Raw genomic sequence first — 53,112 nt, 5'->3', positions numbered from 1 at the left:
AGCAGAGGGCAGACCTAGAAGCAAACTTCTTCGTCGCCAGCGGCGCACCGCCCTCGTTCGTGGGCCGTATATAGTCGCCGCCCGACCGAACTGTCAACAGCCTAGATCGCTCTTTTTTTCGATTTCTCGCGAGGATATCCAAGAAGGCAAAATTTGTGAGCTGGCTTGGTTGAATTTTGGCCGGCGCTTCCGTTGGGGCGATACCCGTCACAACCGCTTCGCCGGGTGAATGCGGTCGCCCTAAAGCAGCCACCAGCACTTAGCCGAATGTCGATCGTCGCAGCCTTTTGACCTGCGGTTCGGAGCCTTTCTTCCAGCGACTCGGGCGTGATATTCCGGCTCGCGTAGAAGATGCCCAGATCAGCACGAACTCGCCGTCGACAGCGAAAACGATACTGACCGCGCGACGATCCGCACCCCCGGCATGATCTCCACCCGCTCGGCCGCGCTGTGGAAATGTCGACAGGCCAAGGCAGAGATCGCGGATGCCCACAACAAAATCCCAGGCAATCGCCGGCGACGCACGCTCAGCCATATCGTCATAGAGTTGCTCGAGTTCGGCTTCCGCTTTCGGATGGAAGACAATCCGGCACTCCATTTCCTACTTGGCTTTCGCCTGCCGTGCGCGACGACGGAGATCCAGCCGGGAAAACACCGTTTCGGCGGGAATAGCTTTTGCCGGATCCTGCCGGAACTCGGCCACGCGCGACGGGATTTCTTCACGCAGCCACTTCTCACGCTCCGCCTCAAAATCCTCGAGCATGCGCAGCCCGGCGCGGACAACCTCGCTGGCATTGTTGTACCGGCCCGATTCGAGCTGCTTTCTGATGAAGCGCTCATAGTGCTCGTTCAAAGCGTAGTTGGGCATGGAGGCGTCCTCCGGAAATGTGGGGGCGGGTGGCGGGGATATCAATAGATAGCAACAATTGGCGTGGGTTGATGCGATTCCAATTCACCCGTCGCGATTCGGTGAAGGCCCAACAGTAATCGGCAAAGATCAAAATTTCGGGTCGATACGCCGGCGCCGATCGAGGATCGCTTGGCGGCCGATTCCACGACCTCGGCGCCATTTCGAGGCAGCTGAGACGCGGAAGCCGGCTGAGTTTAAAACTCAACCGGCTAATATTATTTCGTGCCTGGTTGCACGCCGATCCCTGAGTGCGCTGCCACGCTCACTTTGACGTCCTCGTCGCCCGCGGTTCATGATTCCAGCTAGCGAGCAGCGCCAGGACGAGCGCGCCGATGCAGGTCGATGTTGGTTGAATGATTCGGTCCTTCGTGTCCGTCCTGCGAACACAAAGCAAAACGGCCCGCGTAGAGCGGGCCGTTTTTTGTTTGGTTGCGGGGACCCGCAACCTCTTTTGTCATAACATTGTCGGAGGATTGATTTTCTTCGGGTTTGGCGAGTTCGAGGATGCCGAACAGCTCGCCGCGTAACTCGGCATGGACCACGCCGCGCTTGTCGCCTGGCGTGAGCACGATCTTTCCGATTAGCGAGCGCACCGCATCGGCGGCTGGTCGTCCGTCCTCGTGATCGGCGAGTGCTTGTGTGAGTTGCTCGACCCGCTTGCGGTAGAGAGTGGCGATATTGGGATGCAGGTCGGGCACGTCAGTGGGCGCCGACGCCAGACGCGCGGTGATCTCCGCCTTCTGTCTCTCCAGGTCTTCCATTCTCGCCTTCATCGAAGGTTGGTAAAGGCCATCCTCGATCGCGGCCATGATGCCCGCGATGGCGCGCTCGGTTCTGTCGAGCGCCTTACGGTCCTGTTCGCCTTGCGCGCGACGCTCTTGGTTGAGACGGTTAGTCTCCTGCGCATAGGCTCTGATCGCTTCGGCCACAGCATCTGCCGAGACAAGCCTTTCCTTCAGGCCTGCGAGAACGCGCTGCTCGATCTTCTCGCGGGTGATGGTGCGGCCATTGTTGCAGATGCCGCGGCGCTGGTGGTTGAGACAGGCATAGCGATCGCGTGTGAACAGGCCGTAGCGCCCTCCGCAACAGCCGCAGGTGAGCAAGCCGGAAAGGAGGGAGACCGGCCGCTTCATGGTGTGCAGCTTTCTCGCCCGGGCTTTGCGCGTGGCGATCGCCACCGCCTCGAACTGGCTGGCGATGGATTTCTGTCTCTCCTTCACGGCCTGCCACAATTCGTCCTCGACGATCCTGAGATGCGGCACCTCGGTGCGAATCCACTTAATCGGCGGATTGGCCCGTGAGACTCGCTTGCCGGTGGCAGGATCCTTGACGAAGTGCAGGCGGTTCCAGACCAGCACGCCGGTATAGAGTTCGTTGTTGATGACACCGGTGCCCCGGATCACATGCCCGCGCACGCTGGTATCGCCCCAGTGCCGCCCGAGCGGACCAGGAACGCCTTCCTTGTTGAGGTCCGTGGCGATCGCCTTCGGGCTCTTGCCGGAAGCAAATTCGCGGAAGATGCGGCGCACGATGGTCGCTTCCTCCGGCACGATCTCGCGATCGCCACGGACGGGTTCGCCTGCGGCATCGAGTTTCTTCACCACGCGGTAGCCGTAGCACAGCCCGCCCCCGGCCTTACCTTTCTCCACCCTCCCGCGCAGGCCGCGATGGGTCTTGAGCGCAAGGTCCTTCAAGAACAGGGCATTCATCGTGCCCTTGAGGCCGACATGCAATTCGCTGATCTCGCCCTCGGCCAAGGTGACGATGGCGACGCCGGCGAATTTGAGATGCTTGAAGAGGGTGGCGACATCTGCCTGGTCGCGGCTGATGCGATCGAGCGCCTCGGCCAGGACCACCTCGAAGCGGCCGCGCTGGGCATCTCGGATCATTTGCTGGATGCCCGGCCGCAGCACTGTGCTGGCGCCGGAGATCGCCGCATCGTCATAGATTCCCGCTACGCTCCAGCCCTCGCGCGCCGCCTGCTCGCGGCACAGCCTCAACTGGTCTTCGATGGAGGCATCCCGCTGGCTGTCAGAAGAATAGCGGGCATAAAGTGCAACACGGGTCATGGCGGCTGATCCTCTCTCCTGTTCCCAAGGGGTTTGCCATCCGGCCCCCTGCCCTCTCCCTTTCGACCGTCCGGCCGATTGTCGTTGGCCGCCAGCCCCGCCTCGAATGTTTCCCGCGCCAGCTGCCGGCCGATCAGCCGGGCGATATCCAGCACCACCCGATCCATCTTGGCCGCCGCCACGCTTTCAGCGCGACCCTCGGGGCTGGCGAGGTCGCCGTTGTCGTTCGCCGGAAGCAAAGCCTGTGGCCCGGTGCTGGTTTTCTCCGACATGCCCGGTCGCTCTCCCAATGGTGGATCGACCCGCCATCAGACTCCTCCGGACGGCGAAGGAAAGCGCGAAGTTAATGTCGTAGGGCCACAGCGTGCAATGACTTGCGTCGTGCGGTTTCGTCTCAATCGTAAAGGTCCGGCTCCAGGCGACAAGTGGTAAGGGGGCGTGTCAGAAGACAGTTACATCGCCACGGTATTCGGCCTCGCCTTCCTCTTTCAGCGCTGCGACCAGCTCGACGGCGGACTCCCAATGCCTGGCAACGTCGCTCCGCGTCCGTCCGCGGCTCCGGCGACCAGCCGGCAAGTCTCCCGCGATCGCCTTTAAGTCACGCAGCACGGAAGCTATGTGCGGCCACGGGAAGTCGGTAGGGTCACCAATATCCCGATCGGCACCCACGATCATTTCCAACTTGGCGATGACGCCGACGAGCGATGTAGCCGCGACTTCGGGGATTGAATCCTGAAGCTTCAGAGCTTCGGTCATCGCAAAGACCTCGGCCTCCCGCGCAACTGCATAGTCCCGTGGACCGCCGAGAGTGCGCGCCGCTTTTCGTTGAACTCCCGTCAGTGAATCTGCGGCGAATACCTGAATTCCGGGATTGACCATGATTTGGCTCTCCAACCGCTGCTGCACGCGGCATAACAGCATGGAGGTGTACCGAGCCATTTGCCAATCGCTCGCCAGCAGAAGTGCGGGATCGCGCAGGGCTGCCGGTTGCAATTCTGGCTCGTTGCAGGTTGCGGCGAGAACAGCGGGCTGCTTCGCTGCCGAGACGCCAGCACCGACTGATAGGTCGGACTCAGTCCGGATTTCCCTTTCTGCTGGCGATTCATCGATCGCATTCGCCGACTGAACCGTCCCCGTCTTGCGCGTGACGAAGGACAAAGTCGTGGTATTGTCGGAATCAGCCATGATCCGAGCTCCCAACAGCTTGGCTGTGGTTGGGCTGGGTGCGTGCAAGAGCATGTCGCCCGGCCATAGTCGCGCACGGCCGATAGCTGCGAGGACTTACGTCTTTGCAAGCGGCCGAAGCGGCAAGTTTATCCATACCTTTAACCTATCCGAGATCACTTTGCAATCACATGATCTAAAAGATATCACCGGCGCACAAATGCGGGCCGCGCGCGCGTTGGTCCGTTGGAGCGCGAAAGATCTCGCCGAAGCGGCGAGCGTGGGCGTGGCGACTGTAAGACGTGCCGAGTCCGACGACGGCATTCCGCCGACGACCTTAGCTAATCGAAGGGCAATCCGCAGCGCGCTGGAGGCAGCGGGCATCGAGTTTATTGCTGAAAACGGCGGTGGCCCTGGCGTAAGGCTCGCTCGCCGTTTTTGATTTGGGTGCTCCTAACGATATACGACCAAGAGGCACTGTGGGCGACTCCGTGTGCGTCTTGCCTAGCCCACCCTTCCCCGCAGCCTGAAGCATCACCGAAACGCGGCTTGGGCACCCACTTCATGAGGGCCGCCTTCCGAAGGCAGAGCTCACAAGTTCGAATGTTGTCGGGTTCGCCAGCAAAGTCGACGGGTTAGCAGATCAGTTCGTTCCGTTCCCGTCTTCCCGCATAACCATCCCACATAACGAGTGGAATCGCGGACCTACTTGGCTAACAGGGCCAGCATCCAAGTGGCTACCGCAGGCAGGCTGGCAAGACTGGCATCGAGCGCCTTCGTAGCTAGGGACCCGAGCGCGTCGCTAGGAAGCTCTTTAGCTTTGCTACGACCTTCGCCTTCACAGTTTCGTCTTCCCCGGATGACTGCACCCTGGAAATCAGGAGATCGCGCAAGGCGTCCCCATGTAGCCGGACGGTTACGTCACCCAATATCGCGCCTAAGCCGCCATCGTCGGCGATGAAGTCAAGGCCCTTTGCCGTGAGGTAGTGTCTCAGTCTGAAATTTTGGCCGGCGCTTGTCGCGCCCGGTGCCGGTTCCATATATGCTTAGCGCAATTCATGTGGAGCGCGACCCTCTCAAAATTCCGGATGCCGATTTTACGGCTGCAAAAGCGTGGGTTCGCGCATCCCAAGCCGAGATAGACGGCCTGCGCTATCTAATTAGAGAGACGGAGCGCACTATCGAGAGTTCTAAGGAACTGCTCGCGAGATTGAAGCAGAGGGAAACTGATGCCGACCGGACCTCAAGGCCAGAAGCGTCCTGCCGATGTGCAACGCCGTCCACGTCATGCGCATTGCGACGGGCGAGGAAATTGACCACGTGCCGGACGGCAAGAGCGCCGCCGCCAAGGAAGCTTGGTTCAAAGGGCGGGAAGAAGGGCGCCGCCAACATGACGCCGGAGCGGCGCGCGGAGATCGCTAAGAGGCGGCGGAAAGCCGCTGGAGCAAACGGTAGGCTCCAATGACGAGGACATTCGTTTTCTGAGTTAGCCCTGCAGAGGATCCCCCACGATCGGCAATGGCCTGTTCGCAGTGCTTCCGCTGCCCGTAATTGAATGTGCCAGTGAAGCAATAGAAACGGCCGGGGAACGTCAAAGTTGGTGCCGGATCGCAGAGTGGCAGGGTCATCGGCTTAAGCACCTCACCGAGTTCGAAATCACGATTTGAGAAACTATTCAGCGTGTCCAGAAGCTCAGTGTGTTCATCAGAATCGAGCACACCATCTGCAAGGATCTCATTGATGCGGCGGTAAAAGGTTCGGATGAGCGGCTGGTTGCTGATCTCGACGTTGGCCGCCAGCCATTTTTGGAGAAACTCTACTCCCGCCTTGTTGATGCTTCCATCTGCCGCCACGCCTCGCGCGAGACCGATCAGTTCGTCAACCTGGCGCGAGGAAATGCGTTCCCCGCCCACGCGATTGTAAAACTTGTCGTCCATTTTGCCCCTACCTCTTCTAGCACAGCGTTTCGCACGCCACGCCGTCCCCGTCCCGATCCAGCTTGCCACCCCACGAGCAGTTCTGCAGATACCATTGAGCTTCTTCGCACGAGCCGATCTGCTTGCACGTCCGCCGCGGTTCGCACGAGTAGCCGCTCTGCGCGACCAGCTTGCGGCTGATGATGCCGAGCGGCTGGCTGGCCGGCGCGGCGCCGTCCGCGTGCGACGCGCGCCAGTTCCACGGAGCTTTGAACTTGCCTCCCCATAGACCGACCTTCGCCGTTTCCGCTTTCGCCTGTTGCTGCGCGTAGACCCCGTGGCTGTAGCGGGGCCAGTCCAGCGCCTGGCCGTGCTCGACCATCCAAGCCGCCACGCTGGCGCCGTCGGCGCGCCGGCAGTCGCCGACGAAGCGGTGATAGCGATCCCAATTGACGAATGTGCATTGGACGGGCCTCGAGGCGGCCAGGAACGCGTCCAGCGCTTCGGCCGAGCGGCGGCCACACGGGTATTCGAAGCCATTGGCGTCGTCGCAGTATTGCCGGCTCTCGGGCGCATCGATGCCGTTGAAGCGGATCCGCTGCCCGTGAACTTCGATCGTGTCGCCATCGATGAGGGACGCAACGCCGGTGATCGACGCCGGCTTGGCGCCAACAAGGTTCTGCAGATTGACCTCTTGCAAGCTGTCGCTATGCCGCATCGCGGTGAGCACGGCCAAGGCGCCGGCTGCGGCCACGGTGACGAAGATGAGGCGCCGCGGGACGCTCGCCCAACGCAAGGTTCGGGAGCGCTTTGCGCCGGTGCGCTTGCGCCACTGCTCTGAGCGATTGTCGTAGCGCGACCTGTCCATTGCTTTAAGCCGACCATCCGGGCCAGGTGCTGTCGACCATCGGCATGCCGGCGCAATTGTAGTCGTAGACGAATTGACCGGTCGCCATGTCCCGGCACCTCCATATCAGGCTATAGTTCGGGCCGTAAAACTGATCCCATGCCACGCCGTAGGCTTGCGGTCGTGGGACGTAATAGCCTCCGCCGCCGTTCTTTGCTGCAGCACCGGCGGCCACGGCCAGTCCTCCGACTGCAATGCCAGTCGCCACGGCATTGTCCGTTTGTATGAGCCGGAGGCACTTCTCGGTCGTTGCACCACGCCGAACCAGAAGCGCCGTAACTCGACTTCGATATTGCTCGTCTCTGCTGCTTGCGAGCGCATGACAAAGCGCGTTGGTGTCCAAAGCAGCTAACTGGCCGTCAGAAATATTCGTGCTCGTCGAGCAGCCGGCCAGGAACAAAGCCGCGCTCGAAATAATTGCTGTCGCCTTCATTGATTATCCCCCCGTCCGATACTGAGGGAATTTCGTATCCCGTGTCTATAATTTTTGTTTCGGAGATCGCATCTTGAACTCATTTAGAGCGCGGGGCGGCAGCCGGCCGGTGCCTTGTTGCCAGAGATGAATTTGCCGTTGTCGATATGGGAGTGATAACTGCTCATGGCCGCTCTTCCCGTTGGAAAAGCCCCACCTGGCTCGGCTGTGCTTTGTTTCTTGAGAAGCTTCTGCTCTCTTGACATCTAGCAAGAGCACGATCAGCTTCATCGGGTTTTGAGGGATCATCGACCCAACGGGGAATTCCCATGAAGAAGACCTACGAGAAGCCTACGCTGATTCGCAAGGGCAAGCTTTCCGCAGTCGTTGCGGGGCCGTCTGTTGTCGTTGTCGTGCCGCCGACCTGACCCACGCCGCGGATAGTCTGAATCGCCCGTCGGCTCCGGTCGGCGGGCTTTTTTGTTGGAACAAGCAACGTTGGATGCTGGTTCGTTTGCCGCGATGCATGCGCCCCGACTCGGCGCCCGCTCCCGCTGCGGTTTAAGATCGCCGCGCAAAAAAGCCCCGGACAATCCTGCCGGGGCTTTCTGCTAGGTCCGCCGAAAAATTAGAACCTGTAGTTCAGACCGACGCGAACGGTGTGGAAGGGCACTTTGACTTCGGCACCGATGTCGTCGAACGTCGTTTTACCCAGGTCGGTGTAAAGATACTCGGACTTGAGGGACCATTTGTCGGTGAAAGCGTATTCAGCGCCCGCACCAACGGTCCAGCCGACCTTGGTCTTGGAAAAGTCGGCCCCAGGGACAGAGACCTTTTCGTGACCGTAGGCCAAGCCGCCAGTGCCGTAGACCAGGAAGCGGTCGACGGGCGTATAGCCAATGCGAGCACGCACCGTGCCGAACCAATCAACCTTTGTTTCCAGAGAGGGGCCGCCGAACGATAGCTCGCCCTTAACGTCGGAAGCCTGGATGTCGGCTTCCACGCCGTAGACGAATTGGCCAACCTGCCAGTTGTAACCGGCCTGAATGCCGCCCAGGAAGCCACTCGAGCTGAGATCGAAACCACCAGGGCCGCCGCCGGCAGGATCAAGACTGAACGTGCCGAAACCGCCGCCGGCGTTCACGCCAATATATGCGCCGGTCCAGTCATAGGAAGCAGCAACCGGCGCCTCCTGCAATACGTCAGCCGCATAGGCGGTGCTGGTAGCTAGGACGAGAGCGGTAGCGAGAAGAACCTGTTTCACGGGAATACCCCTTTGTTGCCTGGTCGGATGAATGGCCCAAGGTCACCACCCGAGTGAGATAGCGATGTCGCCGAAGCGCATCGATTGTCAACGCCGCCAAGTTCGAAGGCGTGGATATTGTTCGGGAGATGCGTGGAAGCCACACTTTCCGCACGATTTCGAAAGCGCAGCACAAAATCGCAAAGGCCTTCACCCTGCGCCGGAACGTAAGACGCGACTTCCGTGCAAGGAATGCACATAAGTCGCCACCCATCGGGGGCGCCGCAAACCGGCTGATCGAGCGGCGGAGGGGAATGGGCAGGGACAACGAGTAGCCAAGTCTCGCAACCCTGCCGCGCTCCGAATCCTTGCACCCGCTCAGACCGGGGGACCATCTTCGCAGCACCGCTTGGGCATCGCTCTTGCGAGAAGCGCGCGTCTTGAACCGAAGGCCTTGACCGCCTCGTGCAACCATTCAAGCAAACGCAAGTTCGGAAAGCGTGGCGCACTCCCGAGCGTCCGTCGCGTCGCATCAGACCTGGCAGCCTGCGGCGCAAGAAAGCCCGCAGTCCGTCCCTCGGCTGCGGGCTCTCTTTTGGGGCTGTTGACCGCTCCACGGCTTCCAAGGGAACGAACAAACATTCAGTTTAGCTAAAATGTTCCATTGCAGCCTGGAACCGTTTCGAACCCGGCAAGTTTCTACGGGTGAGCGGCCAATTTGTCCCTCCGATTCGCTCGCCGTTATAGTCCCCTAGCTACAGCCCGCCGCTTTGGTCAATTAGCGGCGGGCTTTTTGTTCCGATGTCTTGCGCTTCGGTGCCAAGTGGCTCGTGACGAGCCTTACGGCGCTACGCTTCACGGTGATCCCCAGATCCTTGCCGCCAACCGTCACAGTGTCCTCATCGACGCGTAGGACTTCGCCGGTAAGCTCGATCTTCTGCCCGCTGCTGATGTTCGGCGATGTGTTTACGATCGAATGCGGCTGGTGATAGGAAGGGATCAGCACGCTAATCCCGAGCCGACGCGCTGCGAGAGGCCTTCAAACAGTCTATTCGCGAGCAGGGGACGACACCTGTCGACTGGAGGAATGCGCCAAGCGCTTCCTTCGGCGAACAATCAGAGCAGAGGCGAACCGCCGCTCTCGTATCAACTAGGTCGAGACGGCCGATCCCTCCTCAGGGGTGTAGCCGTCTTGGAAGCCGCAGGAGACCCGTTGCTTGCCTCATTAGCTGGGACGGGCTCTTCCTTAGCAACAGCTAAATTTGTTAATGCGTCGTCAAAGCAGAAGGAGCATGATGCTTTTCTGCCCCGCGCCGCACACGGGGTAAGGGCCCGGCCTGTTTGCCAAGTCCCCTGACGTCCCGCAGGCCGGGCATCGTATAACTCGGCGTTAATTCATCCTACGCGCCTTATCAGCAATAGCGGCGCCAGATGGGCGGTTACCATCGTGCTGAAACAAAAGCTGCGTTCCGATCGTTTGCGATTTGCAAACCAGCGGGTGCGCCATGCCATCCACCTCGATCAGGAAAACCGAATACGATCCGGCAAGCAGGATCTTGTCCGTCTGGTTTGTGGCCAGCGGCCAGCGTTACGATTTTGAGGGGGTTCCTCCGGAGACTTACACCGCGTTCCGGTCGGCGTTTGTCAAAGGCCGCTTTTTCAACGACCACATTCGCAATCACTTCCGCTATCGACGCATTCCGGACTAGCTGTCTAGTTCAAGGGGCTCGTGGGCTGGCCTCTGGTGCCAAATCACCTGCCGCAAATCACGCAAGTCAATGGCTTGGCCGCAGGTGGGGCATACGAGGAAGTGATCGGACTCCCGGGCCGGCTCGCCGTCATGGCGCCGTCCGACAATAGGGCGGCCAAGCTCTGAAATCTTCATCCTCGAAGCTTCTCCGCCTCGCGTTCCAGCGTCCTCCGATCGTTGCCATGTTGCTTGATCAGATCTCGAACCTGTTGAACCGTCAGGCCCACCTTGTTGGCGAAGTGGCGAACCTCATAATCCTCATCCGCCGACACCCGGTCGCGGTCACGCGCACCGCGCTTGCTCTTGTCGTCCGCCATGGCTGTTCCTCCTCGTCGTGAGGGAGAACAGCAGCGGGCAACGAATGTTCCAAGCAGCGAACGTTCCCATTAGCTTCTGCTAACGGAACTGAAATGACCGTGCGATATTTGAATCAAATTCGAGTGGTTTGGTTCTCGGTCCGGCTGTCTTTCATTCGTCCGATGGAACCGGAGTTAGTCGATCAGCCGCCCAAAGGGCGGCGACTGGATGCCTCGCTTCGGATTTTCGCGAAGAGAATTGATCGCCGATCGCATCAGCGGACAATCGCAGAAGCTCCATTCTACCTGTAGCTGGTCAAATCCGGCGCGAGATGCTGCTAGAATTCTGTATGGCAGTCCGAATAGCGGTTGTCCTGGCGCTTCTCTTCGCCTTCGCCTACGGATTCGCAAAACTCGTGGAACGTTACGGCGGCGTGGGCGATAGGCCTTCCCCGTGTGAATCGTCAAACCCTGCTTGCTCAAACCCGAACGCGCCGCCGCCTGCAAAGGAGCTTGGTGGCAAGGTGCCAATCGATGAAATCACGCCGCAGCCGAAAAAGCACTGAGGGGGAAATGGCCGGGGGCTAGCCGATCGCGCCTATGTAGATCGGAACTGCCATTTCCATCAAAGTTGCCTGCCGGCCCGGATCATCGCCCGAGCAATGGCAAGCTCTGCCTCGACCTTGGCGTTTTCCTTCTGGGTCAAATTGTCGGCCGCAATCAGCCGACGCAGCGAGCGCAGCACTTCGCCGCGCGCCCATCCTGCTTCAAGCATGCAGTCCACGATCGCCTGAAAACCGGGCTCCATAGCTTCTTGACAGCCGACCTCTCGGTCGGGGTAGTCGCCTTCGCGTCTCGGTCTGCTGATCATCCGTTGCCGTCCACCGTGCTCTCTTCGTCCAACTGTCGCGGCACCGGCAGATAAGCGTTGGCGACGAGCCATTCGCCGACGATCGTTTCTACCAGATCCGGCTTGGCAGTGCCCATCTCGGCCGCCAGGCTGGTCAGCGCGTCGTCGGTGCGGGGATCAAGGCAGACCCCACCGGCGTTTCTGATCAGCAGCGCGGCCCGACGCAACAGCACCTGTAGGTCCGCCCGAGAAGCGTCCGAAATGTGGTCGGCGGTGCTTTCCAGTTCATGCACGAATTGATGGCGGGACATCGGTCATGCTCCTACAGGAAGTGCTCGCCTTCGGCCCTGTGTTCATAGCGGAACCAGTGCGGCGCATACTTCGGCTTGACAAAGCCCCAACCGGCGTCCTTGCTGCAGCCGTCGTGCTCGCAAACGTGGTGCTGGACGCCAGCCGGCGTGGCGTATTCGGGCTTCGGGATTCTGATTTCGTCGCTCATAGCGGGTTGATGGGTCCCACAAGGCCGGAATGGTCGTTGGGCTGCTTGTTGATCGCCGCGGCGTTGACCTCCCGTCCGACGCGGTTGAATTGAAGCTGCCCGTCAATGTCGTGGGAGAGCAGCGCCTTAAGGTCGCTCGCCGGCGTGTCCGCATTCAGCCAGACGTCGTAGCAGGCTGGATCGAGGATTAGCGGCTGTCTGTCATGAAGCTGGCGCATCGGCTCGCCGGCGGGCTCGGTGATGATCGTGCAGCTCGTCATGTCCAGCGTCTTGTTGTAGGCCCACAGGCCTGCGAAGGAGAAAGGCGCGTGACCGGGCAGGAAGATGTGCCAGGGGTCCTTGCCGCGATCGGCCGGGCTGATAGTCCATTCGTAGAAGCCATCGGCAGGGATCAGGCAGCGTTTAGACTTGAACGCATCTCGAAAAGCGGGGGTGGTATCGACGCTCTCGATGCGCGCATTGAACATTGGTGCCTTTGGCATTTCCTTCGCCCAAAAAGGCACAAGCCACCAACGGCCCAAGCGAACCTTATGGTTGCCGTCATCTGCGGCCGTGATGAAAGGCACCTCGTCGGTCGGCGCGATGTTGTAGCGCGGCGCATCGTTGCGCCCGACATCGGCCGGCGCCGTCAACCGATAGAGGCGATGGATTTCCGACCAAGGCAGATAACGGGTGTAGCGCCCGCACATGTCTATCACTCCATATCGGGCACATCACCGCTCACAAACAAAGTGTTTGGCGGGCCGTAGTCCCCAAGCGCCGAATCGGCATCCCTGCTCCATGCGATGACGCCCGCATGCTTGCCGGCGAGTGCTTTTGCAGTTCGGATCGCCCGGTCTTCGCTTTGCTGGTCGGCCGGGCCGTACATAGGAAACAACTCGCCGTCGTCGCCGCGATCGAATGCGACCACAACAATCAGCTTTGGCTTTTTCTGCTCCGGAAGGACGTGCGTGGACATTCAATGGCCTTTCTCAATTGAGCGGCGCTGATCCCGCCTCGAGAGCGTCGATCGCGTCGAGCACTGCCTGGCGCTTTGGCTCGATAGGCTCATTTGGGTGGAACCCTGCGAGTGACAGCGATGTATAGGCAACCGTTACGGCGCTGACGAGTTGCTGCGCTTCCGAACTATTCGGAACCTCAGCAGTGGCGGCCAGAGCAAGCAAGAAGACCCTATCGTCATGATATTCGTGCTTGCCGTCTTCGGCCTGGATGATGGCGCGCATCCGGCGGAGTGCATTGCTGCGGTCGGCGAGCTGCACATCCGGACTATGCAGCAACTGCAGGCCGCTGACCTGCATGCGCTTCTCGTCCGGCCACCCTTCGCAACACGCCTTGATTGCGGCATTGCTGGCCGCCCACCAAATCTCAGCGGCGGCATACTCGTCTTCCATGGTTCTTGGTCAGGCGGGAAACCCATTTCATCCCAGCCTTCGACTGCGAATGACCCTTCCGCCGCTTCCTCGGCCGTCAAACCAGATTGCTCGATCACGGCCCGAGCTGCGGCGAGACCGCGCTGTTTTTCTTCAGGGGTGGCTCCCCTGGCGTCCATCATAATGTCCATGACCGGCCTCCTGTGGCTGTCAGGGCATCAGTGAACAAAATGAGAACACTGGAGTCAAGAGCCTCTTGACCGGGCAGGAATATGTTCCTCATTTCAGAGTATGCCGGAACAACCGCAAAAATGGCCGAGAGGCGCCGCCTGGACATTGACCCATGCTCACGACGCGGGGCAGGTGCCGGGCATCCGCTGCGCCCGCTGCAACATCACGCGCTACTATAAGCCGCTCGAGCTACGGGAGGTGATCGGCAACGTCACGATCGATGAGGTGAGGGACAAGGCGCGCTGTCAGAAGTGCGGCAGCCGGGAGTGGATGAGCGCGCAGCTATTCCACGCGACCGGCGAGCAGGCCCATACGATCCGCTTTCGGCGCCTGGTAGAAATCCGACGGGAGAGGCGGGTGATTTGGCGGGATGAGTAGCGGACGGCCCCACGAAACCATCTTCAAAAATACCGACCATACGCAAGCTTCTCGAACAACGTCGCACGTCGCGCCGGAGGGATCGCACCGCGTTGTGTGTATCCGAGATCGGCCAGTGTAGGCTCCATTATGGCGGCCAAAGAGTCGAGATCAGTCGGCGATAATCGACGCCATTTTCCAATCGACTTCGCTGAGAGCCGCGGCTTCTTGGGCGGAGCCTCTGGCAAGTTCAAGCGGGAAAAGAGCCTGTCGAGAGTGACATCGCAATTAAGAACAAGGTCTTCGTATTTTACCTCGATATAATGGTCGCCAAGCCATCGAGAAAACCCTCTGGCGAGGTCGACGTGATACCTCCACCTGTGCGCATTGAAGAGCATGCCATGGGCTCGGTATGCTCGTTGCGTCATCGGAAATCCGTGCCACGACGAAAGTTCGGAACTGCCGAAATAGACTTTTCGCCACAATGGCGCCTTAGGCGCCACGAAAGGGCTCAACGCCACATCACGACCATCCCTGATCAGGTGAACGAATTTCGCTTGCGGAAAATAGGCCTTTATCAAAGGAACAATGAGAAGCGTCTCGCACAGCTTCCATCCCCACCGCTCCGCTTGGCCAATGTTCTGCAGGTGTTTGCCGATATGACATTTCGCCAGGCGCCGGCTTTCCGGGTCGCGAAGTTCGTTCCCTGTAGGCACGCCGCTTCTCGAAGATAGAATGGCGTGCTCAACCAATGGCACCATCTCCAGGCAGTCTAGTGAGCCACTGACGTTACTGCCCATGTAGACGCCAGCGTCCACCAAAATGCTAGTGAGAAGTCGACTGCCCGAGTGAGCAGTGTTGACGATCACGATAGGAGGCGTCGCTTCCGAAAATAGACTTGATGAGTGCATTGCAATTTACAGTGAGCGGACCTTGGCTTTTAGGCTTTTTGCATTCGCCTTCTGGTCTGTTTAGCAACGCGCGTTGCTCCCGTTTTTCGACCGAGTCCGCTCGCCTTGGCCAATTCTGACCGTTGGGCGGCATAATTTGGCGCCGTCATTGGATAGTCGCGCGCCAAGCCCCACTTGGCCCGGTACTCGTCAGGCGTCAGGCCGTAGTGCACGCTGAGATGACGCTTCAGAGATTTGAACTTATTCCCGTCCTCGAGGCAGATGATGTAGTCAGGGAAAACCGATCGCTTCGGATTGACCGCGGGCGCCTGGGCCGGCGTTTCTGGTTCGGCCGATCCTCCGATCTTCGAAAGCGAGAAGTTCACGTTCGCGATCAGATCCGAGAGAGACGCAACCGACACCGCATTGTTGCTGACGTACGCGGACACTATATCGGCAGTGAGTTCGATCAACTGGCTTCGGCTGTTCTCAATCTCTTCCGGCATGCATATCTCCGATCCTCGCAACAAATGCCTAACTCTCTTAGCCGGTTTCTGGCCAAGCGCAACAGCCCGAGGATTACCTAACGAAGCCATTGCTACGACCTTGGTCGTGGCCGGCATTAACATGCAGTAGGCGGTAGGACGCGGTCACGTCGCGACGGAGGCTCGCGCCGCGATAGCGCACCCCTGTAGCTGCATCCCGAGGTAGTGGTCCGGGAGCGAGCGCGGAGTCGCGAGTAGCGTCTGGAGCACCTGGTCGGTGAACTTTTGGGCGCGAACCTGAAGCTCGAGCGTTGAAGTCATAACGATAATCCAGCTGCCTGAGAGTGGTCAGTCGTGCTAACTCTGGGGCGAAGAAAGGGAACGTCCGGCGCCCGAGCGGATCGAGTGGGCCCGCTCGCCAATCGCGTGAAATCCGGCGGGTCAGCCAACATTTTGGCTAATTGAGCGGCGAGCCATCGGACCCGGAGATCTCCGCGCGCGCGTACCAGATTTGGGGACGCGCCTTTACATCGATTGTTTCTGATCACAAACACCTTGGGTCCCATGGCTCAAATGATGATATTCAGGATCGGCATCATTTCGGACACGCACGGCTTGTTGAGGCCTGAGGCAGAGCGTCGCCTGGCCGGTGTCGATCACATCATTCACGGCGGAGATATAGGCGGGCCGGAGATCATCGCCGCGCTTCGCAGGATTGCGCCGGTTACCGCCATCAGAGGAAACGTGGACACCGGAAGCTGGGCCGCGCAATACGCTGACACTGAGCACGTGCGGCTTGCGGGGCGAACCATCTATGTGCTTCACGACCTAAAGACGCTGCAGATCTCGCCCGCGGCGCTTGGCATCGACATGGTAATCTCGGGCCACTCTCACGTGCCGATGATCGAGACCGTTGATGGGGTGCTCTACTTAAATCCTGGCAGCGCCGGCCGGCGGCGCTTCAAGCTGCCGATCACGTTGGCGACAGTCGATGTCACGCCCAGCCACATGCAACCGGTCATTCACGAGTTGGGCGACGGTTGATACGTCGCACGCAGATAGAGGCGCCCGTGATCATGGCCGAGTGGGCGGCCATCAGAACTTTCTAAGCGGCCGGCAAACAGCGAAAGAACCCGTCGCAAGGGTTCTACGGCGGGCAGGCAACCGGCTGCAATCCTAATGGGGGAAATGGGACCGGGTCGTGTGCGTCAAGGCCTAAGAAGGGGCGGCCAAGGCGCGGCGATCGATCATGGCTTGGAAATGCTCCGGCGCCGCAAACAAGGCCAACGGCATCTCCTATTACCCCCTTGGGTGTTCCTAATCACGGACGGAGCGCCGACTGAAAGCGTGGCGGCGGCCGAACAGGCGATCAAGGCGGGTGAGGCGGCAAAGGCCTTTCCGTTCTTCGCGGTCGGCGTTGAAGGCGCCAACATGGATATCCTCGCCAAGCTATCGACCCGGCAGCCTTGAGCTAGATGGGCTAACTTCCGTGAGTTGTTTTCCTCTCGGCCCTCCTATCAAGCGTTTCCCAGTCGCAAGTCGGCCAGACGGTCGCGCACCAGTCTCCGGCGGGCTGGGCGGAGGTGCCGTCCATAGCCTTTTCGACGGCCCCGAAGGTCAGGTTCTGACGGCTGTCGTATGCGATGGCGCTGGCAGCGCGCCTATTCTGAAGTCGGGTCCTGGCTTGCCAGCCAGACACTGCTTGAACTCGTGGGAACACCCGTCATCCTGGCCATGCGACACCACCATCGCGCCGTACCCGATCTGACGTGTGACGGCTGACAGTCGGCACTTCGCCGCAACGCAGACTGATGACTTCGCTGCGCCGGCAGCCCGCCACGGCTATCACCCGGATCAGTGCCGCGGTGGTCTCGTCCTGCCGGTCCTCGGCCACACTGCATTAAGACGCGGGAATCACCGCGAAATCGCGCTTCTCGCAATGTGCGGTAAACCCCCGCACATTGCAAAAACCGCATCGTAACTCATTGCAAATACAACCAACCGAATGCGGCACAATGTGCGTCCTTTTATCTTGCCGTCTTATTCGGTTGTGCTTTCCGTGACTTTCTTTACATCGCCGTTCCTTCTCTAATATACGATGATACACTATGCTATGCTCTATGCCATGATTCCATATTCTGGCGTCGAGTACCGATGCGCCGTGCAGTCTTCCGCGCTCTGCGACGGCGTAGCAGTGCTGCTTATTTGCAGCCCGGGACCGTCGGGGCGCACTTTTCCATCGGAGTGACGGAGCATCGTCACAGGCAATCCGGCGCGGTCCGGCCGTCTCGCGACCGGCGCGGCCGCAGGCAATGTATGGCCCGCCCCGTCTGCAAGCGGAATGTTTTGAGAGGCACACTCGGTCTGCACCAATGTATCCGGCCTCGACGCTTTAGACGTCCTGCCAAGATGGAGATTCGCGCACCCAGCTCCTAACAAGATACACGACCTCGAAAGGGCCGCTTCCTGCCGACAGGTTTGCCGAACGCCGATCAACCGTTGGACTATCTCTATGTACTTCCTCCCGCAGACTTCATGCGGCCGAGCAGTTGCCGGGACGCGCCCCAATCGACCAAGTCGTTACCCTTTCGAGGCCGTTACGGCTTCATAGGGGCGTTGCTTTGACATCACGGCCCAAGCGATCCGGGCTAGCTTGTTGGCAAGCGCAACCACCACCGCATTGCGCTTGGCACGCTGCAGCAGCGCTTGCAGCCAGGCAGCGAGCTGGATGTCCATTCGCGCCTGATATGGCAGTGCCGCTCGCGCGCCATGGATCAAAAGCACGCGCATATAGGTGCTCCCGCGCTTGCTTATCCCGTCAGCCGCAGCTTGCCGCCGGTCGTAATCTGACGTGGAACAAGCCCCAGCCAGGCGGCGAAGTCACGTCCCTTGGCAAACGCCGACACGTCGCCGACCGCTGCCGCCAGCGCCGGTGCGTTGAGCGCGCCAATGCCTGGCACGCTACGCAACAAACGAGCCCGTTGATCGCTCTTCGCGAGCGCTTGGAACTCTCGGTCGAGCTGCTTAATCCGATGATCGAGTGCGTGCAGTTCGTCGACCATGTCGTGAACGAGTTGCTGCATCCTGGCGGTCAGGGTTCTGTTGTTCGGCGGGTTCTCGCGCAGCCACAGGTTTAGCTTTGGGCGCCCCTTGGGAATGACAATCCCGCGATCGAACAGCACACCGCGCAGTTGATTGATCAGGGCCGTCCGCGTGCCGACCAGTCGCTCGCGCGCAAGGTGCAAAGTCTGCACATCGAGTTGCTCTTCCGACTTGGCCGGTACGAAGCGCATGGTGGGTCGTGTCGCCGCCTCGGCGATTGCCTCGGCATCGCGATCGTCGTTCTTGTGCGACTTCACATACGGTTTCACATACTCCGGCGGCATCAGCCGGACATCGTATCCGAGCGAGGCAAACTGACGAGCGAGGTGAGCGAGCGAAGCGGTTGGAGAAGCGCGGTCGGCGGCGCTTGGCTGTGAGCGCGGATGTGCGCAGTCGTAGCTCCCAGGCGTTCTGGGCAATCCACGTTGAAGCCATGAACTAGAGCAGCGTGGACGTTCGCGAATACGCTGCAGCGCTGCATCTCTCGCAGTTTTCGCCGTGCACATAGCGAACCCGCATGTCTTCAGAACCGCCAATTTCGCATCAAACTATTCATCGTTGCCATTGATTATTTGTTACACCAACTTGGCAGTCTGGGGGTTTCTGGCCTGCTGTGTTCGGCAAGCATACGGTATCAGTTCGGCGCGGATTGCGTTTCGCTTGCGTGTACATTGAGCCGTTTGCCAAGCCAAAGAGCAGCCACTGCTGGGGCGTGCCGTTTCACCTGACAATCGGGTCGAGGACAGATCCTGTGGCAGCGCCGGTAAGTCGAGAGTGTAGTGCGATCGCCTCAGATTCAGACAGACTCGCTATGCAATCGGCGACGAATCTTGCTGGGCTCGTCCCAGCTATAGGCCGGAGATATCGCAAGCGCACGGGCAGAAAGGGCGGATATCCGTCTGGATTGTGCGGGTGGGACGTCAGGGCGTCGTACAGGTCAGTGATGATCTTTTTCTGACCATGCTGCTGTGCAGCGAGAGTCGGGCTACCAATAATATAATCCCGCGTGATTTGCTTAAGTATTTGGACCTCATTTACGAGGTCTTCATCAAATTTAACAGCCTTCTCCTGAGACGGGTTATCATTAATCGATATGGCACCGATGTACTTCCCTATGAGCGTTGACGTCAGCCTTCGCAACTGTTCGCGCTGCTCGCGCGCGCCTTCATATGGTTCGGACAAGAGGATGCTATACGTGCCGTCGAGGAATTCTTTGAGGCGGTTATAGGCTTCCGTCAGCGCAACTCGGCGAACTGGGTCTTTGCTTCCTCCCATGGCATGGTCGATGATCTTGTCCTTCTCGGCAAACACCTTCTGCCAAGGCAACGCGTTGCACCGATGAAAGTCTTCAAGGTCGTGGACCGAATACGCGACGTCGTCGGCCCAATCCATCAGCTCGGCCTCCAGCGTCTTCTCGGCGTGCTGATGAAAGGCCCGGGCAAATTGGAAGTCATCTGCCTCGGACTGGTAAGCCGACCATTTGCGAGCCTGCTTGCCAGTTTTCTGACGGTACCAGGGGTATTTGAGCGACGCAGCCAAAGTTGCTCGGGTCAGGTCCATTCCATCCGCATCAGGGAAGCGGATCGCCAGCTTAGTGAGTATGCGAAAAGACTGAGCGTTGCCCTCGAAACCATCGTCGTCGTGCCGTATCACTAACTCGTCGAGGGTGTGCTCCCCAATATGACCAAAAGGCGGGTGACCAAGGTCGTGAGCCAAACAAGCCGCCTCCACCACCTCCGGGTCAAGGCCCCTGAAGGCAGCCGCCTTTGCTTGCTCTCTCACCAGCTTCTGGGCGAGGCGCCGTCCGACTTGCGCGACTTTTATTGTGTGCTGTTGGCGGGTATGGAAAACATTCGCCTCCCCGGCACGCACGATTTGCGTTATGCCGGCGAGCCGGTGGAAGGCTGACGAATACAAAATTCGGTCGCGATCACGCTCGAAATCGCTTCGCTGATCGCCTGTGCCCTTGCGATGCTGACGGGCGCTGCGATCGGTGTCGCTCCACACTAAGGATGTCAGGCGGCAACCTTCGCGGGCAAAATCAGGGTCCAGTCTGTACCAATTTTGATCCGACCTCGTTCGGCAGTGCGCTGAATGGCGAGCTGACTATCCGGACGCGGGTATCCCTTTGCCACCAACGCGTTGCAAAGCGCAAGCGCAGTCGCGCTGCCACCCAGTTCTACAAGGGTTCCGACTACTTGCTCATCGGATGGAATTTCGGCGTATGCCATCGCTGCACCTCGCAGTCAGAATGAGAGCAAAACGGTTGGGAATTGGTTAATGTTCCTCGACCCGTACGGCAAACAGGTTCTCCCCACGCCGCGAGCGTAATCTCTTGGCCTATTCAGATACCACACCGGGTCCGCCTCAGGCACCTGCATCCGCGTCCACGCTGAAGCATGGGGTTCCTTGCATGCGAGTCGCCCGACATAGATGACCTTCGCAGCTGGCGATGTCAATTGCCCTTAGGGGCTATAGCGGACCAACCCGCGTTCAGCCTTAACGCAGGTAGCATTCTTTCAGCACGGGGTCGAAGCATGCCGAACGGCCCAATTTTTTCTATGCTTGTAGCTCCTAGCGAACACGGCGCGAGATGCACTTTGCGCGATGTAGAACGCGCCCGCTAAAGAGGTGCCACTCTGCCGGATAAATTGGTCACTTGCAAAGCCGGCATTTTTGCATATATTCGTATATGAATGTAAATCTGGAAATGAATATGGTGGACGGCCTTACCCCAAATCAGCGCGCGAATGTTCGGCGTCTTTCTGAAGCTCTCAGACCGTTAAGAGACCAACTCTACCTGGCACACATGACGAGCCTTTTGGCGATCGCCGCGGAGCCCGGTTTGTCCGTGAATGAACTCGCCGATCGCGTCGGCATCCCTCAACCGTCGGCGAGCCGCTTCGTGTCAATTCTTCTCGGCCGGTATCAAAGTCCCGATACCGCACCGCCCATTCCCCTGATCGTTCAGGCCGTGAGTTCTGACGACCCTCGTCGGCGTGCTCTCTTTTTATCCCAACATGGGGAAGAGATAGTTCGCGGCATTTTGGCATCAATGGAAAAGGCGGGAGAGAGGGATTGACTGCGTCTTCGCAATTGCAAGGACTTGTGCTGGACGATGGCTGGAAAGTGGTAACCGCGATACCTCGGCCTGCTGGCAGCACCGGCGGGATGTTTTCGCACAGCTACCTAACACAGAAGGGGGAGCGAACCGCTTTCTTGAAGGCATTTGATTTTTCAGAAGCGTTCCAGCCGGGTGTGGACACGCTTGCAGAAGTTCAGGTGATGATTGCGTCATACGAACACGAGCGCAATGTGTTGGAACACTGCAGGGGCCGCCGGATGTCGCATGTCACGCTGGCCTTGGCCCACGGCTCAATTGCTGTGCCTGGGTACAGCACCATGGAAGGACGAGTCTACTATCTCCTGTTTGAGAAAGCCGAGGGAGATATCCGTGTGCAGATGGATGAAGCCGATTCATCCGACGTTGTGTGGTGCATGCGAGCTTTGCGGGATGCATGCCTGGGTCTCGCACAGATTCACCGAGAACGCATCGCGCACCAAGATCTAAAGCCCTCCAACGTGCTTTGCTACGCAGACCGGGGCTTCAAAGTCGCTGACTTCGGCAAGTCTTCGATGGGGGGAAGATCGATCTGGCATGATGATCTCGCGTTCCCGGGCGATCGAACGTATGCGCCCCCGGAACTCCTTTATGGGCACGTCAGCCCCGATTTTGTCGTCCGGCGGATGGGTAGCGATTTCTACATGCTGGGCAATTTGGCTGCCTTCCTGTTCACCGGCACAAACATGACGGGCTCACTGCTTGCCCGTCTTGATCCGCAGCACCATTGGACCCGGTGGATGTCCGACTACGCATCGGTATTGCCCTACCTGCAGGAAGGGTTTGCAAGGACCCTGGAGGAGTTAGGTGCACGCCTGTCGGCCGAGGTGCGCACCGACGTACTTGCTTTGGTGAGAGAGCTTTGCAATCCTGATCTCTCCCTCCGAGGTGACCCCAAAGCAGTAGGTAAGCACGATCACTATTCGATAGAGCGCTACGTCGCTCGGCTAACGCACACGGTCAAGGTGCTTGAAGTTAAAGCCAGAGTTGCGCGGCGAGTGGCATGATACCCACGATCTGGACGGCTCAACGCCGACTGGTGCCCCGGTGGCGAAGTCTGGCGGTTACGATCGATGCCAAGGAACTAGCATCTCCTGCAAAGATCGATGAAAAGAAAGCCAGCTACGCGCTTGCGGATCACCTGTTAGAAAAGCTCAGCATGTGGCGCAACGCGCCCAGTATTATTGCCGCAGGTGAACTGGTGGAAGCGGCTTTGGTGGAGGCGCGCGAAACCGAAGCGATCTCCGCTGCCCGGTTTCTGCTTGACGAAAGATCGACCGCCACCTTGCCTCTTAAGCGTCTGGCGGGTCTCGCCCTCAAACGCGCCGGACGCCACGCTGAGTTGCCCGCCGCTCTCACCATTCTTCCAAGAGTTGACAAAAACATCTGGCGAAAGCGGACCCGTCTCTATCCGCAAAATCCGCTCGGCTGGGTGGAACTCGCCTTGTTTGACGTTGCCTCAGGATGCCGAGAGGCCGCATTGCGATCCATGCTAGTCGCACTCCAATTGGCGCCGAACGATCGACACGTATTGCGGTCTGCGGCCAGGCTGTTTCTGCATCTGCACGATCCTACGAAGGCATACGACATATTGGCCAAGAGCGGCCGAACACCTACCGATCCGTGGCTGATAGCCGCGGAGTTGTCGATAGCCGAGCTAGCTCATCGAAAGCCACGCTATTTTGAACAGGGACGGCGGATGGTTGACCAGGGACAATTTTATCCCCGGCAAATATCGGAACTGTCTGGAGCTATGGCCACCCTTGAACTTCAGGCAGGTAGGAAAAAGCGGGCACGCGATCTATTTCGCCAAAGCACGCTCGATCCGACGGGAAATGCCCTAGCCCAAGCGGAATGGGCTTCACCAGCATTTGGAATCGAGCTGGTATCGTCGCATCGCCTGGTGACCGCACCTGAAGCCGACGAGGCGACGGTGTTCCACTTGCTTCGATCCCGTCAATATCGGGATGTGCCCAATGCTTGCAAGAGATGGTCAGATGCCGAGCCTTATTCTATTCGACCCTTTGAGATTGGGTCCTCGACCTCTGGGATGATCGGCGATCTCGAGCAAGCACTTGAATTTGCCGATAAGGGATTGCTCGTCCGGCCGGATGCACCGATTCTCCTGAACAATCGCGCCTTTGTCTTGGCACACGTCGGCAGGTTGAAAGAGGCCGAACAATGCCTGCGGCCTATCGGGCAGGATGATGAAAAGAACTGGCTGATTAAGCAGGCAAATTTGGGCTTGATCGAGATGCGGAGGGGAAACTACGATGCCGGCTCTAAGCACTATTCGGATGCAACTGAAGGCTTCAAGAAGGCCGGCAACGCGTTGATGTCTGAGGTGGCGAAGCTCTTCTTTGCCCGGGAGGCGGCCGTAGCAGGCCTGCCTGCGGCAACTGAGTTGGTCGCCGCATGTCGCGATAACTTCAAGAAAACCGACATGGCCGCCTTTGAACATGTTCTGATCGAAGGGGAGAATGCGTTGGCGTCATCAAATCGCGAGGAGAATTCGCGCATTGCGCCGACGAAGTAGCGATTAGTTGCAAATCGGAAGCCTTTGCAGGGCTTCGACCATAGCGCACGGTCGGAGGTTACGGAGTGTCATCAGGCCCGGCGCAGGGGCAGCCGGTCGGGGGAGGAGAGGCAGCCTTCAGATATTGCTGATTGCACTGGCGGCGCAATTTTGCCGTGAGGGATCGAGGCGAATCATGTGTTTTGACGGTAAATCACACGTGCGCTTGTACCACGATTTCATGCAAAACGCACAGCTTGTCGGGACACCGGGTCACATCACCCACCTTGGCTATGACACGAGATACGTGCAATGATATCGATAGGTTACGTGTCCAAGGAAGTCTTTGTTCGAGTCCTCCGACATCGTCTGGACCGTTAGTGTCTTACCCTTGTACTGGCCGTTTGTGAGCGCCGCCAAGCCAACATTGCACATCTCTTCTTGACTGTGGCCGCCGCTAACCCAAGGTGAATCCCAGGAGGCGATTACAGGTTTGGCCGTGTCGGTCGGCGGTGTCGTCTGCGCTGATTTGCTCGCGCCGCAAACCGCTTGGTCCGTGATGAGAAACATATCGCAAAACGCTCTGACCTTTTCTCTAGCCGGTGCAACGTCAAGCTTGGTGATCTCTAGCAGGCGCGCCAATTCAGCCTTCCTCACCTCCATATAGCGCTCTTGTGCTTCTTTGTGGTTCTCGACATCAACCAAAGTGTTATTGTTGATGAATGCGACATATGCGTTGGCAAGCCCGGCGATAATGGCGCCGATCAAAGCGGCCAAAAAGACCGAATCTTTGAAAAGTGTACTGTTTTGAATCGGCGGGGTTAGTGCCGGTGCTGACAGCGGCGCCTGTCCCGAACCTAAATCGGCCATCGAAATATTCCGATGTTGAAGTAAACAATGGAATTTAATATATCGCTTTCGGCACCTCATTACTAGGGCCTCGAAGTTGACCACCGCGTGGGCCTTGGGTTCATGGACCGTCCGGCCCCTCGGTTTCGCGATGCACGGCGATATTTGAATTCAATTCAAAACAGGTGCCAGCTTCGATGTAGACGATATAATTCCGATAAGATTTCCTTCCGTTTGGGAGCGGCGCATTTGGGTTGGGCACTGTTGGGAACAGGGCCAAACATAGAACGGATGCGCGTGATCGCCGACTGAAAATCAGGGAGGAAGTCATGTCGATTCAGAGAAAGAGGCAGCGCGCATGGTCTCCCTTCCCGGATTTTGCCGGGAGGCCGTTTCGTTTGCACTACGCTGCTATGGCTGATTCATCCAGCATGGTGTAGGGGGCTTTTCCGATGCGTCAGGTATTGCTCTAAAACTCATAGCATGGGCGAAAATCCCAAATCAGGGCGCAACTTTCCCGCCGCCGGCGCCGGCGGGTCCAGTGTGGGTGGCGCTGCTGCCATCTATGGCTTCGTGCATCAGATCTTGGCGTCGATCGGTCAGCTCGTTCGCGCACAATTTGGCTCCATCGGCGCGAAAACCGACCCCAATACTATCATCGCCATCCTCGAACCATCGGCCGGCGGCGACCTCAGCCTCGAAGCCGCAACGCGCAAGGTCATTCAGTTCAAGCACCGCGCCAAGTCGGTTTCGATCAGCGACGTCGGTGGCAAGGTTCTGCCCGACCTGTACCGCGCGCATCTGGACCGGGAAGCCGCGGAATACACGCTGAACACGACTAACGGCGTCAGCAAGCCGACGCTCGCGCTGATCCAATCGCTGAAGGCTTACGCGAGCGGCGATGCTACCGCGCGCAAGAAGATCGTGATCAACGAGCATGTGAAGGATGCACTAGTGCGGTTGCGCGAGATCCACGCGGCATCAAGCGCCGAACTCGCTGCATTCGATATTGGCTTCTCGACCTTCATCAGTCGCTTTACGGTCGCCCCGCGGATGGACGCCGAGCAGGCGCGCGCTGAGGCGATCCGCTTCCTCAACAAGCGCGTGCCTTACGCCGAAAATGGCGAGCAGGCGCTGGATACGCTAGTCGGCCATCTAGCGGACAAGGCTCGCCGGAACGACGCCCGTATCTCGGTAGACAATCTCTTGTCCCGTCTCGGGTTGCCGGGCGCGCATGCGGGTCATAGCGACGCCGCTAGCGCGCGGCTCGCAACCGCGCTCGCGGGTGCACTGACTGCGCGCAAGTTCGATCCGGTATTCGACATCCGTGCGCCGATCCTCATGGCGCCGAACGATCCGCTGACGCTCGTCTCGGGCAATTCCGGGTGCGGCAAGTCATGGGTGTTGTACCGGCTCGCCGCCGCGCTTGCCGAGTCGGGGAAGCCAGCCGTCCTCATCCGTGCAGCCGACCGCGAAGAGCTGGAACGGCAGCTCCGCCTGACGATCGGCGCCGGTGCCCTAGCGCTGGAGCAGCCGCTCGAAGCGTCGGTGCTCGGCCAGACCTGGCGGAGGATACAGGATGCGCCCGACGCGACGATCCCGATTTTGTGGGAAGGCTGCCGGGACGCTGCGGTCCTCGAATCCATTCATCTCGCTGGGGGTCTCGGCCCCGGCCTGCCCCTCGTCGCCGAGTTTCCGGTGGCGCAAGAAGCTCGCCTTGAGGAGTTCGCTCAGGTGCCGATCCATCGGGTGGGCGAGTTCAGCCCAACCCAGTTGTTCGAGGCGCTCGACAAGCGCGGCGTGTCGGCCGGACATGTGCCTCGCGAGATCCGCCGCATGCTGCGTCTGCCTGTGCTGTGCGGCATCTACGCCACGCTGGCGCTCGAGCTCGAACATTGGGATCCGCAAACCGAGTATCGCGTGCTCGAGGATTTTTGGGACCGCGCTAGGCATCGGGCCGGTAAGCTCGCCGGCACGCGGCTAAAGGCTATGGCGAAGAGCCTCATCGCAAAACGCCGCAGTGCGCTCAGCGACGACGAAATCGTGGCTCTTGGCTTTTCTGAGACAGAGCTCGACCTACTGATCGCGGCGGGATGGCTCAGCAATGTTGGCGATCGTTGGTCGTTCGCGCATGATCGCTTGCTAACTTGGGCGATCGCCATGGCACTTGCCGGCGATTTCGAGAATGGCGTCATCGATGCCGCGACCCTCGCCGGCGAGGTCAGCGCGCTCGACAAGCGCGACGATGCCGACAAGACTAAGCTCTCCGGCCTGGGCTTTCTGCTCATGGACGTGGTGTGGCTGATCTCGGGGCTGAGCGGCCGCACAAAGGACGCCGTCGATTTTGTCGAACAGTTCGAAAGTGAGCACCGAACAGGCGCCCATACACTCTATGCCGAACTGCTGCCGACCGCCGGCAACCGGATCGTTGGCGTGCTCGAGGAGCGCGCCACCCGAGTGACCACTGGCGACGTTCCCATCAAAACCTATCTGACCGAAGCGTTTCTTGCACTGCCCCTGGCCTCCGAAGCACGAGAGCCGCTGCTTACGCGATTGTGGAGCGGTGACAAAGCCGGCCGATCGATCGCGATTTCGCTGGGAGCCCGCTGGCCTCTCACGGCCCAACGCGACGACCTCTGGCAAAACTATTGTAATCTCAACCGCGACCGCGAGGCCAAGCGCTTCGACTATGATCTCTTCGAGCGGATGGAAGCCGCGCTCAAGCTGCTCGTCCGCGCCGACCCCGCCTGGCTCGGCCGTCTGATCGAAGCGGAAGACGGTCAGGAGGAACTGCGGCTGGCCGCCCTTCTGCTGAAGTCGCTCGAAACCGCGGTGGGCTCGCCGATATGGCACCAAATGCGCGAGAAGATGCTGCAGATCATCCCCGATGATCGCCAGGCTGTGGTGATGGAATGTCTCGCCCGCTTCGGCGATGCCAGCGATCGGGAAATGCTCGAGCGGAAGATAAAGGCGGGCGATCGAAGCGCATCCTACGCAATGGAGGCATTGGCCGAGCTCGATGTGGACGCCGCGCTGCGCGCGATCGAGCAGAAGCCGCCACAGGCATCGCTGCCCTATAGCCGCTATTGGCTCGATCGGCTGCTCGATCACGATCCTGGCCGCACCGCCGCGGCGCTTCGTGATTGGCTCATCGCCGCCGACCCAAGCGGCGGAAAGCTCGCATCGCTCTGGCATGGCATCGAGGGCCGCATCGACCCGGACACGATCGTCTTGCTGCTTGACAGGCTCGAAGCGCTGATCGAGGAACCGACGCCCAAGCAAGGGCGCGATCCGCGCCGCGACCTGCTGACGGTACTCGGCAGCCTGACGCTCGACCCCGTCCACGATACCCTGTTCGAAGCGCGCCGCAACACAGCGCTTTCCGCCGCGATCGCCAATCGGGCGATGGCGCATTTCGACGGTACGCATGACGATGACGATGTCGCGGTTCGCCGACTATTGCGGCGAATCGGCGGCGCCGAGCATGAGCGGCTAGTGATCCATGCCCTGTCGCCCGAAGACCTCGGCAGGGCGCATAGCGGGATCACTAGCAGCATCTTTTGTCCCACCGATACTGTGGTCGCGCGGCTCGAGAAGCTTGTGGAAGTCGGGGGTACTCCCGATGGGAGCGACGACGCCCTGCTCGATCTCTGGCGCATGCTACTAGCGATCAATCCGGCGACTTGGCGCCCCCGCCTGTTGGCGTTGCTCCTGAGCGACGTCCAGAGGTCTGTCATGCTCGGCCTCCGTTTGATTCCGGAGTTTGCCGCGAAGGGCGACGAAGCCGCGGTTCTCGCCTGCTTCGAGACCAGTGCACCCGGCAGCGCGGTTGCGGCGCGGGCAATGCAGGTCGCGATCGAAATCGGCGACCCGGCCGAGGCGATGGTGGCGCGCGCGGTGGAAGAGATACAGGCCGCCGAGAGCGGCGACGCGAGCACGACCTGTCTCAACGTGCTGCTCAATGACCGCTCTAAGGCCGCCCGGACCGCCTTAGACGCCTATCTCGCGCCGCTCGAGACTGCAAAATCGTGGAAGTCGCACGACAGCCAAGCGCTGGCAATTCGCCTCGGTCAGGGTGGCGCATCGCCAGAACTGTGGCGCGCCGGCTTCCGCATGATGCACAGCACCTGGTTTTCTGGAGATCGCTTCCTCGATGTGGTCCTCGACCATGACCGGCCACGCGCGATGGACGTTCTGCTCGACCAAGCGTTCGCCGCGCCGGCGACGTTCGTCAACGCGCAGCCCGACGCCATCAAGCTGCTTGCGAAGGTGGACAGGCCGCTCGCAACACAGGCGTTCGTCCAGTCGTGGAACGATCATCCCCGGCGCCGCCAGCATCTGGTCGAAAGCGTCCGCAGACTGGACGACAGTGCGTTCGATGCGATGATCGCGACTCTCGGCGAAGATTTTCCTTCCGGCCAACCTACCCAGACCTATCGCGCTATCTGCGTCGAATTGCGCCGGGCGCGCGATCGCGCCTGGCCGTTGCTGCTGAAGAAGTTCGACGGTGCGAGGGCGGCAGAGCGCGTGGCGCTCTGTTCGGCACTGGGTTGGACCGCAGGCCAGTCCCACGGGCTGTTACCGCTGATCGAAGCCGAAACAGACAATGAAGTCCGCCGCGAGCTCTACCACAGCTGGAGGCACTGGCGGCAGGTGGAAGCCGCGGTGGCGCAGTTCCGAGAAGCCCGCTCGCTCAAGACCATGGAATATGCCATCGAATTCGGCGATCCGGCGCCGCTATGCGGCTGGGAGGATCCGCTTCGGATCATGGACGCGATCGGCGGCGACGATCGATTGATCGTCTTTGCCGAGCGGCAGTTCGCGGTGCGATTCAACAAGGTGCGCGGCTCGAAGCTCCGGCGCGTGGTCGTCCGCAAATCGCCGGGCAACGAATGAGACCCAGCGCCGCACAACCGCACCGGCTGCGCAGACCTGTTCCCGACAAGCTGATCTCTGGCCGACGCGCCAAGCGGCTTCCCTTAAGGGCGCGGTACACCGCACCTAGGCGCGCTAACTTGCTCGCGCACCCGTTTCGCGTGTCTCCTCGACGCTGTGATGCACCCTCTGGCGCGCCGCGGCGATTGCGTTCCCAAGAACACAAAAACCGCCCCGGGGTTAGACCGGGACGGTAATAGATTTATGATAAAATTGGTTGCGGGGACACGCACACCCGGCGCGAGCATCGCTCGGACTCAAAGCTTGCACGCCACCTGTGGCACGGCTCCGGCCTGAAGGTTTCCCTTCCAGAGACAATCTTGGCGCGACGCTCGAGTTACCCGAACGACCACGTCGCCGGCGTCGACCCTGTATCGGCCCTCATTATTGCCCCGAACCGGGTCCCCGTTGATCTGGACAAGGTAGTCAACCGGTGGAACCGGGTCGACTACGATCGTTACGGAGGGCATCCTTTCGATCTGCAACGAGACGAGCTCTGGTTTGAGTGTGCTGGCGACAGTGGCGAATCGGTTGGAATCGTACCAGGCAAATCGCACTTCGCCTTCGCTATCATTCCCCGCGGCTTTACGGAAAAGTCGCCAGCGTCCTGGATTGCTTCCGCGACCTTCGAAGTGCTCTTCACATCCATACCGGCGTAGGTCGCTGTCGCACTGAAGTTCGTCGCGATAGCCCTCAGGACCGCCTTGCGTGCTGACGGCGCCACCACCTCGCCGGTTCGCATTTCCCATGCCGTGATCTGGGCCTCGTAGCTAAATTCTTCCATCAGATCCGCCGCCCCAAAGGCGGGCGCAAGGCATGTAAAAACCAAGCATACAGCTGTCGCGAATCTTGCTCTTGTCATCAGAGTGTCAGGTCGCCGTAGAGAACGCGGCGCACATGACCGACTTCGAAGCGGCGAAAGTCGCCGATTTGATTTGCGATTTCTATTACGAGATCACATAGCTTCGGTGCGTGCTTAGCCGCCCCGCAGCACGCGCCAGATATCGGACCAATAGGCCGTGATCAGGGAAGCCAGAGCCGCAGCCGGCAATCGGATCGCCAGCATCGCGAGCAGTTGCACCGGATCAGCAAGAGCCTGTCGATACCGGCGACAGCATGATGCAGAGCGCAGCAGCTTCCTCAGACGCGCGGCAGACGGGCCCGCCCGCGAGGAACCCGCCTCGTCCACACAGCCGGTCCGAATGTCGCCGCCGGTGAAAGAGGCGCTCCAGCCACCAACCCGAAATCGTGTGGCGGCCGGAACAAAGGGGTCTGGCGCTTGTTGAGTGACACCCATTCAGCAAGGAACTTATCGATGAAACACCGCCTTCTAATGACAGCGCTGTCCACCTGCGCGGTCCTGACATTTGCCGTGCCGTCCTATGCCGCCGATAAAGCTCAGGACTTCGTCGACAAGGCCGCCGCCGGAGGCATGTTCGAGGTCGAGTCGAGCAAGATCGCACAAGGCAAGGCTCAAGATGAGGCAGTCAAAGATTTCGCGCAGAAGATGATCGACGATCACGGCGCGGCAAACGCCAAGCTGGAGACGATCGCCGGCGAGCAGAAACTGAAGGTGCCTGCCCAGACGGACGCCGCGCACAAGAGCGAACTCGACACCCTGAACACCGGCAAGGACGCATTCGACAAGTCTTACGTGCAGATGCAGCGCGACGCACATGCTGACGCTGTGAAGCTGTTCGAAGGCTACGCCAAGGACGGCGACAATGCTCAGCTCAAGACATTCGCGCAGCAGACGTTGCCGACGCTCAAGATGCATCAGGAAATGATCGAAAAGATCGCATCCGGCACCAGCGACAAGTCTTCCACGACGAGCTCGACGACGCCCGCGGTGTCCACGAGCGACACCAATAATCCGGCCGCGCCCGTGCCTGGCGCCAACAGCTTCACCGAAGCGCAGGCGAAATCGCGGATTCAGGATGCCGGCTTCTCCAATGTCAGCGCGCTGACGAAGGACGACCAAGGCATCTGGCGCGGCACCGCCCAGAAAGACGGAAAGCAGGTGACCGTAGCGCTCGATTTCCAAGGCAACGTGGTTGCCGGCGCTCAATAACCGAACTCAGAAATGGAGTGAAACAATGACCACTGTCACCGGACTTTTCGATGACTATCAGGACGCCTCCGACGCCGTGAGCGAATTGGAAGCCATTGGCGTGCCGCGAGACGACATCAGCATCGTGGCCAACAATTCCGACAATTGGTATCGACAGGACGAGACTTCAGAAGCCGGCGAAGATGCCGCCGCTGGTGCCGGCCTGGGAGCGCTCGTCGGCGGCGCGGGCGGCCTGCTCACGGGGCTCGGGATCATGGCGATCCCCGGTGTCGGGCCCGTTGTGGCCGCAGGCTGGCTCGCTGCTACGGCTGTCGGCGCGGTTGGCGGCGCTGTGGTGGGCGGAGCCGCAGGCGGCATAGTAGGGGCGCTGACTGAATCTGGCGTTTCGGAACGTGATGCACATGTCTACGCCGAGGGCGTGCGCCGCGGAGGCAGTCTGGTGACTGCCAGAGTGGATGATCGGCTTGCCGGCGAGGCTGAACGGATCCTGCGAGGAGAGCGTTCCGTCAATCTCGACGAGAGGCGTAGCGCTTACGAGGCCGGCGGCTGGACAGGGTTCGACGCCAACGCAGAGCCCTATGATGACATCGAAGCGGAACGCGATCGCGTTCGCCGAACCACACCGCTCTAAAGATACGGCCCCGTCGAAGTCTCGACGGGGCCATTTCTTCGCGGCAGGAGCGGGCACCTAAGCATTTGTGATTATCGGACCGGCTAGAGCAATATTCAGGCGACGCCAGCAGGAATCGAGGGGATGACCCGGATCGCGACCTTCAACGTCAACGGGGTCAATGGCCGCCTGCCGGTGCTTTTGAAATGGCTTGGCGAGACCGACTATGACGTGGTCTGCCTTCAGGAACTGAAAACGTCGGACGACAAATTTCCCTTCGAGGCGATTCGGGACCTCGGCTACAGTGCGATCTGGCATGGCCAGAAATCCTATAATGGCGTGGCTATACTGGCGCGTGGCACGGATCCGGTCGAGCGCCGTCGCGGCTTACCGGGCGATCCTGACGATACCCACAGCCGCTATCTCGAGGCGGAGATCGACGGTCTCATCGTCGGCTGCATATACCTCCCTAACGGCAATCCGGCGCCAGGGCCCAAATTCGATTACAAGCTTCGTTGGTTCGAGCGTCTCCTTGACTACAGCAAATCGCTACTAGGCGAGCGCACGGTGCTTTGTGGTGACTACAACGTCGTCCCCACCGAGATAGACGCCGTAGTACCTCGCCGCTGGTTGGGCGACGCCGTCTTCTTCCCCGAAAGCAGGAAAGCCTATGCCCGCATGCTGAGCTTGGGCTGGGTGGATGCGATCCGTCGGATCAATCCAGACAAGGGCATATACACCTACTGGAACTTTTTCTATCGCGGCGGCTACGACCGAAGCTCAGGCCTGCGGATGGACCATCTGCTCGTAAGCCCATGCCTTGCGGAGAGCATTCTGGCTGCGGGTGTCGATGTCGAGACCCGTGGATGGGAAAAGCCGAGCGATCACGCACCCGCCTGGATCGACGTCGGTTAAGACCGTTTGCCCAATCGTTCCCCAAGGCCTAACGCGAACCCGCCCCCAACCAGCGGATGAACTCTGCATCCTTCCCGGTGATTTCCTTCACCGCCTTCAAGAGGGCTTCGTGTAGATCACCCATGGCGCGGTAGTGGGCGCATTGCATCGATATCAGCGGACTAACGATACTCTTATCTGCATGAGTGTTGTTGCTCGTCAGTGCGCGGTTGTTGGTGGGGCGATCTTCAGCAGGCGACGCTTGGCCGCCTTCGCGCGCGCTTGCCCGTTTCGGATGCGGCAGCACAGCGCAATCCCCACAGCGATTCCATGGTTATCGTCGAGCATGGCCGTCGCTTGCTTCAGCGACTGGTCAGCTCGCTTTGCGTGCTGCCGGGCAGCCGCCATTTCGAGAACTACAAGTTCGACCGTCATCCCCTTTCCTCCGCGGGTTTGGTCCCTTCAAAAAACCAATCGGCGCCAGGGCGTTTTGTTCCTGCGACGGTCGGGCGCAGCCGTGGTCACAGCAGCCCCACCGGGGGAAGGTGTTTGGCTGCAGCCCTTGGGCGCCGACACCGCTCCGGGCAAAAACGGTCGCAAAACCACATTGATCGTTTGATCGCTCAATGTGGTCATGGCTCGCGGCAACTAATTCTGCGCTCGAGAGCCATGCGGGTTCCGCTCCATCGTTGCATAGGGGCAACCTGCCCCGTGTCGGAGCACGCCGGCTGATGGTGGCGATATTTGGTCCGATCATCGCGCGCCGACTGGGCGATCGCCTGGTCCAGTGCGCCCAAGCTGGGATATATCCGCACTGGCAGACCTGTGGGCTGCGACGCCACGCCACCTTCGGCGACGGTCGTACGATCGTATCGGGACAGGCGCATTCGCGAACTCCGAATGGACCATAGCAGGTAGGATAATGGGACCTCAGTCCTCATTGCAGCACGAGCGATTATCGAACAACTTTTACTTACCGCCGAGTTTGAAACCACGTCCCCCCGGAATAGGTGTCGGCGGCTAGGCCCGGCTCGCATAATCCTGTGTCACCCTCGATCTGCGAGCCGGGCTTTGCGCCGAAGCAGTTCATCATTTGGCAAAATCCTTTGGCGGCTCCTCCGCAATGCCGAATTCGTGGACGGTGCCTTCGCGTTCGTCGACAACCCGAAACCAGTGCTCTTGCAACGCCTTGGTGGAGATCGCCTTTCCCGTCAGGGTCTCTGCGGCGCTGAGCGCATCAGGTGCCTCTGCAGATGTCGTGGCAACGATGCGTTCGCCATAGATCTCTTCGATTTGAAAGCGCGCCATCGGAAACCTCCTGAATCCAATGGCAACGCTCTCCGAAAAAGAAGGTTCAAGGTCCAATTAAGATCAGCGGAACCTAATATGCGGCTCCCACTTATGGAAAAATGAGCACACGCGGCGCCAGGCGCGCCGCGGCAATTGCTTGCCCCTTCAAACGCAAAAAGCCGTCCCGGTTAGACCGGGACGGTTATAGATTTATGATAGAATTGGTTGCGGGGACTGGATTCAACCCGCCGGCGTTCCTTAAGGAAGACCCTTTCAACTAACGAATTCCGTGACAGCGCTGTGTGGCAACCTGACCAGAACGCATCCGCCGATAGTAGGTTCACGACGTAGCGGTCCTTTGCTACCACAAGTATCGGCCTTGGTTCCGTCGAGTTCATCCCCGAGAACGGCGGCGGCGCCGGGGTGAGGTTGAAGCAGACGCGGCGCGGCGGTTAACCACCTTCGCATATTCGATCGAACTCAATAGGATTGCTGGCCGTTTTGAGGCCATGGAAGATCGCCAACCTAGATTTCGCTGTCATTCCGAGCCGTCTGGCACATGGACCGTCTGGGACGACGTTACCGATGAGCCCGCGACCTTGGGAGGATGCAAACTCGTCGGCCGCACATGGGAGCGCGCCAAGACTGCCCGCGACTTGCTAAGGCGGATTTACAGCAATCGACTCGACGCTCGATCAGTTCGACGACACGCACCGATCACTTCAGCGGGTCGCGTCGATGATCTCATTTCGTCAATACGGAAGCGACAAGATTTAGGATAGCGCCGGCGCTTGCGTCAGGCTGCGGAAGGTGGGCAGGAATGGTGGCGGCTAGGAGCCCGCCAGCCGCATAAACCGCTATGCAATTGCCAACTGCCGCCGTCGGGATCATGCTGGAGCTTCTGGGACGGGTGCTCCCCGTCCTAGGTGTCCCCCTAGGCCCGGCGGCTTACCACTCCCCCGATGGCTGCCGGGCCGCCCCTCTACCAGCCACCAGCGCGCATTCCTCGTCGCCGCACCCTACAGCGCCGAAGCGCCGATCGCCTCCTGGCGCCTTGCTGTGGCCAGCTGTAGGTCCCACGGGACGCTGCCGCCGTCAAGCCTCCCAAGCTTCCGCGATCACACCATGTCGATCGCAGATGTTTTAGTTACTTTGCATATTGCGGCGGACCACGGTTCGCCAAGCCGGCGCCCGCTTAGGCAATCTCCAACAAAGAGAGGCGCCGGCCACCCTTAGCCCGTCGCTAGGTGTGGGGGCACACCAGCGGCGGGCTATCGGGGTTACTCGCCAAGGAGTGGTTGAGGCCGCCAGCGAGGAATGGCAAGGACTTCGACAGCGTTTGCAATGAGGACTGAGGTCCGAGTGCTTCCCGACCCGAAATCCCCGATCTGATGCTAACGTTAGCAACCGAGTGCCCGAATGCGTCGCGGATCGTGCAGATTAGATCGCGATCACCGGCCGGCAACCTGCGTAGAAGGTCGAGTGTCCTTGCCTTGGCTTGCGCAGAGCTTTTGAAGGTGTCTCCACGGGCATCGTGGTAGACATCACCGCCATGGGACAGGTCGAAGAAGAAGCGAGCCATGGGCCGATTTTAGCAAGCCCCGGTAAAAGGTTCATTATCCGTTTGAGGGAAAAGAGTTCATCCGCTGGTTTGGGAGTGGGACCATCCATAAGGAAGCCCGGCCTGTCGGGCGCGGGGGATATGGGCTAACAGGCCGGACCATGTTCTGCTCGTGGGTGGGCAGGGAGCCGAATGTTACGCTGCTTTGCGTTGACGCGCTTTAACATGTGTTCGTTGCCGGAAAAGGTCTCTCCATGCTCGGCCCGTCAAAGAAGTGGACGAAAGCTACCGGAGCAGCATCGATCGCATCAAGATCGGCAATACGGACGCGAGCGGCCATGGCGGGCACTTCGTCGTCCCGGTTGGCAGGGCTGTTCAACCAGCCGCACTTGCGATGCCTTGGTTCTTCCGTCTGGCCAGCAAAGTCGTGAGCCAGTCCGGATCCATCTCCGGGACGGACGAAAGAAGCAGTTCGGTGTAGGCTGCGTGGGGCGGCGTCAGTATCTCGGTTTTTAAGCCCTGCTCCACTACCTTCCCCTGATGCATGACCACAACCTCGTCGGCGATCGCTCTTACCGTTGCGATATCGTGGGTGATGAAGATGTAGCTGACGCCGAGTTCGCGCTGCAGCCGCATCAGCAGCGTCAACATCTCTTCCTGTACAATCTGATCCAGTGCCGAGGTGACCTCGTCACAGATGATGAGCTCCGGATTTGCAGCCAGTGCGCGGGCTAGGCAGATTCGCTGCTTCTGCCCTCCGGACAATTCTCCGGGCAGCCTGTCGAGGAAACCTTCGTCCATCTCGATCATGTGCATGAGTTCAGCGATCCGCCGGTCGCGCTGCTGGCCTTTTAAACCTAAATAGAATTCGAGCGGACGCGCGATTATCTCCTCGACAGTCTGGCGAGGGTTAAGCGCGCTGTCCGGCGACTGATAGATCATTTGGATGCGCCGCAGCAGGTCTTTCGAGCGTTCCTTCAGGGACAATGGAAGCGGCTTGGCATCAAATGAGATCGACCCGGACATGGCAGGCAGCAAGCCCGTAACAACACGGGCTAGCGTCGATTTCCCGGACCCCGATTCGCCCACCACTGCCACGGTTCGGCCACGCGGAACCTTGATGGACACGTCAACCAGCACCTTAACCCTTCCGGCATAGGCGGCGGTGACATTGTCGATCGACAGGATGTGATCGTGGGTCTGAACCTCCGGCTTGGCGAGCTTGCGCACGGCCCAGAGCGTGCGAGTGTATTCCTGGGCAGGGGCCGTGAGCATCTGCCGCGTGTCGGCTTCTTCGACGGCTTGTCCATGGCGCAGAACCATGATCCGGTCCGCCATCTGCGCCACCACTGCCAGATCGTGCGTCACGTAGATCGCTGCCGTGTTGAAATCTTCAACAATCCTGCGGATCGAGGCCAGGACTTCGACTTGCGTCGTCACATCGAGCGCAGTGGTAGGTTCATCGAACACGATCAGGTCGGGTCGGCAAGCCATAGCCATGGCAGTCATGGCTCGCTGCAACTGGCCACCGGATACCTGATGCGGATACCGGAAGCCTATGCTCTCGGGTTCTGGAAGCCGGAGGCGTCGATAAAGGTCAATAGCATCGGAATTGGCCTTGTCTCGGCTGGCGATCCCGTGCGCAACTGCCGTTTCCACGGTCTGATCGAGGAGCCGGTGAGCCGGGTTGAACCAGGCGGCCGCGCTTTGCGCCACGTAAGCAATGCGGGAGCCCCGCAGCCGCCGCCGGCGAGCTTCGGTTATTGACAAAAGATCGACGCCCTCGAACAGCACCGAGCCCCGGGTAATACGGCATCCCGGCTTGGTATACCCCATTGCCGCAAGGCCGATAGTCGACTTCCCGGCGCCGGATTCACCGATCAGTCCGAGCACTTCTCCGCGTTTAAGCGAGAGATCCACGCCGCGCACGATCGGATGCCAGCGCTCATCGGAAAAGCCTTCAACATGGAGGTCCCGGACCTGGAGAAGATCTGTCCCCTTTTCGCGCGCGATGCCACTGTTATTTTTCATCACGCAGTCCGCTGGTCGAATGCAAAAACCAGTCGACGACGAAATTCACCGCTACCGTGAGAAGGGCAATGGCCCCCGCCGGTAGCAGCGGCGTGACATCGCCATAGGTGATTAGCGTTGCGTTTTCCCGCACCATCGACCCCCAATCAGCCGATGGCGGCTGTATGCCGACGCCCAGGAACGACAGTGCTGCAATGGTCAGAAACACAAAACAAAATCGCAGACCAAATTCCGCGATGAGCGGCGGCAGAATGTTGGGCAGGATTTCCTTGCGCAATATCCATGCGGGGCCTTCGCCGCGCAATTGCGCGACCTCGACAAACTCCATCACCACTACGTTGAGCCCGACGGCTCGCGCCAAGCGGAACACCCGCGTTGAATCGAGCAGCGCTATGATCAAAACGAGGCTAGTGATCGAGGAGCCGAATATCGAGAGCAGCATCAGTGCGAAAATCAGGCTTGGGATCGACATCAACACGTCCACCGCACGTGACAATAGCTGGTCTGGCCAGCCCCGGTACATTGCAGCCAGAAGGCCGAGCGTCACCCCCGCTGCAAAGGATATGATTGTTGTGGCGAAGGCGATGCCGATCGTGTTGCGAGCCCCGTAGGTCAGTCGAGTAAGCATGTCGCGACCGAGCTGGTCAGTCCCGAACATAAACTCGTGACCCCACGGCGCGAATGCCTCGCTAAATACCTGCGTTTCTCGATACGGAGCAATCAGCGGCGCAAATAGGGCGACCAGGACGTAGCAGAGGGTTACAACCATACCGAACCAGGCACTGAGCGGGGCCTTCTTCAGCGCTATACTCATGCGAGACCGGCGCGTGCGCCTCACCCTGGGCGCTCCGGTGGTCTGGATGACGGGCTCTGCGCTTGTCATCGTGGGTGCAAAAGCCTCGGGTTGGTTGCAATCGAAATAATGTCGGCGATCAGGTTGAGCAGAATGTAGGTGGCGGCGAAGACCAGGGCGCAGGCCTGCACGACGGGCACGTCTCTCGATTTCACGGCATCGACCATCAGCTGGCCGACGCCGGGGTAAACGAACACCACCTCGACAACCACGACACCGACGATGAGATAGGCAAGATTGAAGGCGACAACCGTCACGATCGGGGCCCAGGCGTTTGGCAAAGCGTGCCGAAGCACAATCACCATTGGCCTCATTCCCTTCAACCGAGCCATGTCGATATAGGGGCTTGAAAGCATGTTGATGATTGCCGCGCGCGTCATTCGCATCATGTGAGCGACGATGACGAGTGTGAGCGTGATGGACGGCAGAGCTGCACGCCAGACGTGCTCCCAGAACGGCGTCTGGTCGTTGATATTTGCCAGGGTCGGGAACTTCGGTACGACGTTCAAGGTCCAGTTGATTGAAACCGCGAGCCAGACGGGTAAAGACTCTGCGAACTGCGTGCCAGCAAACGTATCGCGCGAGATGATCAGAAAGGCGAGCATGTAGGCGACGAAGAATTCAGGGAACGAAATCGTCGTAAGCGTCACCGTGTTTACAAGCCGATCGAACCAGCTGTTGCGGTACAGGGCGGCAAGAATGCCCAACCCCAATGCCAGCGGCACCGCGACGAGCGCGGTCATTACCGCCAGGAACATGGTATTGTAGAGACGAGGGGCAATGATTTCCGCGACGGTCCGCCGATAGCCGGTTCGACTGGCGAAGGAAGATCCAAAGTCACCCTGCGCCATCTTACCGATCCAGCTGAAATAGCGTTGGATTGGCGGGCGATCGAGGCCGATCTCGTGTTGAAGGGCCGCGACGGTTTCCGGGGTAGCAGATTGACCGAGCGTCGCCTTGGCGAAGTCGCCGGGCAGCATTGCGATCGCCGAAAAGATGATGATCGAAACGACGAACAACGTGATCAGGCCGAAGCCTAACCGTTGCAGAACCGTTTTTGCGACCGGATTCACACGCATGCGTATTCCCTGGGGCGCGCCGTCCGCGGTGCGAGCGGCGCGCTTGGCAAGCACCCCTATGCCTGGGCCGTCCACCAGCGCTCAGCCATCTTCAGTCCGTCATTTTCCCAATTCGGCGCCACATCGCCATGGGCTAGTTTCTTGGATTTGGCGCTGACGAAATTGTTGAACACCAGCACGATACTGCCGCCATCATCATGGGTCAGCTGCTGCATTTCCCCATACATGTCGGCGCGCTTGGCCTCATCCGCCTCGGCTCGGGCTTTGACGAGCAATTCGTTGAAGCGGGGATTCTTCCAGAACGACTCGTTCCAGCTGGATTCGGCTGCGAAGGCTTGTGTGAACATCCAGTCGGCGGTCGCGCGACCGCTCCAATAGGAAGCGCACCACGGCTTCTTGAGCCAGACATTATCCCAATAGGCGTCCTCAGCCTCGCGCACCACATTGACGTCTATGCCACACTGGGCGGCCGTCTCGCGAATGAGCGCAGCCGCGTCTACCGCACCCGCGAAGGCGGCATCTGCCACGGAGAGGTCGACCTTCAGCTTTTCCATCCCCGCCTTCTTCAGATAATGGCGCGCCTTTTCGGGGTCGAAACTGTGTTGCGGCTGCGGGTTTTTGTAGAACTTGATCGCCGGCGCGATTGGATCGTCATTGGCAACAGTAGCATGGCCGAGGAAAATCTTGTCGGCGATCTCCTGACGGTTGATCGCCCATTTCATTGCCATGCGCACATCCGGATTGTCGAAAGGCGGCATGGTGACGTTCATCGGCAAAGTATAATGGCCGTAGCCGGTGATCTCGATGATCTCGATTTTTGGATTGCGCTTCAACATGCCGAGGGTCTTCAGATCGGCGCGTCCAATATAGTCCACTTCTCCGGTCGAGAGCGCAGCCATGCGTGCGGCCAAATCGGTAATCGCGATGAATTCCACCTCATCCAGGTAAGGCTTGCCGTTCTTGAAATAGTTGGGGTTGCGCTTGAGCTTGGCCGAAACTCCCGGCTGGAAATTCTCAAGCACAAATGCGCCGGTTCGAGCTCCTGATGCCCAATCGGCTTTTCCCTCCACGCTCGGCATGATGACGAAATGATAGTCGCTCACGATGTAGGGGAAATCGGCATTGCCGCTGTTAAGCGTAAAGACGACCGTTTCGGGACCGTCGGCCTTAATATCGGAAACAGGTTCAAGCAGAGACTTCGCTGCCGACTTGGTGTCGGCACCCATGTGATACCGCATCGAGGTCACGACATCGTCCGCCGTCACGGTCTTGCCGTTGTGGAAGGTGGCGCCCTTGCGCAGCTTGAAAACCCATGTCTTGGCGCCATTGGAAGATTCGAAGCTTTCGGCCAGGTCCGGCTGTATGCCACCCTTGGCGTCGACCTCCGTGAGGCTGTTGGACATGGCCCCCGAGAAAGCTGTTTGCGTGAACGTATCGGGATAGCCGGCCGGATCAATTGAATCCGTGGTCGCTCCGTGCGCCATGCCGAGCTTGGCGAAGCCGCCTTGCTGCGGTTGTGCCCGGGCCGTGGTGACGAAAATCTGATCGGCGGCAGCGACGGTCAGGCCCGCCGCCACCCCTAGATGAATGAAGTCGCGGCGGGAAACCTTGCCACGCCCGACCAGACTTTGCGCGATGCGAAGCTTGTACTCAGATTCTGACATTTTCGTTCTCCCATTGGCGGATTTTTCCGCGCTTTTTTAAACCCTCGTCGTGCAGTCGATCCGTCAGCTCTTCTTCCCTTGCTTTTCACCTCTTCGAACTGCTGATCGTATGGCCTTCATGCCGTCACATAGATGTTGCCGTCCTCGACCATGACGGGGAATGTCCGCGCGCGGACCGTTGGGTCGACAAGTGCCGAACCCGTCTTGATGTCGAACTCCCAGCCATGCCAGGCGCAGCGCACGATCTCGTTTTCTCGATGATAGATGAACCGCGCCTCCTCCACCGGCGCGGTTGTCCCGCATTGCGGCCCCTCGCAGAGCGGCGCACCGCGATGCGGACAGATGTTGAGCAGCGCATGGAAGGTTTCTCCGACGCGGAACACACCCACCGAAAGGCTGCGGACCTTGGCAATGAAGGGTGTCCCGGCTTTGATCTCGTCGACGCGGCAGATGTAGGTTTTCTCGGCCATATTCTGCTCCGTCAGGCAGCATTCGCGGTCAGGATGGCAGGAATGCGCTTGTAGACGTCGAGCGCATTCTGGCCCATCACCTTCGTCCTCCAGGAAGACGGGATGTGCAGCGTGTTGGCGTCGTCATAATCCCAATGCGGATAGTCTGACGCAAACATCAGTGTGTTCTCGCCGTCCATCGCTTCCAGAATGGACCAGAGATGCTGGACGTTGGGGGGCTGCTCCAGCGGCTGCGTGGAGAAGCGTATGTTGCGCCGGCAGTACTCCGAGGGCAGCATCTTCAGCCACGGCGTTTCCTTTCGCAGCGCCTTGTAATCGGCGTCGAGGCGCCACAGCACTGTCGGCACCCAGGCGACACCGCATTCGATCACCACGAAATAAAGTTCCGGCCATTTCTCGAAGACACCGTGAGCAATCATGCTGGCGACGTGGCTAATCGCCGACATGTGCAGGATCGCGTGCGTTTCCCAAAAAAACGTTGTGGGGGCAGGCGCGACGGCGTTCCAATTAACGCCGCCATGCCCACCGAGGTGAATGGCGAACGGCAATCCCATTTCCGCACACGCTTCGTAGATCGGGTGATAGAAGGGGTCGCCGTACGGCTTCACAGAGCCTTGGGAGGCTAGAACCTGGACCATGCGAGGATGGCTGCCTAGGCGACGGATCTCCGCGGCCGCTAGCTTGGGATCCTGAGGCGCAATGATGATCGAACCCATGAAGCGGTTGTCCTTCGGCAACCACTCCGCGATTTGATAATCATTGTAGGCACTGACCAGCGCACTAGCATAGTAGGGATTTGCCAGCGTTGAGGCTTCAATGGGCTCGTCCCCGGTCAGGATCGCCGCCCCGATATTGTATTTGTCGAGATGTTTTTCCTTCATGATCCGGTAGTTGTCGGCTTCGCTCTCGGGCCGCACATCCTTCCGGGAGAAATCCTGCGGATGAAACCAGGGGCGATGGCCGTGTGGGAAGGATCCTCTGGGGCCGGTCTTCTCGCCCTCAATGAACATGTCCTTCCAGATGCCCGAAAGATAGGGCTCCAATACCGTGGCGCTGGACCAGTAGTTGTGACAATCGCAGTCGACGATAAACACTTTAGCTTTCGCTCCCTCTCCAGACGGCGGCTTTACCTGCCGATTAGTTCCTACAGCTTCCGCCTTGACAATTGTCAGATCAAGCCAATGATCCCTGGGTAATGATCGAGTTTTTCGATTGGGGGCGACGCGTGCAGCTGGACCACATAGAGACGTTCCTCGACATTATCGAATCGCGGAACTTCAACCGGACCGCCGACCGGCTGAACATTACTCAGTCGACGGTCAGCACTCGGATCAAAAGCCTCGAAAGCGCGGTAGGGTCGGAGCTTTTCCATCGTGGTCGCGCCGGCGCTGAGCCGACTGCGGCGGGGCGACGTTTCGAAGCCTACGCGCGGGCGATGCTTTCGACCTGGTCGCAGGCGCGCCATGATGTGCGCGCATTCAACCGGTTCGAGGGAACCCTGCGCGTGGCCGCACAGGTTGGCATGACGCGCTCAGTGCTGCCTGGGTGGGTGGAGGCGCTCTGTCAGGCGCTTCCCAAAGCCTCGATCCATGTGGAATCCGACTATTCCAATCAGATGGTGACGGATCTCAGCATGGGCAATCTCGACATAGCGGTGCTGTATGCGCCGCGGTATCTTCCCGAAATTGCCTACGAGCACCTCATGGTCGAGGAATATGTGATGGTTTCGACGTTTGCGAGAACGATGTCGGAGGTCAATCCTGACAGCTACATTCGGCCGGGCTATACCGTCGTACTCGAAAAATCCCATTCGGAACTTATTCCCTCCCTCGCAATTTCGCGCCTTTCCATGGGATCCGAGAGCCTGGCGGAAGCGATGCTGCGGCGAACTGGGGGGAGTTGTTACATGCGCAACGACGATGCCCGCAGGTTTACGGCCGAGTGCCCGTCATTCCTGGTCGAGGGCGCACCGACGCTCTACCAGCCCGTCCATACGGCCATGCTTGCCCGGCGCAAGCATGAGCCGATCATCCGCAAAGGGCTTCGTGCGCTGCAGCTGGCGGTGATGTCCCTCGAGACGTAGATCGAAATTCCCGATTAAAAAGCAGGGCTCGAACCACTGTTCCGGAAAGCGTCCGGCTGCCATGTTTGCGCGTCATTGAGAGCCAAACATGAACGCACACACTTCGTTTCCGGCTTCCGATTTTTTCGCGACGATGCGGCAGCGGCAATGGGCCGACGCATCGCTACAGGCAATGCTCTGCCGTGCGGTCATCGACGAGACGCACGACGTGAAGACCTTTGTGTTCTCGGCTGCCTCAGACCGCATGTTCTGCTTCAATGCGGGGCAATACGTGGTCCTTCACCCCACGATCGATGGCGCTGCGGTGGCCCGCTCCTATTCCGTTTCGTCGCCACCTACACGACCGCTCGACTTGCACGTCACGGTCAAGCGGACACCGGGCGGGCTCGTTTCTAATTGGCTACACGAGAATCTGCGCTTTGGCGACGAAATCAACATTGAAGGCCCGCGGGGCTCGTTCAAACTCGACGGTTTGCCCGGCGAAAAGCCTCTCTTTCTTGCAGGCGGCAGCGGGATCACGCCTCTAATATCGATGCTGCGAACCTTGACAGACAGAGCATCCGATCTGGACCTGCGTCTCATCTACAGCGCACGGTCGCCGCGCGATATCATCTTCAGGTCGGAACTCGATGCGCTCGCTGCCCGATTCCCCAACATGGCTGTGACATACGTCTGTTCCAAGGCAGATCCCTCGTGGGCAGGACCGACTGGCCGCATAGACGGCCCCATGCTCCTGCGCCTCGTACCCGATCTTGGTGATCGCACAGTCTACGCCTGCGGCCCCGAACAGTACATGACGGCGCTGCGGGACGGTCTTGGCCAGGCAGGCGTTGACCCCCGGGGTTATCATGAGGAGAGCTTCGGAGCGGGTCTGGGCGGTGCTGCTCGGGATGTGGCCTCTGCCGTTTCGTCCTCGGTCCATTTCGCCCGTTCCGGATTGGAGCATCGCTGCGCGGCCGGAGAGACCCTGCTGGACGCGGCGCGCAACTGTGGTGTCTATGTCCCCACCGGTTGCCAGCAGGGAGTTTGCGGTGCGTGCCGGATAGCCAAGCTCTCTGGAGCAGTCGCAATGCATGATCTCGGCGGACTCACGCCCGAAGAAAAGTCAGCGGGCTTTGTCCTGGCTTGTTGCAGCCGCGCGCAAGGCACCGTTTCACTCGATCTTTGACCTCGGTTGAGGATCTGAACGGATGATTTCCTAATTGCGGCAAGCTGGTCACGCCTGCGATTTCAACTGAATTCCACGCCTGAGTTCCTCGAAAGGCAGATTCAAAGCGGTGTGGCCATGTGCCTCCGAGGACGGCCTTTGAGTGCCTGAGGCAGCACAAAATTTAAGCTGGACTACATTGAGGGATTCGACGGGGCGATGTCTGCTGCCAGGGAGTGGCGAAGCCGAACTTACGGCCGCTTTGGGGCGCAAAGCGGCCGATTCGCGTGACCGGTTCTAGCGTGCCGCGAGACGTTTCCTGATCGGTCACGTGGACGATGCCGAGGGGCTTTTAACCTGTGTCCAGATGGGAACAATCGAGTTCCATGGATGGGGAGCACGCATCGAAGACGTCGAGAAGGCCGACCGCCTTGTATTCGACCTCGACCCCGACAAGGGACTGGATTCGAGGCGGTCCGGGCTGCCGCATTCCAGTTCCGGGATATACTGAAATCCATTGGGTTGACCACCTTCCCGATGCTGATGGGCGGCAAGGGCGTGCATGTGATCGCGCCGCTCACGCCCCGGGCTGAATGGACTGAAGCAAAGGCCTTTGCCTCCCGGCTTGCTCAGGCGGTCGCGCAGAACGACCCGGCCCACTTCACGGCCGTGTTGTCGAAGGCCAAACGCAAGGGACGGATCTTCGTCGACTATCTGCGCAACCAGCGCGGCGCAACGGCAATCAGGCCTTTTAGCGCCAGGTCGCGGCCGGGTGCCCCGGTCGCAGCACCCGTCACCTGGGCGGAGATGAAGACAATCGATGCGCCCTCTCATTTCCATGTCGGCGATGCGCCCGAGTTGAAGAAGCGCGCCGCATCGAAGGCCCTCGCAGGCTGGGGCCGGGCCTATCAGTTCCTGCCGGACCTATGAAGCCATGAGGATCGCGACCTACCAGGTCAACGGCGTCAACCTGGCTGGAACAGGCAGCAATGGACATTGCCTGCCTCCAGGAACTCAAGGCGCCGCAGGACAAGTTACCGGAAGGGCCGATCCGCGACCTCGGCTATAACGTGATCTGGCATGGTCAGAAAAGCTGGAACGGCGTCGCGATCCTGAGCCGCGTCGGCAAAATCCACGAAACGCGGCGCGGCCTTCCCGGCGACCCCGACGGAACTCAACTGATCCAGTTCGCCGTCGCGCACGCCCAACGGCAAAGGCGCGTCTCTGGTTGATGTTGGCGACGTACGTGAGCCCTGAGCCCGCGTTGCGATTTGGATGATGCCGCCTCATCGATCTGCGCTGGGGAGCCAACGCAAACCGCGAGAGGAGGGAGCTCTATGCAATGACTGGGAAAATCACGCTGATTGTCGTGCCCGTAGCGGAGCTCTCTTGCTCGACCTTGCCACCTATCTGCCGGGCGAGCGCCTGGATCAATTTCTGTCCCGACCCGCCAGGTCGGGGATTCTGGATGCCTCGACCATTATCGGCAACAGTCAGGCGTGCCTCGCCGTAGCCTATTCCGGACTCAAGCTTGACAACGATTCGCCCGCCCTCCGCCCCGAACGCATGCTTGACTGAGTTCATTGCGGCTTCATTCAAGATAAGACCGAGCGGCACCGCGCGTTCAATCGAGAGCTCGACCTCGTCCGCCGCGATCTCAATCGTTGCAATTTCCACCTGCGCCTGAAGCGAAGCGCACAGCGCCCTCAGATAGCCGGCGACGTCCACCGTTCGGAGGTCCTGACCCGGTGCCAGTTGGTCATGAGCAAGCGAAATGGCATTAACTCGGTTAGCCACGTGTTCCAAGGCCCGGTGCACTTCCGACCTGTCAAGGCGCCGCTTCTGGATGGCTATTGAGGCCAGGATGAGCTGAAAGTTGTTCTTTACGCGGTGCTGCATCTCCCGCAGCAGCACCTCCTGTTGTTGCGCCTGTACTAGAGCAGCGGTGGCTTCCACGTTGCTTCGCTCCAAATTGGGCCGCCGCATCGCTGAAGCAATGAGGGCGGCGGCAGCCGTCATGAAGTCGACGGTATCTTCGCTGAAGTCGCGGGTGACCGAGGAATCCACCTCCAGCACGCCCCAAGCCGCGCCCTTGATGAGGATCGGCACGTTTGCCAGCGACTTGATGCCGTGCTCTTTCAGCACATCGGAAAAGACGTATTCGCCATCCTGCTCGGCCGCCGCGCCATCGACAATCACCAAAGGCTCGGCTGTTTGATAAGTTCGGCCAGGCGGCGATCGCAGATCCGCCGGAAAAACAGCGTTCCGCAAAGTACCTTCCTTCCACCCGAAGCCGGCCTCCATGAACAGGTCCGCGGTGCGCGGGCGGTAGCGAAGGACCTTTGTATGGTCTATCTCAACGGCCCGGGCTACCTGCACACAAGCCTGATCGAGAAAGCGGCTGAGCGGAGTTTCCTCGCCCGCTAAGCGGCCAAGGTCCACGAGAATGCGGACATGTCGGCGCAACTTGGCTAGGTCGGTGCTGGAGTCCAATGATGAGGTCCTCTCGCAGGGTTAAATACCAACGTGTGAGCCTGCGAATTGCTCCCATCTCGCAGCCGGGGGAGCGAAGCCGGGGAAGCAGACAGGCACAATCCGTCCCCTCCGCATTGCCGATAACCTTAGCCGCTCAACCAAACGGCGCATCTACAAGGCGTCTTGAACAGCAAATCCGCTGAACTAAACCGCTTGCCGGCCCGTTGGGAGCTAGGCGTTTAGGGTTAGGCAGGGTCCTGCCGCCGCGCAGCGGGCCAGATAGATATCCGCTTTGTTGCCAGTGGCTGCCACGAACTCAAAGCCGGTGGCAGCTAATGAGCGCACACAAGGGACTCTGGCGGTTCTCATCGGCAGCCCCCTGCGGACACAAGCTCCAAAGCGAAGCCAAGGGCGTGGAACAAATTTCAGCGCGGCGATTGGCGTGCCGCGAGACGACATCAGCATCGTGGCCAATAATTCCGACAATTGGTATCGGCAGGACGAGACTTCAGAAGCCGGCGAAGATGCCGCCGCCGGGGCGGGCCTGGGAGCGGTCGTCGGCGGCGCGGGCGGCCTGCTCACGGGGCTCGGGATCATGGCGATCCCCGGTGTCGGGCCGGTCGTGGCGGCAGGCTGGCTCGCTGCTACGGCCGTCGGCGCGGTTGGCGGCGCTGTGGTTGGTGGAGCCGCAGGCGGCATCGTCGGGGCGCTGACGGAATCCGGTGTTTCGGAACGTGATGCCCATGTCTATGCCGAAGGGGTGCGCCGCGGAGGCAGTCTGGTGACTGCCAGAGTGGACGATCGGCTGACCGGCGAGGCCGAGCGCATCCTGCGAGGAGAGCGTTCCGTCAATCTTGACGAACGGCGCAGCGCTTACGAGTCCGCCGGATGGACAGGATTCGACCCTACCGCAGAGCCCTTTGATGACATCCAAGCGGAACGCGATCGCGTTCGCCGAACGACACCGCTGTAATCGATGAGGCCCCGTGGAACTCTCCACGGGGCTTTTTCTTCTCGGGCAGGATCGGGTCGTCACCGCTCGCGCAAGTCTCGAAGAGAACGTTCGGCTTCTTCCTTGAACTCGCTCCCAGAGAGAAGTTTTTCGACCTGCCAATTCGGCGGAACCGACGAACGAGATTGCCGTTCTCTCATCCCAATCAGGAGCGCTCAATGTTCAATCTATGGGTCGATCTCTCACTTTCGATACTGGAGGCGCAGCAAGTGATCTGGCTTAGAGGTATGCGAATTGCTAGTGGCGGCAAAGCGGCTGAACGCGAAGCTAAGTTGATGATCAGTGAAAAAATCGAGGCTGCCGGCCGCTCAATTATGATGCTCGCTGTGGGCGCACCAGCAGACAAGTTTGTAAGTTACTATGGCGGGAAGATTAGGTCGAATAGAAAGCGACTATTGCGGTCGCCTGCTTGACCTAGCAGCTTGCGATCCGCCACAATGCAGTCGGCCAGTTTGCTATCGGACGAGCGGCTTGTTCAGCCAACGCGGCGTAGGTTCTTGCGCGACTAGCCCCCCAAGGTACCAATAAGGTCAAACTCGTTCACCATCGCTCTCTGGAACAGATAGACCAAAGTTCACGGCGACGTTCTGCGCATCGTCCGAGTCGAGTTGATGCCCGTCCTGCTTGCAGCGTGGTGCAGAACGCGAGTGAGCATGTCGAGGTGGGAGGGTTCTAGGACTTGGCTGTGCATCTCAGCGCCTCGTGTTTGGGCGAGGGAGATGTCCGCGGCCAGCGTTCGTGCGCCATGACAAAACCGGACGGCGTACAACCTTAAATTAGGCCCTTCGGGTGCGGTCGGCACATTTGAGGTTGCGCACAAGCGACGGCCTTTTAGAGCGGGTGCCGGAACATCTATCCGCTGAAAAGTTGGCCTGCGATTTGTTGCTCGATGTCACGTGAGCTCCGTAAACGCAAGCCATATGTAGGCCAGTGTAAGCTGAAGCAGCGCCCGAACCTAACAAACCATAACCTATCCACCCCATCTTCGGCGAGCCGCCGTCACTCGGCGAGGGTAGGCCCGGCCGCACCTCGCCTCCCGGCGGCAGACCCGGGCCGACTCATTCCGTTGGCGTATACAAGGTCAGCGAGGCGAGAAAGGAAATTAAGTAGTCCCGTCTCAGGATCTAGATCGTCGCCCGTCACCGCCGTAATGCCCCAACGTGCCAGCACAGCTTCCTCGACAGGATCACGATGTGCCATGAAGATAAACGAGGGGGGCCGATCCGCCTCATAGCCCGACCGGCTCCAAGTCTGCCAGAGCCGATGCAGAAGCAGCCGGATGTTCAGGTCGGAAAGGCTGTAGCCAATAAACAGAACCGTACTGCCCAATGCGTCCGAACGGAACCTCACGTCGAGCGGCGAGTCGAACGACAGTCGATCAAGATAATCGGTTTCCGTGAGGACTAAGGAGGAATCGTCATCGAAGTCGCCATGGAACTTCACGATGTAGGGGACGTCCCTGCGAGCCTTCGAGACATCCCTCGCATTGGCCACCTTCACGTATTCGATGCCATGTATTTCAAAGGCGACTTCAAGGTTTCGATCATAGTTCGTCGTATAGATCACCGGGAAGTTCAGCGCGACGATGAGACGGTGCAATTCGGACTGTTCGATCTTATCGCGGCTGACGGTCCAGTGCCGGTCCATCCAACTGCGCAGCGGTCCGATGCTGCCATGCTCGATGCGGTAATACTCGGCCAGAGTCTGGAAGCGGCCGCGTTGCCTGCCAAGGTCCACTTCCAAGCCGAGTTCATCCGCCATTCGCTCGATCAGCTTCTCCCAGGACGGCAGGCCGACGCTCATCGAGACGCCTGCCCCAACAAACAGCACCGCGTCGCGTTCTCGAATAGATTTCGCGAGCGGAACAAGAGGATCGCTGGTCATTGCCGATCCAAGAGAGGATGATTGCCCGCCACTGGATCGGCAGTCGTCTCAACGGCAGCATCGACACCTTGTACGCCAACGCGCCAATCACGTCCTGCCCAGCTGTTGCTCTTCCCGGATCGACGCAATTTTACCTACCAAGCGGCTTATGCGAGAGCTCCCTCAACTCCCGCTCGTCTGACATGCCGGTCATGTAATTGGCGACCAGTCGCAATGAGCGCGCCTCTCTCTGGGCTTCGCTTTCATTGGCCGTTGCGCCAGCTTCCAGCACTCCTCAAAAACCTCACCTTATCCGGCGTGAATGTGCCCTTCGAACTCTTGTGATTGGCATCGTCTTCTCCATAGGCGAGCTGATCTGCATCGCTTGCCGAAATGCGATTGGGATCCCGGACGTCGCTTTCAGCGCTGTCACTTGCGAAACTGAAAATAGTCATACGGCCGCGCACGACGTGCTCGCATCAGCTTGTGGGTCCAGCCTGCTTGCCGACAGGGTTGCCCAAGGAATGAAAATTGGCCTGGTCCGCCGTCGGGCTTAGGCCGCGAACTTCCGGTCGTTTGCTGTAGACACATGATTGGCCGCTCTCCGCCTGGACGCTACCGAACTACGCCCGAAAGACATTGTTCCCAACGGCGATGTTCCCAGCGGTGGTCTATTAGATCTCCAAGGTTCCCCCGCGATCGGGATGGTCGAGGCGGCCAACGCCTTCCTTGACCTTGTGGTGGACGGATAAACGCGCAGGTTCAGGCTTCTGCAGGCCGAACCGACAATCAGCATTGCATAGACGCTGTTGCAGGCGACGCTTGGCCGCTTCGCGCGCGCTTGCCCGTTTCGGATGCGGCAGCACAGCGCAATGCTCACAGCGATACCATGGTTATCGTCGAGCATGGCCGTCGCTTGCTTCAGCGACTGGTCAGCTCGCTTTGCGTGCTGCCGAGCAGCCGCCATTTCGAGAACTAAAGGATCAAATCTGTACCTCGAGAGGACTGCCAAGGACTTTTACGAGCCGTTAGGGCTCGCGCACGAATTTTCACCTAGTGGAAGCATTTCAAGACAACTGAACCCCGGTTGATGCGTTTCGCCATGCCTACACCTCCGGCATGACGTACGGAACATTCGGCATACTCGGCGAGTGGGCCGTTGAGAAGGCATCCCGCAACGAGAAAGATGATGCCCCCGACCTTATGGACAAGTATAACAATGCTTTGGGAGTCCAATTATTTAAAGAATTCGAGGAACGTAACGGTAGAGCTTCCACCGAGGACGAATTTGCTGACGTCGTGATCGAAGCAGTTTTAGAGGACCGGTTGGAAATACAGCTCGACAATGGGCGTGCAGGTTGGCGAGAGCGAATTAGTCGTGCGTACGAGGATAGGAGGCAGGAAAGGATAGATAGAGTTTGGCAAGAACGCCGAGAAAGGGCCGAGTGCACAAATCGCGGAGAGGCCTACGCTCCGAGGGAATTGGAGCGCTATAGGCAGAGCGAGCCAAACAGGGGATATGACAGAATCGAAACACGCCCTGGACGTGGCGAAAGCGCACGTGTTGTTGCGTAGAGAAACACTCGACCTTACGGCGTAATTACTGATTGGATTATTTCATAAAAAGTAAAGCCCGAAGATTTCCGTCGTGGCTTCCCGCAGGGCGTATTTGTGTTGATACTTTCGGTTGTTGCTGCCTCCTCTGCTGCTCAGGTTGTGCCGCGGCCAAAGTTTCAAAAGCTCACGTAAGGAACCGCTGCGGCGGACCGGTTCATAAAATGAGCACTGTCATAGCTGCCGAACTAGGCCGTACTGATGAACGACCGCTCTTGAGATGACCAAATGCTCATTGGAACGTCTGAGATTAGGGCGCAAAGCGGCCGCTTCACGTGGCCGGTTCGAGCATGCCGCAAAACTTTCTCTATGAGGGCACAATCACCGAGTGCAGCACAGTTTTAGCAGCCCGCCTCACCAGCTTCATGTGTATCAAAGATCACTCGCGCGTCTCGAAACGCAAAAAACCGCCTCGGTCAGACCGAGGCGGTTATTGATTTATGAGAAAATTGGTTGCGGGGACAGGATTTGAACCTGTGACCTTCAGGTTATGAGCCTGACGAGCTACCGGGCTGCTCCACCCC

At 59.5% G+C, this 53,112-nt stretch carries 51 protein-coding genes and 4 pseudogenes; 20 read left to right on the top strand and 35 right to left on the bottom strand.

Annotated elements, in window-relative coordinates; all coding sequences use genetic code 11:
• Positions 1-259 precede the first annotated feature (259 nt).
• From LB552_RS28545 to LB552_RS28525, 5 genes are all read right to left on the bottom strand, one after another.
• A complete protein-coding gene (locus LB552_RS28545) occupies positions 260-535 on the bottom strand; it encodes a hypothetical protein (RefSeq protein WP_263481828.1) in 276 nt (91 codons plus the stop codon).
• 66 nt (positions 536-601) lie between these two features.
• Positions 602-868: a type II toxin-antitoxin system ParD family antitoxin gene (locus tag LB552_RS28540; protein ID WP_224532471.1), complete on the bottom strand. Its 267-nt coding sequence runs from the start codon at positions 866-868 to the stop codon at positions 602-604.
• A gap of 344 nt (positions 869-1,212) precedes the next feature.
• A complete protein-coding gene (locus LB552_RS28535; RefSeq protein ID WP_224611459.1) occupies positions 1,213-2,979 on the bottom strand; it encodes a recombinase family protein in 1,767 nt (588 codons plus the stop codon).
• The gene (locus LB552_RS28530; protein WP_224611458.1) at positions 2,976-3,251 is read right to left on the bottom strand and encodes a hypothetical protein; all 276 of its coding nucleotides are present in this window, start codon (positions 3,249-3,251) and stop codon (positions 2,976-2,978) included. The genes LB552_RS28535 and LB552_RS28530 overlap by 4 nt, the downstream gene beginning before the upstream one ends.
• Before the next feature lie 169 nt (positions 3,252-3,420).
• On the bottom strand, positions 3,421-4,164 hold the full coding sequence (locus tag LB552_RS28525; RefSeq protein WP_224611457.1) for a hypothetical protein: 744 nt from the start codon (positions 4,162-4,164) through the stop codon (positions 3,421-3,423).
• A gap of 199 nt (positions 4,165-4,363) precedes the next feature.
• Here LB552_RS28525 and LB552_RS28520 point away from each other — a divergent pair, with 199 nt between their 5' ends.
• Together LB552_RS28520 and LB552_RS28515 are read left to right on the top strand one after the other, a co-directional pair.
• Positions 4,364-4,585: a transcriptional regulator gene (locus LB552_RS28520; protein ID WP_224609266.1), complete on the top strand. Its 222-nt coding sequence runs from the start codon at positions 4,364-4,366 to the stop codon at positions 4,583-4,585.
• 824 nt (positions 4,586-5,409) lie between these two features.
• Positions 5,410-5,565, top strand: a complete 156-nt coding sequence (locus tag LB552_RS28515; protein ID WP_224611456.1) for a hypothetical protein — start codon at positions 5,410-5,412, stop codon at positions 5,563-5,565.
• Here the strand turns inward: LB552_RS28515 and LB552_RS28510 are convergent.
• Genes LB552_RS28510 through LB552_RS28500 form a run of 3 tightly spaced genes read right to left on the bottom strand, consistent with a single transcriptional unit; the run spans position 5,562 to position 7,399 of the window.
• Complete coding sequence (locus LB552_RS28510) at positions 5,562-6,080, bottom strand: NAD-dependent DNA ligase (protein WP_224609173.1); 519 nt, start codon at positions 6,078-6,080, stop codon at positions 5,562-5,564. The two genes, LB552_RS28515 and LB552_RS28510, sit on opposite strands and share 4 nt — an antisense overlap.
• Before the next feature lie 16 nt (positions 6,081-6,096).
• Positions 6,097-6,927, bottom strand: a complete 831-nt coding sequence (locus LB552_RS28505; RefSeq protein WP_224611455.1) for an excalibur calcium-binding domain-containing protein — start codon at positions 6,925-6,927, stop codon at positions 6,097-6,099.
• A gap of 4 nt (positions 6,928-6,931) precedes the next feature.
• Entirely contained in the window at positions 6,932-7,399 is a 468-nt protein-coding gene (locus LB552_RS28500) for a hypothetical protein (RefSeq protein ID WP_224609179.1), read from the bottom strand.
• A 308-nt stretch (positions 7,400-7,707) separates the two neighbouring features.
• On the opposite strand from LB552_RS28500, the gene LB552_RS28495 reads away from it, so the two are divergent.
• Entirely contained in the window at positions 7,708-7,806 is a 99-nt protein-coding gene (locus tag LB552_RS28495; RefSeq protein ID WP_224609182.1) for a putative RiPP precursor, read from the top strand.
• Positions 7,807-8,006: 200 nt separating this feature from the next.
• Here the strand turns inward: LB552_RS28495 and LB552_RS28490 are convergent, their stop codons facing one another.
• Together LB552_RS28490 and LB552_RS28485 are read right to left on the bottom strand one after the other, a co-directional pair.
• Complete coding sequence (locus tag LB552_RS28490) at positions 8,007-8,642, bottom strand: outer membrane protein (RefSeq protein WP_224609185.1); 636 nt, start codon at positions 8,640-8,642, stop codon at positions 8,007-8,009.
• Positions 8,643-9,399: 757 nt separating this feature from the next.
• Complete coding sequence (locus LB552_RS28485; RefSeq protein WP_224611454.1) at positions 9,400-9,627, bottom strand: hypothetical protein; 228 nt, start codon at positions 9,625-9,627, stop codon at positions 9,400-9,402.
• A 499-nt stretch (positions 9,628-10,126) separates the two neighbouring features.
• Here LB552_RS28485 and LB552_RS28480 point away from each other — a divergent pair, with 499 nt between their 5' ends.
• Positions 10,127-10,330 carry a KTSC domain-containing protein gene (locus tag LB552_RS28480; RefSeq protein WP_224609194.1) on the top strand — a complete coding sequence of 68 codons (204 nt, stop codon included), beginning with the start codon at positions 10,127-10,129 and terminating at the stop codon, positions 10,328-10,330.
• A 172-nt stretch (positions 10,331-10,502) separates the two neighbouring features.
• On the opposite strand, the gene LB552_RS28475 is transcribed toward LB552_RS28480, so the two are convergent.
• The 7 genes from LB552_RS28475 to LB552_RS28445 all read right to left on the bottom strand — a co-directional run bounded on the left by LB552_RS28475 (position 10,503) and on the right by LB552_RS28445 (position 13,407).
• A complete protein-coding gene (locus tag LB552_RS28475) occupies positions 10,503-10,688 on the bottom strand; it encodes a DUF3606 domain-containing protein (RefSeq protein ID WP_224589517.1) in 186 nt (61 codons plus the stop codon).
• 604 nt (positions 10,689-11,292) lie between these two features.
• Positions 11,293-11,538 (bottom strand): hypothetical protein, encoded by a 246-nt coding sequence (locus tag LB552_RS28470; RefSeq protein ID WP_224609197.1) that lies wholly within the window; start codon positions 11,536-11,538, stop codon positions 11,293-11,295.
• Positions 11,535-11,828, bottom strand: a complete 294-nt coding sequence (locus LB552_RS28465) for a hypothetical protein (protein WP_224611452.1) — start codon at positions 11,826-11,828, stop codon at positions 11,535-11,537. The genes LB552_RS28470 and LB552_RS28465 overlap by 4 nt, the downstream gene beginning before the upstream one ends.
• Positions 11,829-11,839: 11 nt before the next feature.
• Entirely contained in the window at positions 11,840-12,016 is a 177-nt protein-coding gene (locus LB552_RS28460) for a hypothetical protein (RefSeq protein ID WP_224611450.1), read from the bottom strand.
• Positions 12,013-12,705 carry an SOS response-associated peptidase gene (locus LB552_RS28455; RefSeq protein ID WP_224611448.1) on the bottom strand — a complete coding sequence of 231 codons (693 nt, stop codon included), beginning with the start codon at positions 12,703-12,705 and terminating at the stop codon, positions 12,013-12,015. The genes LB552_RS28460 and LB552_RS28455 overlap by 4 nt, the downstream gene beginning before the upstream one ends.
• A gap of 5 nt (positions 12,706-12,710) precedes the next feature.
• Positions 12,711-12,974, bottom strand: coding sequence for a hypothetical protein (locus LB552_RS28450; RefSeq protein WP_224611447.1), 264 nt, complete (start codon positions 12,972-12,974; stop codon positions 12,711-12,713).
• A gap of 13 nt (positions 12,975-12,987) precedes the next feature.
• Positions 12,988-13,407, bottom strand: coding sequence for a hypothetical protein (locus LB552_RS28445; protein WP_224611446.1), 420 nt, complete (start codon positions 13,405-13,407; stop codon positions 12,988-12,990).
• Between the two features lie 315 nt (positions 13,408-13,722).
• Here LB552_RS28445 and LB552_RS28440 point away from each other — a divergent pair, with 315 nt between their 5' ends.
• A complete protein-coding gene (locus LB552_RS28440) occupies positions 13,723-13,995 on the top strand; it encodes a hypothetical protein (RefSeq protein WP_224611445.1) in 273 nt (90 codons plus the stop codon).
• 23 nt (positions 13,996-14,018) lie between these two features.
• On the opposite strand, the gene LB552_RS28435 is transcribed toward LB552_RS28440, so the two are convergent.
• Positions 14,019-14,885, bottom strand: a complete 867-nt coding sequence (locus LB552_RS28435) for a sulfotransferase family protein (protein ID WP_411966412.1) — start codon at positions 14,883-14,885, stop codon at positions 14,019-14,021.
• A 29-nt stretch (positions 14,886-14,914) separates the two neighbouring features.
• A complete protein-coding gene (locus LB552_RS28430) occupies positions 14,915-15,370 on the bottom strand; it encodes a MucR family transcriptional regulator (RefSeq protein WP_224611443.1) in 456 nt (151 codons plus the stop codon).
• Positions 15,371-15,925: 555 nt separating this feature from the next.
• Here LB552_RS28430 and LB552_RS28425 point away from each other — a divergent pair.
• The gene (locus tag LB552_RS28425) at positions 15,926-16,393 is read left to right on the top strand and encodes a metallophosphoesterase family protein (RefSeq protein ID WP_224516820.1); all 468 of its coding nucleotides are present in this window, start codon (positions 15,926-15,928) and stop codon (positions 16,391-16,393) included.
• A 303-nt stretch (positions 16,394-16,696) separates the two neighbouring features.
• Positions 16,697-16,819 (top strand): hypothetical protein, encoded by a 123-nt coding sequence (locus tag LB552_RS29725; RefSeq protein WP_263481824.1) that lies wholly within the window; start codon positions 16,697-16,699, stop codon positions 16,817-16,819.
• Positions 16,820-17,929: 1,110 nt separating this feature from the next.
• On the opposite strand, the gene LB552_RS29950 is transcribed toward LB552_RS29725, so the two are convergent.
• The 4 genes and pseudogenes from LB552_RS29950 to LB552_RS28410 all read right to left on the bottom strand — a co-directional run bounded on the left by LB552_RS29950 (position 17,930) and on the right by LB552_RS28410 (position 20,682).
• Positions 17,930-18,139 (bottom strand): hypothetical protein, encoded by a 210-nt coding sequence (locus tag LB552_RS29950; protein WP_411966411.1) that lies wholly within the window; start codon positions 18,137-18,139, stop codon positions 17,930-17,932.
• 20 nt (positions 18,140-18,159) lie between these two features.
• Positions 18,160-18,780, bottom strand: a pseudogene (locus LB552_RS28420) (IS110 family transposase); the annotation flags it as partial.
• 391 nt (positions 18,781-19,171) lie between these two features.
• Complete coding sequence (locus LB552_RS28415) at positions 19,172-20,458, bottom strand: deoxyguanosinetriphosphate triphosphohydrolase family protein (protein WP_224611442.1); 1,287 nt, start codon at positions 20,456-20,458, stop codon at positions 19,172-19,174.
• Positions 20,459-20,466: 8 nt separating this feature from the next.
• Positions 20,467-20,682, bottom strand: a complete 216-nt coding sequence (locus tag LB552_RS28410) for a hypothetical protein (protein ID WP_140859735.1) — start codon at positions 20,680-20,682, stop codon at positions 20,467-20,469.
• Positions 20,683-21,143: 461 nt separating this feature from the next.
• Between LB552_RS28410 and LB552_RS28405 the strand changes: the two genes are divergently transcribed.
• From LB552_RS28405 to LB552_RS28395, 3 genes are read left to right on the top strand one after another with little or no spacing between them, the layout of a single operon-like run.
• On the top strand, positions 21,144-21,533 hold the full coding sequence (locus tag LB552_RS28405; protein ID WP_224611441.1) for a MarR family winged helix-turn-helix transcriptional regulator: 390 nt from the start codon (positions 21,144-21,146) through the stop codon (positions 21,531-21,533).
• Complete coding sequence (locus tag LB552_RS28400) at positions 21,530-22,579, top strand: protein kinase domain-containing protein (protein ID WP_224611440.1); 1,050 nt, start codon at positions 21,530-21,532, stop codon at positions 22,577-22,579. The genes LB552_RS28405 and LB552_RS28400 overlap by 4 nt, the downstream gene beginning before the upstream one ends.
• A complete protein-coding gene (locus tag LB552_RS28395; RefSeq protein ID WP_224611439.1) occupies positions 22,576-24,108 on the top strand; it encodes a tetratricopeptide repeat protein in 1,533 nt (510 codons plus the stop codon). The genes LB552_RS28400 and LB552_RS28395 overlap by 4 nt, the downstream gene beginning before the upstream one ends.
• A gap of 270 nt (positions 24,109-24,378) precedes the next feature.
• Here LB552_RS28395 and LB552_RS28390 read toward each other — a convergent pair whose 3' ends face one another.
• Positions 24,379-24,957, bottom strand: a complete 579-nt coding sequence (locus tag LB552_RS28390) for a hypothetical protein (RefSeq protein WP_224611438.1) — start codon at positions 24,955-24,957, stop codon at positions 24,379-24,381.
• Between the two features lie 462 nt (positions 24,958-25,419).
• Between LB552_RS28390 and LB552_RS28385 the strand changes: the two genes are divergently transcribed.
• From LB552_RS28385 to xth, 4 genes are all read left to right on the top strand, one after another.
• A complete protein-coding gene (locus LB552_RS28385; RefSeq protein ID WP_224611437.1) occupies positions 25,420-29,832 on the top strand; it encodes a hypothetical protein in 4,413 nt (1,470 codons plus the stop codon).
• A 1,354-nt stretch (positions 29,833-31,186) separates the two neighbouring features.
• Positions 31,187-31,942, top strand: a complete 756-nt coding sequence (locus LB552_RS28380) for a DUF4142 domain-containing protein (protein WP_224606049.1) — start codon at positions 31,187-31,189, stop codon at positions 31,940-31,942.
• A gap of 25 nt (positions 31,943-31,967) precedes the next feature.
• A complete protein-coding gene (locus LB552_RS28375) occupies positions 31,968-32,573 on the top strand; it encodes a general stress protein (RefSeq protein WP_224611436.1) in 606 nt (201 codons plus the stop codon).
• Between the two features lie 123 nt (positions 32,574-32,696).
• Positions 32,697-33,467, top strand: coding sequence for an exodeoxyribonuclease III (gene xth / locus LB552_RS28370; RefSeq protein WP_224611435.1), 771 nt, complete (start codon positions 32,697-32,699; stop codon positions 33,465-33,467).
• Positions 33,468-33,665: 198 nt separating this feature from the next.
• On the opposite strand, the gene LB552_RS28365 is transcribed toward xth, so the two are convergent.
• From LB552_RS28365 to LB552_RS28330, 9 genes are all read right to left on the bottom strand, one after another.
• A complete protein-coding gene (locus LB552_RS28365; RefSeq protein ID WP_140859725.1) occupies positions 33,666-33,881 on the bottom strand; it encodes a hypothetical protein in 216 nt (71 codons plus the stop codon).
• 654 nt (positions 33,882-34,535) lie between these two features.
• Complete coding sequence (locus tag LB552_RS28360; protein WP_224611434.1) at positions 34,536-34,754, bottom strand: hypothetical protein; 219 nt, start codon at positions 34,752-34,754, stop codon at positions 34,536-34,538.
• A 1,225-nt stretch (positions 34,755-35,979) separates the two neighbouring features.
• Positions 35,980-36,318: a DUF6894 family protein gene (locus LB552_RS29945; RefSeq protein ID WP_411966410.1), complete on the bottom strand. Its 339-nt coding sequence runs from the start codon at positions 36,316-36,318 to the stop codon at positions 35,980-35,982.
• A 354-nt stretch (positions 36,319-36,672) separates the two neighbouring features.
• Positions 36,673-38,328, bottom strand: coding sequence for an ABC transporter ATP-binding protein (locus LB552_RS28355; protein WP_224611433.1), 1,656 nt, complete (start codon positions 38,326-38,328; stop codon positions 36,673-36,675).
• Entirely contained in the window at positions 38,318-39,142 is an 825-nt protein-coding gene (locus tag LB552_RS28350) for an ABC transporter permease (RefSeq protein ID WP_224611432.1), read from the bottom strand. The genes LB552_RS28355 and LB552_RS28350 overlap by 11 nt, the downstream gene beginning before the upstream one ends.
• Before the next feature lie 65 nt (positions 39,143-39,207).
• A complete protein-coding gene (locus tag LB552_RS28345; protein WP_263481823.1) occupies positions 39,208-40,260 on the bottom strand; it encodes an ABC transporter permease in 1,053 nt (350 codons plus the stop codon).
• Between the two features lie 56 nt (positions 40,261-40,316).
• On the bottom strand, positions 40,317-41,837 hold the full coding sequence (locus tag LB552_RS28340; protein WP_224611430.1) for an ABC transporter substrate-binding protein: 1,521 nt from the start codon (positions 41,835-41,837) through the stop codon (positions 40,317-40,319).
• Between the two features lie 203 nt (positions 41,838-42,040).
• A complete protein-coding gene (locus tag LB552_RS28335) occupies positions 42,041-42,394 on the bottom strand; it encodes a Rieske (2Fe-2S) protein (protein WP_095769888.1) in 354 nt (117 codons plus the stop codon).
• An 11-nt stretch (positions 42,395-42,405) separates the two neighbouring features.
• Positions 42,406-43,488 (bottom strand): amidohydrolase family protein, encoded by a 1,083-nt coding sequence (locus LB552_RS28330; RefSeq protein ID WP_224611428.1) that lies wholly within the window; start codon positions 43,486-43,488, stop codon positions 42,406-42,408.
• Between the two features lie 101 nt (positions 43,489-43,589).
• On the opposite strand from LB552_RS28330, the gene LB552_RS28325 reads away from it, so the two are divergent.
• The 4 genes and pseudogenes from LB552_RS28325 to LB552_RS28310 all read left to right on the top strand — a co-directional run.
• Positions 43,590-44,477 (top strand): LysR family transcriptional regulator, encoded by an 888-nt coding sequence (locus LB552_RS28325; RefSeq protein WP_224611426.1) that lies wholly within the window; start codon positions 43,590-43,592, stop codon positions 44,475-44,477.
• A gap of 88 nt (positions 44,478-44,565) precedes the next feature.
• On the top strand, positions 44,566-45,645 hold the full coding sequence (locus LB552_RS28320) for a hybrid-cluster NAD(P)-dependent oxidoreductase (protein ID WP_224611425.1): 1,080 nt from the start codon (positions 44,566-44,568) through the stop codon (positions 45,643-45,645).
• 346 nt (positions 45,646-45,991) lie between these two features.
• Positions 45,992-46,554, top strand: a pseudogene (locus LB552_RS28315) (DNA primase small subunit domain-containing protein).
• 4 nt (positions 46,555-46,558) lie between these two features.
• A pseudogene (locus LB552_RS28310) lies at positions 46,559-46,799 on the top strand (endonuclease/exonuclease/phosphatase family protein); the annotation flags it as partial.
• 160 nt (positions 46,800-46,959) lie between these two features.
• Here LB552_RS28310 and LB552_RS28305 read toward each other — a convergent pair.
• Positions 46,960-48,117, bottom strand: a complete 1,158-nt coding sequence (locus LB552_RS28305; RefSeq protein ID WP_224611423.1) for a sensor histidine kinase — start codon at positions 48,115-48,117, stop codon at positions 46,960-46,962.
• A 415-nt stretch (positions 48,118-48,532) separates the two neighbouring features.
• Between LB552_RS28305 and LB552_RS28300 the strand changes: the two are divergent.
• Both LB552_RS28300 and LB552_RS28295 read left to right on the top strand, forming a co-directional pair.
• A pseudogene (locus tag LB552_RS28300) lies at positions 48,533-49,072 on the top strand (hypothetical protein); the annotation flags it as partial.
• Between the two features lie 197 nt (positions 49,073-49,269).
• Entirely contained in the window at positions 49,270-49,524 is a 255-nt protein-coding gene (locus tag LB552_RS28295; RefSeq protein ID WP_224611422.1) for a hypothetical protein, read from the top strand.
• Between the two features lie 586 nt (positions 49,525-50,110).
• Here LB552_RS28295 and LB552_RS28290 read toward each other — a convergent pair.
• Positions 50,111-50,995, bottom strand: a complete 885-nt coding sequence (locus LB552_RS28290; protein ID WP_224611421.1) for an SIR2 family NAD-dependent protein deacylase — start codon at positions 50,993-50,995, stop codon at positions 50,111-50,113.
• Positions 50,996-53,112 lie beyond the last annotated feature (2,117 nt).

The organism is Mesorhizobium sp. CA7, from assembly GCF_020165015.1.
Taxonomy (GTDB): domain Bacteria; phylum Pseudomonadota; class Alphaproteobacteria; order Rhizobiales; family Rhizobiaceae; genus Mesorhizobium.
Note: the sequence above shows the minus strand (reverse complement) of the source record. Positions and strands in the feature narration are given on the sequence as shown.

What these genes read in the sequence shown, in the direction of transcription:
- LB552_RS28545 (WP_263481828.1), bottom strand. Translation starts at nt 535, where the DNA reads ATGGCTGAGCGTGCGTCGCCGGCGATTGCCTGGGATTTTGTTGTGGGC.
- LB552_RS28540 (WP_224532471.1), bottom strand. Translation starts at nt 868, where the DNA reads ATGCCCAACTACGCTTTGAACGAGCACTATGAGCGCTTCATCAGAAAG.
- LB552_RS28535 (WP_224611459.1), bottom strand. Translation starts at nt 2,979, where the DNA reads ATGACCCGTGTTGCACTTTATGCCCGCTATTCTTCTGACAGCCAGCGG.
- LB552_RS28530 (WP_224611458.1), bottom strand. Translation starts at nt 3,251, where the DNA reads ATGTCGGAGAAAACCAGCACCGGGCCACAGGCTTTGCTTCCGGCGAAC.
- LB552_RS28525 (WP_224611457.1), bottom strand. Translation starts at nt 4,164, where the DNA reads ATGGCTGATTCCGACAATACCACGACTTTGTCCTTCGTCACGCGCAAG.
- LB552_RS28520 (WP_224609266.1), top strand. Translation starts at nt 4,364, where the DNA reads ATGCGGGCCGCGCGCGCGTTGGTCCGTTGGAGCGCGAAAGATCTCGCC.
- LB552_RS28515 (WP_224611456.1), top strand. Translation starts at nt 5,410, where the DNA reads ATGTGCAACGCCGTCCACGTCATGCGCATTGCGACGGGCGAGGAAATT.
- LB552_RS28510 (WP_224609173.1), bottom strand. Translation starts at nt 6,080, where the DNA reads ATGGACGACAAGTTTTACAATCGCGTGGGCGGGGAACGCATTTCCTCG.
- LB552_RS28505 (WP_224611455.1), bottom strand. Translation starts at nt 6,927, where the DNA reads ATGGACAGGTCGCGCTACGACAATCGCTCAGAGCAGTGGCGCAAGCGC.
- LB552_RS28500 (WP_224609179.1), bottom strand. Translation starts at nt 7,399, where the DNA reads ATGAAGGCGACAGCAATTATTTCGAGCGCGGCTTTGTTCCTGGCCGGC.
- LB552_RS28495 (WP_224609182.1), top strand. Translation starts at nt 7,708, where the DNA reads ATGAAGAAGACCTACGAGAAGCCTACGCTGATTCGCAAGGGCAAGCTT.
- LB552_RS28480 (WP_224609194.1), top strand. Translation starts at nt 10,127, where the DNA reads ATGCCATCCACCTCGATCAGGAAAACCGAATACGATCCGGCAAGCAGG.
- LB552_RS28475 (WP_224589517.1), bottom strand. Translation starts at nt 10,688, where the DNA reads ATGGCGGACGACAAGAGCAAGCGCGGTGCGCGTGACCGCGACCGGGTG.
- LB552_RS28470 (WP_224609197.1), bottom strand. Translation starts at nt 11,538, where the DNA reads ATGATCAGCAGACCGAGACGCGAAGGCGACTACCCCGACCGAGAGGTC.
- LB552_RS28465 (WP_224611452.1), bottom strand. Translation starts at nt 11,828, where the DNA reads ATGTCCCGCCATCAATTCGTGCATGAACTGGAAAGCACCGCCGACCAC.
- LB552_RS28460 (WP_224611450.1), bottom strand. Translation starts at nt 12,016, where the DNA reads ATGAGCGACGAAATCAGAATCCCGAAGCCCGAATACGCCACGCCGGCT.
- LB552_RS28455 (WP_224611448.1), bottom strand. Translation starts at nt 12,705, where the DNA reads ATGTGCGGGCGCTACACCCGTTATCTGCCTTGGTCGGAAATCCATCGC.
- LB552_RS28450 (WP_224611447.1), bottom strand. Translation starts at nt 12,974, where the DNA reads ATGTCCACGCACGTCCTTCCGGAGCAGAAAAAGCCAAAGCTGATTGTT.
- LB552_RS28445 (WP_224611446.1), bottom strand. Translation starts at nt 13,407, where the DNA reads ATGGAAGACGAGTATGCCGCCGCTGAGATTTGGTGGGCGGCCAGCAAT.
- LB552_RS28435 (WP_411966412.1), bottom strand. Translation starts at nt 14,885, where the DNA reads ATGCACTCATCAAGTCTATTTTCGGAAGCGACGCCTCCTATCGTGATC.
- LB552_RS28430 (WP_224611443.1), bottom strand. Translation starts at nt 15,370, where the DNA reads ATGCCGGAAGAGATTGAGAACAGCCGAAGCCAGTTGATCGAACTCACT.
- LB552_RS28425 (WP_224516820.1), top strand. Translation starts at nt 15,926, where the DNA reads ATGATATTCAGGATCGGCATCATTTCGGACACGCACGGCTTGTTGAGG.
- LB552_RS29950 (WP_411966411.1), bottom strand. Translation starts at nt 18,139, where the DNA reads ATGCGCGTGCTTTTGATCCATGGCGCGCGAGCGGCACTGCCATATCAG.
- LB552_RS28410 (WP_140859735.1), bottom strand. Translation starts at nt 20,682, where the DNA reads ATGGCATACGCCGAAATTCCATCCGATGAGCAAGTAGTCGGAACCCTT.
- LB552_RS28405 (WP_224611441.1), top strand. Translation starts at nt 21,144, where the DNA reads ATGAATGTAAATCTGGAAATGAATATGGTGGACGGCCTTACCCCAAAT.
- LB552_RS28395 (WP_224611439.1), top strand. Translation starts at nt 22,576, where the DNA reads ATGATACCCACGATCTGGACGGCTCAACGCCGACTGGTGCCCCGGTGG.
- LB552_RS28390 (WP_224611438.1), bottom strand. Translation starts at nt 24,957, where the DNA reads ATGGCCGATTTAGGTTCGGGACAGGCGCCGCTGTCAGCACCGGCACTA.
- LB552_RS28385 (WP_224611437.1), top strand. Translation starts at nt 25,420, where the DNA reads ATGGGCGAAAATCCCAAATCAGGGCGCAACTTTCCCGCCGCCGGCGCC.
- LB552_RS28380 (WP_224606049.1), top strand. Translation starts at nt 31,187, where the DNA reads ATGAAACACCGCCTTCTAATGACAGCGCTGTCCACCTGCGCGGTCCTG.
- LB552_RS28375 (WP_224611436.1), top strand. Translation starts at nt 31,968, where the DNA reads ATGACCACTGTCACCGGACTTTTCGATGACTATCAGGACGCCTCCGAC.
- xth (WP_224611435.1), top strand. Translation starts at nt 32,697, where the DNA reads ATGACCCGGATCGCGACCTTCAACGTCAACGGGGTCAATGGCCGCCTG.
- LB552_RS28365 (WP_140859725.1), bottom strand. Translation starts at nt 33,881, where the DNA reads ATGACGGTCGAACTTGTAGTTCTCGAAATGGCGGCTGCCCGGCAGCAC.
- LB552_RS28360 (WP_224611434.1), bottom strand. Translation starts at nt 34,754, where the DNA reads ATGGCGCGCTTTCAAATCGAAGAGATCTATGGCGAACGCATCGTTGCC.
- LB552_RS29945 (WP_411966410.1), bottom strand. Translation starts at nt 36,318, where the DNA reads ATGGCTCGCTTCTTCTTCGACCTGTCCCATGGCGGTGATGTCTACCAC.
- LB552_RS28355 (WP_224611433.1), bottom strand. Translation starts at nt 38,328, where the DNA reads ATGAAAAATAACAGTGGCATCGCGCGCGAAAAGGGGACAGATCTTCTC.
- LB552_RS28350 (WP_224611432.1), bottom strand. Translation starts at nt 39,142, where the DNA reads ATGAGTATAGCGCTGAAGAAGGCCCCGCTCAGTGCCTGGTTCGGTATG.
- LB552_RS28345 (WP_263481823.1), bottom strand. Translation starts at nt 40,260, where the DNA reads ATGCGTGTGAATCCGGTCGCAAAAACGGTTCTGCAACGGTTAGGCTTC.
- LB552_RS28335 (WP_095769888.1), bottom strand. Translation starts at nt 42,394, where the DNA reads ATGGCCGAGAAAACCTACATCTGCCGCGTCGACGAGATCAAAGCCGGG.
- LB552_RS28325 (WP_224611426.1), top strand. Translation starts at nt 43,590, where the DNA reads ATGATCGAGTTTTTCGATTGGGGGCGACGCGTGCAGCTGGACCACATA.
- LB552_RS28320 (WP_224611425.1), top strand. Translation starts at nt 44,566, where the DNA reads ATGAACGCACACACTTCGTTTCCGGCTTCCGATTTTTTCGCGACGATG.
- LB552_RS28295 (WP_224611422.1), top strand. Translation starts at nt 49,270, where the DNA reads ATGTTCAATCTATGGGTCGATCTCTCACTTTCGATACTGGAGGCGCAG.
- LB552_RS28290 (WP_224611421.1), bottom strand. Translation starts at nt 50,995, where the DNA reads ATGACCAGCGATCCTCTTGTTCCGCTCGCGAAATCTATTCGAGAACGC.